Source organism: Leptotrichia shahii, from assembly GCF_008327825.1.
In the GTDB taxonomy this organism is placed as follows: Bacteria; Fusobacteriota; Fusobacteriia; order Fusobacteriales; family Leptotrichiaceae; genus Leptotrichia; species Leptotrichia shahii.
In genome coordinates this window covers 1,211,101-1,268,771 of record NZ_AP019827.1, presented here as the reverse complement: position 1 = coordinate 1,268,771, position 57,671 = coordinate 1,211,101, and the positions used below count along the sequence as shown (strand labels likewise).

Annotated in this window: 49 protein-coding genes and 1 riboswitch (2 of these 50 only partly in view); of the genes, 40 read left to right on the top strand and 9 right to left on the bottom strand. The window is 29.9% G+C overall.

Going from position 1 to position 57,671, the window contains the following annotated elements:
• The 4 genes from F1564_RS05900 to F1564_RS05885 all read left to right on the top strand — a co-directional run.
• Positions 1-229: the 3' portion of a tetratricopeptide repeat protein gene (locus F1564_RS05900; RefSeq protein WP_018449833.1), read on the top strand. The gene continues 452 nt to the left of window position 1, outside the view; 229 of the gene's 681 nt are visible here — the last part of the coding sequence; its start codon lies off the left edge, out of view; it ends in the stop codon at positions 227-229.
• A gap of 17 nt (positions 230-246) precedes the next feature.
• On the top strand, positions 247-1,338 hold the full coding sequence (gene dprA / locus F1564_RS05895) for a DNA-processing protein DprA (protein ID WP_018449834.1): 1,092 nt from the start codon (positions 247-249) through the stop codon (positions 1,336-1,338).
• 183 nt (positions 1,339-1,521) lie between these two features.
• A complete protein-coding gene (gene topA, locus F1564_RS05890) occupies positions 1,522-3,915 on the top strand; it encodes a type I DNA topoisomerase (RefSeq protein WP_018449835.1) in 2,394 nt (797 codons plus the stop codon).
• A gap of 21 nt (positions 3,916-3,936) precedes the next feature.
• A complete protein-coding gene (locus F1564_RS05885) occupies positions 3,937-4,530 on the top strand; it encodes a tetratricopeptide repeat protein (RefSeq protein WP_018449836.1) in 594 nt (197 codons plus the stop codon).
• Positions 4,531-4,808: 278 nt separating this feature from the next.
• Here the strand turns inward: F1564_RS05885 and F1564_RS05880 are convergent, their stop codons facing one another.
• Together F1564_RS05880 and F1564_RS05875 are read right to left on the bottom strand one after the other, a co-directional pair.
• Positions 4,809-5,480 (bottom strand): potassium channel family protein, encoded by a 672-nt coding sequence (locus F1564_RS05880; RefSeq protein ID WP_018449837.1) that lies wholly within the window; start codon positions 5,478-5,480, stop codon positions 4,809-4,811.
• Between the two features lie 15 nt (positions 5,481-5,495).
• Positions 5,496-6,836 carry a TrkH family potassium uptake protein gene (locus tag F1564_RS05875; protein ID WP_026231186.1) on the bottom strand — a complete coding sequence of 447 codons (1,341 nt, stop codon included), beginning with the start codon at positions 6,834-6,836 and terminating at the stop codon, positions 5,496-5,498.
• 399 nt (positions 6,837-7,235) lie between these two features.
• On the opposite strand from F1564_RS05875, the gene F1564_RS05870 reads away from it, so the two are divergent.
• The 5 genes from F1564_RS05870 (at position 7,236) to F1564_RS05855 (ending at position 10,942) form a co-directional block, all read left to right on the top strand.
• Entirely contained in the window at positions 7,236-7,679 is a 444-nt protein-coding gene (locus F1564_RS05870; protein ID WP_018449839.1) for a DUF3290 family protein, read from the top strand.
• Positions 7,680-7,727: 48 nt separating this feature from the next.
• The gene (locus tag F1564_RS05865; protein WP_018449840.1) at positions 7,728-8,360 is read left to right on the top strand and encodes a DUF421 domain-containing protein; all 633 of its coding nucleotides are present in this window, start codon (positions 7,728-7,730) and stop codon (positions 8,358-8,360) included.
• A 248-nt stretch (positions 8,361-8,608) separates the two neighbouring features.
• Positions 8,609-8,785 (top strand): hypothetical protein, encoded by a 177-nt coding sequence (locus F1564_RS10125; RefSeq protein ID WP_018449841.1) that lies wholly within the window; start codon positions 8,609-8,611, stop codon positions 8,783-8,785.
• 227 nt (positions 8,786-9,012) lie between these two features.
• A complete protein-coding gene (locus F1564_RS05860) occupies positions 9,013-10,227 on the top strand; it encodes a saccharopine dehydrogenase family protein (protein ID WP_018449842.1) in 1,215 nt (404 codons plus the stop codon).
• Between the two features lie 196 nt (positions 10,228-10,423).
• Entirely contained in the window at positions 10,424-10,942 is a 519-nt protein-coding gene (locus F1564_RS05855) for a PTS sugar transporter subunit IIA (RefSeq protein ID WP_018449843.1), read from the top strand.
• Positions 10,943-10,990: 48 nt separating this feature from the next.
• Here F1564_RS05855 and F1564_RS05850 read toward each other — a convergent pair whose 3' ends face one another.
• Positions 10,991-12,397 carry an MATE family efflux transporter gene (locus tag F1564_RS05850; RefSeq protein ID WP_018449844.1) on the bottom strand — a complete coding sequence of 469 codons (1,407 nt, stop codon included), beginning with the start codon at positions 12,395-12,397 and terminating at the stop codon, positions 10,991-10,993.
• Positions 12,398-12,602: 205 nt separating this feature from the next.
• Positions 12,603-12,778, top strand: a riboswitch (Lysine riboswitch).
• 243 nt (positions 12,779-13,021) lie between these two features.
• On the opposite strand from F1564_RS05850, the gene lysA reads away from it, so the two are divergent.
• The 24 genes from lysA (at position 13,022) to F1564_RS05730 (ending at position 40,266) form a co-directional block, all read left to right on the top strand.
• A complete protein-coding gene (gene lysA, locus F1564_RS05845) occupies positions 13,022-14,332 on the top strand; it encodes a diaminopimelate decarboxylase (RefSeq protein ID WP_018449845.1) in 1,311 nt (436 codons plus the stop codon).
• Between the two features lie 44 nt (positions 14,333-14,376).
• Positions 14,377-15,594 (top strand): aspartate kinase, encoded by a 1,218-nt coding sequence (locus F1564_RS05840; RefSeq protein WP_018449846.1) that lies wholly within the window; start codon positions 14,377-14,379, stop codon positions 15,592-15,594.
• 57 nt (positions 15,595-15,651) lie between these two features.
• A complete protein-coding gene (locus F1564_RS05835) occupies positions 15,652-16,464 on the top strand; it encodes an SDR family NAD(P)-dependent oxidoreductase (RefSeq protein WP_018449847.1) in 813 nt (270 codons plus the stop codon).
• 12 nt (positions 16,465-16,476) lie between these two features.
• Entirely contained in the window at positions 16,477-17,328 is an 852-nt protein-coding gene (dapF, locus tag F1564_RS05830; RefSeq protein WP_018449848.1) for a diaminopimelate epimerase, read from the top strand.
• An 85-nt stretch (positions 17,329-17,413) separates the two neighbouring features.
• Positions 17,414-18,298 carry a 4-hydroxy-tetrahydrodipicolinate synthase gene (gene dapA, locus F1564_RS05825; protein ID WP_018449849.1) on the top strand — a complete coding sequence of 295 codons (885 nt, stop codon included), beginning with the start codon at positions 17,414-17,416 and terminating at the stop codon, positions 18,296-18,298.
• Positions 18,299-18,489: 191 nt separating this feature from the next.
• A complete protein-coding gene (locus F1564_RS05820; protein ID WP_018449850.1) occupies positions 18,490-19,761 on the top strand; it encodes an alpha/beta hydrolase-fold protein in 1,272 nt (423 codons plus the stop codon).
• A gap of 373 nt (positions 19,762-20,134) precedes the next feature.
• Positions 20,135-21,487, top strand: coding sequence for a M18 family aminopeptidase (locus tag F1564_RS05815; RefSeq protein ID WP_018449851.1), 1,353 nt, complete (start codon positions 20,135-20,137; stop codon positions 21,485-21,487).
• A 237-nt stretch (positions 21,488-21,724) separates the two neighbouring features.
• A complete protein-coding gene (locus F1564_RS05810; protein WP_018449852.1) occupies positions 21,725-22,264 on the top strand; it encodes a chromate transporter in 540 nt (179 codons plus the stop codon).
• Positions 22,261-22,803, top strand: coding sequence for a chromate transporter (locus F1564_RS05805; protein ID WP_018449853.1), 543 nt, complete (start codon positions 22,261-22,263; stop codon positions 22,801-22,803). The genes F1564_RS05810 and F1564_RS05805 overlap by 4 nt, the downstream gene beginning before the upstream one ends.
• A 285-nt stretch (positions 22,804-23,088) precedes the next feature.
• Positions 23,089-23,820, top strand: coding sequence for a tetratricopeptide repeat protein (locus F1564_RS05800; RefSeq protein ID WP_018449854.1), 732 nt, complete (start codon positions 23,089-23,091; stop codon positions 23,818-23,820).
• A 422-nt stretch (positions 23,821-24,242) separates the two neighbouring features.
• Complete coding sequence (locus F1564_RS05795; protein WP_018449855.1) at positions 24,243-24,860, top strand: tetratricopeptide repeat protein; 618 nt, start codon at positions 24,243-24,245, stop codon at positions 24,858-24,860.
• Positions 24,861-25,182: 322 nt separating this feature from the next.
• Positions 25,183-26,016, top strand: coding sequence for a tRNA 2-thiocytidine biosynthesis protein TtcA (locus F1564_RS05790; protein WP_018449856.1), 834 nt, complete (start codon positions 25,183-25,185; stop codon positions 26,014-26,016).
• A 179-nt stretch (positions 26,017-26,195) separates the two neighbouring features.
• Complete coding sequence (gene treC / locus F1564_RS05785) at positions 26,196-27,881, top strand: alpha,alpha-phosphotrehalase (protein WP_018449857.1); 1,686 nt, start codon at positions 26,196-26,198, stop codon at positions 27,879-27,881.
• A gap of 110 nt (positions 27,882-27,991) precedes the next feature.
• Positions 27,992-28,762, top strand: a complete 771-nt coding sequence (locus F1564_RS05780; protein WP_018449858.1) for a competence/damage-inducible protein A — start codon at positions 27,992-27,994, stop codon at positions 28,760-28,762.
• Between the two features lie 452 nt (positions 28,763-29,214).
• Complete coding sequence (locus F1564_RS05775; RefSeq protein WP_018449859.1) at positions 29,215-29,520, top strand: PTS sugar transporter subunit IIB; 306 nt, start codon at positions 29,215-29,217, stop codon at positions 29,518-29,520.
• A 396-nt stretch (positions 29,521-29,916) separates the two neighbouring features.
• Complete coding sequence (locus F1564_RS05770; RefSeq protein WP_018449860.1) at positions 29,917-31,251, top strand: anthranilate synthase component I family protein; 1,335 nt, start codon at positions 29,917-29,919, stop codon at positions 31,249-31,251.
• On the top strand, positions 31,252-32,898 hold the full coding sequence (gene trpD, locus F1564_RS05765; protein WP_018449861.1) for an anthranilate phosphoribosyltransferase: 1,647 nt from the start codon (positions 31,252-31,254) through the stop codon (positions 32,896-32,898).
• Between the two features lie 123 nt (positions 32,899-33,021).
• Positions 33,022-34,233 carry an ATP-binding protein gene (locus F1564_RS05760; RefSeq protein WP_018449862.1) on the top strand — a complete coding sequence of 404 codons (1,212 nt, stop codon included), beginning with the start codon at positions 33,022-33,024 and terminating at the stop codon, positions 34,231-34,233.
• A gap of 240 nt (positions 34,234-34,473) precedes the next feature.
• Positions 34,474-34,647: a hypothetical protein gene (locus F1564_RS10315; RefSeq protein WP_232053352.1), complete on the top strand. Its 174-nt coding sequence runs from the start codon at positions 34,474-34,476 to the stop codon at positions 34,645-34,647.
• 16 nt (positions 34,648-34,663) lie between these two features.
• Positions 34,664-35,389 carry an indole-3-glycerol phosphate synthase TrpC gene (gene trpC, locus F1564_RS05750; protein ID WP_018449864.1) on the top strand — a complete coding sequence of 242 codons (726 nt, stop codon included), beginning with the start codon at positions 34,664-34,666 and terminating at the stop codon, positions 35,387-35,389.
• 16 nt (positions 35,390-35,405) lie between these two features.
• Entirely contained in the window at positions 35,406-36,131 is a 726-nt protein-coding gene (locus F1564_RS05745; protein WP_018449865.1) for a phosphoribosylanthranilate isomerase, read from the top strand.
• A gap of 37 nt (positions 36,132-36,168) precedes the next feature.
• Positions 36,169-37,416, top strand: coding sequence for a tryptophan synthase subunit beta (gene trpB / locus F1564_RS05740; RefSeq protein ID WP_018449866.1), 1,248 nt, complete (start codon positions 36,169-36,171; stop codon positions 37,414-37,416).
• Positions 37,409-38,182 carry a tryptophan synthase subunit alpha gene (gene trpA / locus F1564_RS05735; protein ID WP_018449867.1) on the top strand — a complete coding sequence of 258 codons (774 nt, stop codon included), beginning with the start codon at positions 37,409-37,411 and terminating at the stop codon, positions 38,180-38,182. Before trpB ends, trpA begins: the two co-directional genes overlap by 8 nt.
• 605 nt (positions 38,183-38,787) lie before the next feature.
• Complete coding sequence (locus F1564_RS05730; RefSeq protein ID WP_018449869.1) at positions 38,788-40,266, top strand: Lsa family ABC-F type ribosomal protection protein; 1,479 nt, start codon at positions 38,788-38,790, stop codon at positions 40,264-40,266.
• 93 nt (positions 40,267-40,359) lie between these two features.
• On the opposite strand, the gene F1564_RS05725 is transcribed toward F1564_RS05730, so the two are convergent.
• A complete protein-coding gene (locus tag F1564_RS05725; RefSeq protein ID WP_018449870.1) occupies positions 40,360-41,262 on the bottom strand; it encodes a carboxynorspermidine decarboxylase in 903 nt (300 codons plus the stop codon).
• A 158-nt stretch (positions 41,263-41,420) separates the two neighbouring features.
• On the opposite strand from F1564_RS05725, the gene clpB reads away from it, so the two are divergent.
• Together clpB and F1564_RS05715 are read left to right on the top strand one after the other, a co-directional pair.
• Positions 41,421-43,991 carry an ATP-dependent chaperone ClpB gene (gene clpB, locus F1564_RS05720; protein WP_018449871.1) on the top strand — a complete coding sequence of 857 codons (2,571 nt, stop codon included), beginning with the start codon at positions 41,421-41,423 and terminating at the stop codon, positions 43,989-43,991.
• A gap of 580 nt (positions 43,992-44,571) precedes the next feature.
• Positions 44,572-44,958, top strand: a complete 387-nt coding sequence (locus F1564_RS05715; protein ID WP_026231189.1) for a carbonic anhydrase — start codon at positions 44,572-44,574, stop codon at positions 44,956-44,958.
• A gap of 55 nt (positions 44,959-45,013) precedes the next feature.
• On the opposite strand, the gene F1564_RS05710 is transcribed toward F1564_RS05715, so the two are convergent.
• The 4 genes from F1564_RS05710 to F1564_RS05695 form a co-directional block, all read right to left on the bottom strand.
• On the bottom strand, positions 45,014-45,718 hold the full coding sequence (locus F1564_RS05710) for a M48 family metallopeptidase (RefSeq protein WP_018449873.1): 705 nt from the start codon (positions 45,716-45,718) through the stop codon (positions 45,014-45,016).
• A 28-nt stretch (positions 45,719-45,746) separates the two neighbouring features.
• Positions 45,747-47,522, bottom strand: coding sequence for an NUDIX domain-containing protein (locus tag F1564_RS05705; RefSeq protein ID WP_018449874.1), 1,776 nt, complete (start codon positions 47,520-47,522; stop codon positions 45,747-45,749).
• 74 nt (positions 47,523-47,596) lie between these two features.
• Positions 47,597-48,931, bottom strand: a complete 1,335-nt coding sequence (gene rsmB, locus F1564_RS05700; protein WP_018449875.1) for a 16S rRNA (cytosine(967)-C(5))-methyltransferase RsmB — start codon at positions 48,929-48,931, stop codon at positions 47,597-47,599.
• 32 nt (positions 48,932-48,963) lie between these two features.
• Positions 48,964-50,424 carry a glycoside hydrolase family 32 protein gene (locus tag F1564_RS05695; RefSeq protein ID WP_018449876.1) on the bottom strand — a complete coding sequence of 487 codons (1,461 nt, stop codon included), beginning with the start codon at positions 50,422-50,424 and terminating at the stop codon, positions 48,964-48,966.
• Between the two features lie 652 nt (positions 50,425-51,076).
• Between F1564_RS05695 and F1564_RS05685 the strand changes: the two genes are divergently transcribed.
• The 3 genes from F1564_RS05685 (at position 51,077) to ybaK (ending at position 55,303) form a co-directional block, all read left to right on the top strand.
• The gene (locus F1564_RS05685; protein WP_018449877.1) at positions 51,077-52,312 is read left to right on the top strand and encodes a BaiN/RdsA family NAD(P)/FAD-dependent oxidoreductase; all 1,236 of its coding nucleotides are present in this window, start codon (positions 51,077-51,079) and stop codon (positions 52,310-52,312) included.
• Positions 52,313-52,952: 640 nt separating this feature from the next.
• Positions 52,953-54,608: an NAD(P)/FAD-dependent oxidoreductase gene (locus tag F1564_RS05680; protein WP_018449878.1), complete on the top strand. Its 1,656-nt coding sequence runs from the start codon at positions 52,953-52,955 to the stop codon at positions 54,606-54,608.
• A 194-nt stretch (positions 54,609-54,802) separates the two neighbouring features.
• Positions 54,803-55,303 (top strand): Cys-tRNA(Pro) deacylase, encoded by a 501-nt coding sequence (ybaK, locus tag F1564_RS05675; RefSeq protein WP_018449879.1) that lies wholly within the window; start codon positions 54,803-54,805, stop codon positions 55,301-55,303.
• A 205-nt stretch (positions 55,304-55,508) separates the two neighbouring features.
• On the opposite strand, the gene F1564_RS05670 is transcribed toward ybaK, so the two are convergent.
• Positions 55,509-56,297 (bottom strand): PhzF family phenazine biosynthesis protein, encoded by a 789-nt coding sequence (locus F1564_RS05670; RefSeq protein ID WP_018449880.1) that lies wholly within the window; start codon positions 56,295-56,297, stop codon positions 55,509-55,511.
• Positions 56,298-56,543: 246 nt separating this feature from the next.
• Here F1564_RS05670 and F1564_RS05665 point away from each other — a divergent pair, with 246 nt between their 5' ends.
• The gene (locus F1564_RS05665; protein WP_018449881.1) at positions 56,544-56,975 is read left to right on the top strand and encodes a MarR family winged helix-turn-helix transcriptional regulator; all 432 of its coding nucleotides are present in this window, start codon (positions 56,544-56,546) and stop codon (positions 56,973-56,975) included.
• Positions 56,976-57,284: 309 nt separating this feature from the next.
• On the top strand, positions 57,285-57,671 hold the 5' portion of the coding sequence (locus F1564_RS05660; RefSeq protein WP_332103012.1) for an NADPH-dependent FMN reductase. It continues 108 nt past the right edge of the window; the window shows 387 of its 495 coding nt (coding positions 1-387); the start codon lies at positions 57,285-57,287; the stop codon falls past the right edge of the window.

The following is a 57,671-nucleotide window of genomic DNA, read 5'->3' as shown; positions in this document are numbered from 1 at the left end:
ATCTCGGCTTATGGGAAATAATGACAGATCGATTGATTATTATGCGAGAATTTTATCGCAGGATGAAAATCAGGCTGAAGCAAAATTAGGGATAGGCATTGCCTACAAATCAAAAGGGGATTTTTCAAAAGCATTGGGATATTTAAGAGATTATAATTCTACACATGCCGATGATGAAGTAAAAAAGGAAATTACAATATTAAATGAAATATTAGCTGGTTCAAGATAAAAATAGGGGGGATTATTGTGGAATGGCTTAGATTAAAGGAATATGGAATGAAAAATAACCATATAAAAAAGTTGATGTTGATTTTTCAAGATTTTGAAGAATTATTTTATGAGGAAAATTTTAAATTGTTCAACGATGAATTAAAACATCAGCTGGAAGAATCAATGAAAATTGATATGAAAGAAAGAATCGAGCTTTACAAGCGAAACAGAGTAAGAATAATTAGTGCAAATGATAAGGAATATCCAAAAAAGCTAAAGGAAATAAAAGATTATCCAGTATTTTTATATTTAAAGGGGAAAAAGCTGAAGGATTATGAGAAAATAAAGATTGACAAGGATAAGATTTCAGTAGAAAATAAACGAAATATAGCAGTTGTGGGTACAAGAAGGGCTACAAAATTTGGAAAAATGGCTTGTGAGAAAATTGTAAATGAACTTGTAAATTATGATGTGACTTTAATTAGCGGACTTGCAGAAGGAATTGACACAGTTGCTCTAAAAACTGCACTTGACAAGGGAATAGGAGTTATATCGGTAGTTGGGACAGGGCTAGACATTGTATATCCTTATGACAATCGAGATTTGTGGGAGAGAATGGCGGAAACTGGAACTATTGTAAGTGAATATCCGTTGGGAACGCAACCAACCAGATGGACTTTTCCAAGAAGAAATCGTATTATTGCGGGAATGTCAGATGGAATTTTAGTGGCTGAAAGTTTCAAAAAAGGCGGTGCATTAATTACTGCAGAATTAGGATTCAGTATGAATCGTGAAATTTTTGCCATTCCAGGATTTATAAATTATCCATCTTTTGAAGGCTGTAATGATTTGATTAAAAATAATAAGGCAAAATTAACAACTTGTGGAAATGACATTGCAATCGAGTTTTTGTGGGATATAAAAAAGGAAAAAAGTAAATTGCAAAAATTGACAGAGGAAGAGCAGACTGTATTTGAAACGATTACAGAGGAAGTAAGTTTTGAGCAAATATTACAAATTGTGAAGGGAAAAATTGAGAAAAATAAATTATTTTCGATAATTATGAGTTTAAAAATTAAAGGATTGATTACAGAAACAAATGGGGCGAAGTATATAAGGATAGTGTAATTTTAAAAATAATAAAAGATAACAAGAATAGACTTGTTCTAAAATATATGTATTTAAAATTTAATAAAACAAATGTTCTGGAGCAAGGGGGCTTGACCCCTTGTGCAAAAAAATTAAATTATTGAACAGGTCTAATAGTAAAAATTATATATAAAGATAGTTAAGAAACAAGGAGAAATAGAGTTGGCTAGAAAGTTAGTTATTGTTGAATCACCATCAAAGGCAAAGACCATTGAAAAAATACTTGGGAGGAATTACGAAGTTGTTGCATCTTATGGACACGTGATTGATTTGCCAAAAACTAAAATTGGAATAGATGTGGAAAATAATTTTGAACCTCAGTATAAGGTTATAAAAGGAAAAGGCGAGGTTTTAAAGAAATTAAAGGAAAAGGCAAAAAAGGCAAGCAATGTTTATCTGGCTTCGGATCAGGATAGGGAAGGGGAAGCTATTGCCTGGCATATTTTTAATTATATTAAGCAGCCTGATAAAACTAGGAGAATTGAATTTAATGAGATAACGAAGACAGCTGTAAATAATGCGATTAAGAATCCAAGGGATATCAATGATAATCTTGTGAATGCACAGCAGGCTAGAAGATTGCTGGATAGGATAGTTGGTTATAAAATAAGTCCGCTTTTATGGAAAATAATTAATCGTAATGCAAGTGCTGGACGGGTTCAGTCGGTTGCGTTAAAGTTGATTTGCGACCTGGAAGATGAAATAAATGCGTTTGTTCCCCAAAAATATTGGGAAGTCAGTACATTAATTGAAAAAGATATTAACCTTAATTTAGTAAAAATTGCAGATGAAAAAGTGAATAAAATATTTGATGAAAAAGTTATAAAAAAACTAAAAAAAGACTTGAAAAATGAATCATTGACACTTGAAAAAATAGAAATTAAGAAAAAATCTCAAAAACCGCCACTTGTATTTAAAACGAGTACGTTACAGCAGCTTGCTTCATCATATCTTGGGTATGGTGCAAGCAAGACTATGAGAATTGCACAGCAGCTTTATGAGGGGCTTCCGATTAATGGAGAAAATAAAGGACTTATAACTTATATGAGAACAGATTCGACAAGGATTTCTGTTGATGCAATAAATATGGCAAAGGATTATATTACTCAAAATTATGGTGAAAAATATGTAGGAAAATATATCGTAAAAAATTCAAAATCAAATGTTCAAGATGCCCATGAAGGAATTCGTCCATCTGATATAAACTTAGTTCCTGATGAAATAAAGGGATATTTGACAAATGATCAATATAAGCTGTATAAGTTAATTTGGGATAGATTTTTAGTTTCACAGTTTGCTGCGATGCAGTATGAGCAAATGCAAATTAATGCTGTAAATAAAGAATACCTTTTTAGAGGAACAATTAATAAAGTTATTTTTGATGGATATTACAAGATTTTTAAAGATGAAGATGAAATTAAGACTGGAGATTTTCCAGAATTAAAAGAAGGAAGCGTTCATCCAATTGAAAAATTAAATATCGAAGAAGGAATTACAAAGCCGCCAACAAGATTTTCAGAAGCTACTCTTGTAAAAAAATTAGAATCTGAAGGAATCGGACGTCCATCAACCTATGCTTCAATTGTTGAAACTTTGAAAACAAGGGAATATGTGGAAATTATTGAAAAACGTTTTTTTCCGACATATTTGGGATATGAAGTAAAAGATGAGCTTGTAAAAAATTTTAAAGACATTATGAATGTGAAATTTACTGCGAATATGGAAAAGGATTTGGATAAAGTTGAGGAAGGAACTGTTGAATGGGTTCAGCTTTTAAGGGATTTTTATAGTTCGCTGGAAAAGGATATTGTAAAGTTTGAAAAGGAAATTGATGAAATAAAAACTCGTAGAGTTGTAGCGGATGTGATGGATTCTGAAGGGAATCCAATGGTTTTAAAAACTGGATTGTATGGAAAATATTTGATAAGTGAAACAAATGAAAAGGAAAAAATTTCATTAAAGGGAATTCCTGTATCGCCTGAAGAGATTAGAAAGGGAGAAATTTTTGTAAAGGAAGCGGTTGAAAAACTTCAAAATAACAAAAAGGGAATCCCGACTGATTATTTTGATGAAAATGGAGTAAAATACGTATTAAAAGTCGGAAGATTTGGGGAATATCTTGAAAGCGAAAATTATGAAGCAGATGAAAAACGAATGTCACTGCCGCTGGAATTGAAGCAAAAATATAGAAAAGGTTCTGTAATTGAGCTGGATGGCGTTTTGCAAATAAATGAGGAGATGAAACGGCTTTTTGAAATTGACAGGAAAATAATAGAAGAAGCTGGAGTTTGCGAGTTTTGTGGAAAACCTTATGAAATAAAAACTGGAAGATTTGGAAAATTCCTTGCTTGTACAGGTTATCCAGAATGTAAGACAATAAAAAATATAAAAACTGGAAAAGTGACAAGAGTGACTGAAAAGGAAGAAAAAACAAAAACTAAAAAAGCAGCTTCTAAAAAAACAGTTAAAAAATCGACTTCTAAAGCAAAAACATCTGCTGCAAAAACTAAAAAAACAGCAACAGTGAAAAAGAAGAAAACGACTAAAAAATCATAAAGGCGAGAAGGTGAAAAAAGTATGAAAAAAACTGGAATGGATAAGTTATTTGATAAATATATTAAAAGGATTCAGTCTGGAGATACAAAGGCTATGAATGAAATTGCTCTTATTTTTCAAAATAACTATGAAGATGAAAATGCAGAAAAATGGTTTTTGAAGGCAATTGAAGCTGGAGATTATGAATATGCCAATAATCTGGGATATTTGTATGCCAGTCGGCATGATTTTAAAAATGCAGAAAAGTATTATTTGATTGCAATTAAAAATAATGATTATGATGCCTTGAATAATTTGGCAATTCTGTATGAGCAATATGGGAAAATTGAAGAGGCGGAAAAATATTATTTGGAGTCGGCTGAGAAAAATTGTGAAGGTGCAGAAAAGAATTTGCTTATATTTTACAATAGTACAAATCAGATTGAGAAGGCAAAAGACTTGTATTTGCATTTGGCTTGGAAAAATGATATTGATGCGATGAATAGGTTAGGAATGATTTTTGGAAATGAAGGGAATTTTAAGGAATCAAAAAAATGGTTTTTAAAGGCTGCGGCATTGGGAGATGAGCATGCAAAGAATAATTTGAAAGTATTGGAAGAAAATTTGAAAAAGTAAAATAACTTTTATATTGAAAGATTTAAAATAATAAATTTTATATTTTGTTAATAATAAAAAAGTAAGAGGATTAACTTCTGTTATACAGCTGTCAATCCTTTTTTACATTCTTAAAATTTTATAGTAAAATTGATTTAAAACAGAACTCAAAAGCTCTGACTATTTTATTTAAATCCTAAGTTTATATAATCTTTAATAGTTCGATTTTAAATTGGTTAGAGTATATTTCCACTGGAATAATGGATTTAGTATAAATTCATTATTTCAAAAGAATAGTATTAATTTTCCAAATACTCTTTATTAAATTGTATCATCTTTCCAACATTTGCAATGACTAAGAGCATATCATTTTCTAAAATATTTTCATTTGGCAAGAGTGATATTCTTAGTTCTTCACCCTCCCTTTTTATTCCAATTACATTCATTTCATATTTTTTCCTCAAATCTAACTCAACAAGGTTTTTTCCTATAATTTTTTTTGGAACTTTAAATTCAAAAATTCTGTATTTTTCAGAAAATTTTAAATGTTCTGTGACATCTGGCTTTAAAAATTCAAAAGCTAAATCTCTTCCAACGGTTTCATCGGGAAATACAACTTTGGTCGCTCCAATTTTTTCCAAAACCTTTCCTTCAATTTTTGTAATAGCTTTACAAATAATAGTTTTTATTCCTAATTCTTTTAACATAACCGTAACTAATGCACTTGTTTGCAAACTGCCCTCAATACAAATAAATGCTACCTCAAAATCATCGCTATTTACCATTTTCTTTAGTGAATTTTCTTCTGTTACATCAAAAGAAACTGCTTCTCCGACGGTACCATCGTCTATTATTTGCTGTATAAGTTCCTCATTTTTGTCGATTACAAGTACAGTTTCATTGTGTCTATAAAGTGTTTTTGCAATACTTCTCCCGAATTTTCCTGCTCCTATAACTAAATATCCTGCCATTTTTCCTCCTCAAAATTATCCTATCAAAATATTTTCTTGTGGATAGGTATAATGTCCTTTTTTTAAATTTGACTTTGACAATGCCAAAGTGATTGTGAGCGGTCCAACTCTTCCAACGAACATTGTAACAATAAGTATAAATTTTGAAATATCCGAAAGACTTGGTGTCAAATCTCTAGAAAGTCCAACTGTTCCAAATGCTGAATATACTTCAAATGCCAAATCCAGAAAATTTTTATTTCTTTCAAATAAAATTAATAAAAATACACAAATTACCGTATAAATAAGTGAAATAAATAATATAGCGATTGCTTTGCTATAAATTCTCCAGCTAATACTTCTCTTGTCATATTCGACTGCATCCTTATTTTTAAGTGTTGCCAAAGTTCCTAAGACTATAAGCCCAAGCGTCGTAGTCTTTATTCCTCCACCAGTTGAGCCTGGAGAAGCGCCGATAAACATTAAAATAATAAATAAAAGTGAAGTTGACCTTTTTAGACCTAAAATTGAAATTGTGTTAAATCCAGCGGTTCTCGTTGATACACTTTGAAAAAATGATGCTTCTAATTTTTGCACAAAAGATAAGTTTCCAATCGTACTTTTATTGGAATATTCTAAGATAAGCATCGCAATTGTTCCTGCAATTATCAAAAAAATGGATATTTTAATGCTTAATTTAGTCGTTGAAGTTAATCTTTCCTCTTTTTTTCTAAAAACATTGTAACAATTTAAAATCGTTGAAAATCCGATTCCACCTAAAAATATCAAAAGCGGAATTGTAATATTTATCAAGAAGCTATTTTTAAATCCATATAAATTGTCTGAAAATAATGAAAATCCAGCATTGCAAAATGCTGAAACAGAATGGAAAAGTGAATAATAAACTGCTTTAAAAAAACTAAACTTTTTTATAAATTCAAAAAATAAAACAACAGCTCCAATAAATTCAATCAAGATTACAGAAAAAATAACTTTTTTCACATATTCTTCAATTCTAAAAGTTGTGTCAATGTTTATATCTTCTTGAACTATTTTTTTGGTATAATATCCAATTTTCTTTGAAATCATAATAATTATAACTGATGTGAACGTTATAACCCCAAGTCCTCCAAGCTGTATCAAAATCAAAATTATAATTTGCCCGAAAGTATTGTAAACACTGCCAATATCAATACTGGAAAGCCCTGTCACACAAATAGCTGAAGTTGCTATAAAAAATCCATCAATCAACTTTACACTTTTTCCATAATTCACAGAAATTGGCAAAGATAATAAGATTCCGCCTAAAACTGTCACTATTACAAATGATAATAATATTGTCATATATGGTGAAAAAGATTTATTTTTAAAAAACATTTTATTTCCTCTATTCATTTTTCCTTTTTGAATTATTTAACTCTTTAAAATAAATTTACCACATTTAATTTTTTTTGTCAATTATAGAAATAAAAAAAATTTTACAAACATAAATATTTAATTATGTAAATTTGATTTGAAGATTGAAAAAGGTTTGACAAGTTTGATTAATTGTGATAAATTTAAAAAAGTCATTTAATTTATTTAAGATAAATAATAAAAATTATCTAGGCAGTTGTAAAAGTAAAATTGAATAACAGTAGTATTTATGGTTAAGCCCCTTGTCCAAAAGTGGAGAAAAGAAGAAAATTAAATGTAAAATACTGTATTTATCGTACTTTTCAGACTTTTACAAATGACTAAATAAAAATTATTAGAAAGGAGAGAAATACTAAAAATATGGAATTTTATAATTTTAATTATTTAGAAAACCAAAAATTTGTAACAGATAAATTTTTTCTTGTTGTAATTATTTTTGTAATTGCATTTATTGTATTTGCATTTTGGAAATGGTTTAAAGGAAGTATTTCGTTGAGGGATAAGCAGCTTAGTTTGCTTGGATTGATGTTTATCTTTTTATTTGCATTGTATCATTATGATAATTATAGAGCTAAAAATAACGAAGAAAAAGTTTATAAAAATTCGGCAAGCGTTATAAAAAAATTATCTGAAAAATTTAAAGTTAACGAAAATGATATTTTTATAAATACACCTGAAATAACAGAAGATACCGTTTATAAAATAAAAGACAAATTTTACCAAATTCACTGGGTAGGAAATAATATCTTGGTTGAACAAATGACAGTGCCTTATGTGGATGAAGTTAAAACAATTAAAGAATAATGGCATTTAAGCTGGAAAAATATATAAAGAAAGGAAGATGATGTAATTTTGGATTTCATAATTCTTGTAGCAATAAAACTTACAATCGGATTTATTGCATTAGTTTTATTTATGAATTTAAATGGACGAAGCCAATTGGCACCAACATCAACAGAAGATCAGATAGGTAACTATGTTCTTGGGGGAATTATCGGTGGTGTTATTTACAGTCCAAGTATATCAATAATTCAGTTTTTGATAGTTCTTTTGATATGGGGACTGCTAATGACAATAACTGATTTTCTAAAAAATACAAATAAAAGTGTAAAAAAAATGATAGATGGACAAGTTGTATATTTAATAAGAGATGGAAAAATGTTGATAGAAAATTTTGCACAGGCGACACTTTCTATTCCTGATTTTTATACTAAATTGAGAACAAAAGGGATTACGCAAATATCAGATATAAAAGATGCTTTCATGGAATCAAATGGACAGCTTATAGTTATCCAAAAAGGTAAAGATGGTTATTCAAATTTACTGGTTTCAGAAGGGAATATACAAGAGGATAATCTAGAGCATATTGGAAAAGATGATGCTTGGTTGAAAGAAGAGCTGGAAAAATATAATATCACTAATATTAGCGAGCTTTTTATTGTTGAATACAGCGGTAATGGAAAACTTTTTATTGTGAAGAAATAGAAAAATTTTAAGAAATAAAAATACTCAAATGGCGATATGATTTGCTAGTTGAGTATTTTTTGTATTACTAAAAATTCTAGGTATATTTAAATATTAATCTAATTTTAAAAATTCAGATTGAAAAAATTATAAGATGTGATATAATATTATTGTGAAAGTAAAAATTAAACGAAGTGATAAAAATAGCAACTTCAAGTTTTTTTAAAAATTTAGAATTAAGTAGGGAAGTAGCTGAAGAATAGATAAAAATGACAGAAGAAGGTTTTACTGTAAATAAAGTGCCTAATTTGGATAAAGAAGCAGATATTAAGGAAATAGGGAAAAATTTAAACTTAGAAAGAAGGAGAAAAAATAATTGGAGAGTAAGAATTTACATAAGAAGGATTGAAAGTTATGATAATGGAACTGAAATAAATTTTAAATAGAATAAAAAATTGAAAAAAATAATTTACAGAATAAATATTTTATACTATAATAAATATAGTAAGATTGATTTAAAATCAAACACAAAAGCTATGATTATTTTACTTAGACTTTATTTTATACAGTTTTTAACAGTTTAATTTTAAATGAGTTTGAGTATATTAATAAAAAAAGAATTAAAGGTGATACTTAAAGTAAAAAATAAAGTAAATTTGAGGAGGCGAAAATAATGGGAAAAAAAGCATTAGTAATTGGAGCTGGAGGAGTATCGAATGTAGTTTGCCATAAGTGTGCACAAAATTCAGAAGTGTTTAGTTCGATTATGATTGCTAGCCGTACGAAGGCGAAATGTGATGAAATTAAGGAAAGAATTGAAAAAAGCAAATATGCTGGAAGAATTGAAATTCAGACTGCACAGGTGGATGCTAATAATGTGCCTGAATTGGTGGCATTGATTAATGAATATAAGCCTGATATTGTGATAAATGTGGCTTTGCCGTATCAAGATTTGACAATTATGGATGCTTGTCTGGAAACTAAGACTGACTATTTGGATACAGCAAACTATGAGCCGTTAGATACTGCCAAATTTGAGTATAAATGGCAATGGGCTTATAAGGAAAAATTTGAAAAAGCTGGGATTACGGCTATTTTGGGAAGTGGATTTGATCCAGGTGTTACTGGAGTATTTTCGGCTTATGCACAAAAGCATTATTTTGATGAAATAAATTATATTGATATTCTTGATGCAAATGCTGGGGATCACGGTTATCCGTTTGCAACAAATTTTAATCCTGAAATTAATATTAGGGAAGTTACAGCTAATGGAAGTTACTGGGAAGATGGAAAATGGGTGGAAACAAAGCCTATGGAAATTAAACGGGTATATGATTTTCCACAAATTGGTGAAAAAGATATGTATCTATTGCATCATGAAGAATTAGAATCACTTGCGTTAAATATAAAAGGAATTAAAAGAATTAGATTTTTTATGACTTTTGGGCAAAGTTACCTGACTCATCTAAAAGTACTGGAAAATGTTGGAATGACGTCAATTGAGCCAATAGAATTTGAAGGAAAGCAAATTGTACCACTACAATTTTTGACAGCAGTATTGCCTGATCCAGCTTCACTTGGACCTAGAACAAAAGGTAAAACTAATATTGGAAACATTTTTAGAGGTAAAAAAGATGGAGTTGAAAAAACTTATTATGTTTATAATGTTTGTGACCATCAAGAATGTTATAAGGAAGTCAGCTCACAGGCGATTTCCTATACAACAGGAGTTCCAGCAATGATTGGAGCTGCAATGGTGCTTACAGGTGAATGGAAAAAACCGGGAGTATTTAATGTAGAAGAAATGAATCCAGATCCATTTATGGATGCGTTAAATAAATTTGGGCTGCCTTGGGTTGAAGATTTTAATCCTGTATTAGTTGATTAATTATTTTGAAAAAGTAAAATAAATTATAGATAAAATACTGGAAAAATAATAGTTGAAAAAAATAGGAGTGTGATATTTAATAATTGTTTCTAAATTTTTTTCATTATTAAAAGAAAAATTTGACTAATTTGATTATATGTGGTAACATTGAAATGAGATAATTAAAATATAAAATAAATAAATTGGAGGAATTAAAATGGGATTATTTGATTTATTCAAAAAAGGTAACAAAGGTGAAGAAGTTAAAAAAGAATTTGACGGGAAAGTAATAGCTCCTATTTCAGGAAATTTACTACCTTTGTCAGAAGTGCCTGATGAAGTTTTTGCACAAAAAATGATAGGAGACGGAATTGCAATTGAACCAACTGCATCAGGTGTGATGGTTGCACCAGCTTCTGGAAGAATAGAAAAAATATTTGATACTAACCACGCTTTTAGTATTGTAACACCTGCTGGAATCGAAATTTTCGTGCATCTTGGAATGGATACAGTTAAACTTGAAGGAAAAGGATTTGAAAGAGTTGCAGAAGAAGGGGCAGTAGTAAAAGCAGGAGACCCAATTGTTAAATATGATTACGATTTTTTAAAAGCAAATGCAAAATCAATCATTACACCAGTAATAATTTCAAATAGTGATGATTACAGCTCATTAAATCCAGTTGAATCTGGAAAAGCAGTAGCTGGAGAAACACTTGTATTGAATGTTGTAAAATAATTTTAATTTCAAGTCAATAAAAAAATCTCTATTTAAGTGAGAAGTTTCTCATTTATTTAGAGATTTTTTTTGTAATTTTATATAATTGCTTTCTTTATTTTTGAAACCTTTTTTCCAGTTGATACTTTTTACAGAAATAAAGAAGATTAAACCTGCTAAAGTATTTGAAAATAAATTTCCCCAGAAAATTGAGTAAAGTCCAAGATATCTTTGAGTCATTAAAATAAAAATATATCTTAACAGCCAAATTCTTAAAATAGACATAAATAAAGGCACTTTTGTTCTTCCAAGTGCAATGAAAACTCCTTGTGAAATCATAAAAATACTAAATCCAATTACTGAATATGTATAAATATGCAAAGCCTTGTTGGCAATCTCAATAACTTTTGTAACTTTTGTAAAAGTGAGAACAAGAGGCATTGAAATTGGTAAAATCAGGATAATTGTTAAAATAGAAAGTATAACCCCTGTTCTCCAGCCAATTTTAAATACATCTTTAGATTTCTTCACATTTCCAGTTCCCATATTTATGCTGATCATTGAAGAAACTGTAGTTCCGATTGAAGATGGCAAAATAAAGCAGATTGCATTGATGTTAGAGGCGATTCCTTGTGCATTTAAGGCAATTGCACCGAATTTTTCCATTTCCTTGTTTATAAGGAAAAATCCGAGATATAGAAAAGCGTAGTTTAGCATTGCTGGAAAGCCGATATTTAGAAGCCTTTTTATTATGGGTAGCTTCATTGAGTAATTTCTTAAATCCAGCTTGACATCTCCGTTTTTTAGAAATAAATCATAAAACATCCAGATTGTAATTGCAATGTAGGAAAAAAGTGAAGCCATTACTGCACCTGTAATTCCCATTTTTAATACATATAGAAAAACTGAATTGAAAATTATTTTCAAAATTAATAATAAAAAAATTCTAATAAATGTAACTTCAGGACGTCCAATCGCATTTTTTGACGAATTATAAATTGCGGCTAAAAATACAAAGGGCATTACAAGAGAATAGAGGGCAATGTAAATATAGACATTGTTACGAATTTCAATGGTTGTATATTTGGAAATTATGAAGGCTGAAAATACACAGACTGGAATTATAAAAAGCCCAATAACAAAGCTGAATACAAAAATCTGCAGCATAGTTTCCTTTACAGCCAGCATTCTCCCTTTTCCATAAAGTCTTCCAAGCATAACAAGAGTAGCCACTCCAAGCCCTTGCGACAACGCAATCATAATATTCAGCACAGGCTGGCTAAATGTTACAGAACTAGCCACTTCAACACTTGTAAGCCTATTTAGAAACAGGCTGTCAGAAAGCGGAATAAGTGCTTGAATAATTCCAACTAGCAATGTTGGGATAGATAAGAAAAGCAGGGTATTTATAACTTTTCCGTTTAAAATCATTTCACGGCGTTCTTCATTAGATTGAGTTTTAAATATTGTTTTCATTTTCTTTTTTTCCTTCCTTTTTAAAATTATCGTATCTTACTATTATAACATTTTTTTTTGAGATTTTAAAATATTTTTTTTCTTATGATTTTCTTTGTTTATTATCACAAATAAAGTTTGAATTTAAAAAAATTTAATATGAAAATAAATTAAAATTTTGAAAAATACTTTACAAATCGAAAAAAATTAGTTATAATAATATAAGTTATATGATAGAGGTGCAGTTATTAAAAGTAAATTTACGGAGAAAAGTCGATTCTGTGAAATAAGTTGAAAGGAATAACTGCCGAAGCATAGGGATTGACTATCTTTTTTGCTGGGGCTATGGATAATATCCATAGGACTGTCATTATCAAGGGATAATGGGGAGCTGTCAGATATAATTCATATAAATTTTTTAAGTTTTTAGTTTGAAATGAAAATAATAAAAAAATTTTTAAATATATGTTTTATATGCTGATGCTTGTTATCAGCATTTTTTAATTATCCAAAAAAATACAAATATTGAAAGGAGAAGAGAATTTTTTTATTTATATTATTTCTTAATTATTTAATAAAGAATCTTAATTTTTTATAAGGATTTAGTATTTAGGTTTTATAAAAATAAAAAAATTTTGTGAAAATATGAAGTTATTTGGAACGGCAAAAATTAATAAAAAAGGAAATTTATCAATAGGAGGAGTTGACACAATTGAGCTGGCAAAAGAGTTTAAAACGCCACTTTATGTAATGGATCAGGAATTAATTGAAACGACTATTGATAAGATGAAAGAGGCTTTTCAATCATCAAGATTTAAAACGAGAATAGCTTATGCGGGGAAAGCATTTTTGACAACTGGGATGATTAAATTGGTTGAATCTAAAGGATTAGACTTAGATGTGGTGTCTGGTGGAGAATTGTATACAGCACATAAAGCAGGATTTCCAATGAAAAGAGTGCATTTGCATGGAAATAATAAATTAGTAAATGAGATTGAGATGGCTGTTGAATATGGGATTGACACGATTGTTGTAGATAATGAAGATGAAATTGCTAAGATTGAAAAAGTTTGTAAGGAAAAAGGTAAGAAACAAGCGGTTTTAGTGAGAATTGATCCAGGGATTGAGGCACATACACATCATTATATAAAAACTTCAGGACTTACATCAAAATTTGGGATTTCACTTTTCCAAGAAAATTTGATTGATATTGTAAAAAGATTGAATGATAGTCCATATATTGAATTTAAAGGTTTCCACACACATATTGGTTCGCAAATATTCCAATCTGCATTCTTTATTTTTGCGTTAGATGAAATTTTTAAATATTTGGATAGATTGAAAAAAGAATTGGGAATCGTAGTTCACACAGTAAATATGGGTGGAGGATTTGGAGTTTATTACAAAAATGGAGATGATCCTAAACCAATAGAAGAAGTGCTTAGCGAAATTATAACTTATACTGAAGCGATGGAAATTAAATATCAAATTGGATTTAAAGAACTTTGTATTGAGCCGGGAAGAAGCATTGTTGGAAATGCTGGAACTACTTTGTATGAAGTTGGTGGAATTAAAGAAACTGTTGGTGGAAAAACTTATGTATTCATTGATGGAGGAATGTCAGATAATATAAGAACGGCATTATACCAAGCTGAATATGAGGCTGGAGTTGTAAATAAAATGGAAGATACTGACACAAAAGACATTACGTTGGCTGGAAAATTGTGCGAATCAGGAGATATTATCATTCAAAATGGTAAATTGCCAAAATCAACTGAAATTGGGGATATAGTTGCAGTTGGTACGACAGGAGCCTACTGTTACACAATGTCAAGCCACTACAATAGAATGGTTACACCAGGAGTTGTATTTGTAAAAGACGGTAAAGCAAAAGTTGCCGTTAGAAGGGAAACTTATGAAGATTTATTAAGAAATGATGAGATTTTTGAGTTATAATCTATAATAAAAAAATATTGAGAAAGGATAGAGGTGCATTTATTATGATTATTGTACATAAATATGGTGGAACTTCGGTTGCCACAACTGAAAAAATTATGAATATTGCTAAATATTTAGGTAGTGTAAAAGATTCGGGAAATGATGTAGTTGTAGTAGTTTCGGCTATGGGGAAAACAACCGATGCGTTAATTAAATTAGCTCATGAAATTACTGAAAATCCAGATTCCAGAGAAATGGACAGATTGATGTCAACTGGTGAACAGCAAACTATTTCGCTTCTAAGCATTGCGTTGCAAACATTGGGATATGAAGCGATTTCGTTGACAGGGGCTCAAGCTGGGATAAAAACAAGCGGACATTATATGAAAAATAAAATTGACGATATAAACGGTGATGTTATAAAAAATCACTTGAATGAAGGGAAAATTGTTGTTGTAGCTGGATTCCAAGGAGTTAATAAAGATGGAGATGTAACTACTTTGGGGCGTGGAGGTTCTGACACTTCTGCGGTTGCACTTGCGGCGGCTTTGGGAGGAAAATGTGAGATTTATACAGATGTTGATGGAATTTATTCAATTGATCCAAGAGTATACGGGGATGCGAAAAAATTACCGTACATTTCTTATGATGAAATGATGGAATTGGCTTATTTGGGAGCTGGAGTAATGGAGCCTAGAGCAGTAGAGCTTGGTGGAAAATATGGAGTGGAAATCTATGTTGGAAAATCATTGGGTGAAAAAAATGGAACGATAATAACTTCAATTCAAAAAATAAAGGAGATTAAAGAAATGGAAGAAAGAGTAATAACTGGAGTGTCAATAAACGAAAATGTAATAATGGTAAATGTAGAGGAAATCCCTACAAATGCACAAAATGTTTACGAAATTTTTGAAAAAGCTGAAGCAAATGGAATAAATATTGATATGATAAGTCAAAATGATGTAACTAGCCATCATGGAAGTTTTGCCTTTACTTGTCCAAAAACTGATATAGCAGCTCTTGAAAAAATTGGAAAAGAAATCGAATCTGAATTTCCACAAACATCATTTATAATTAACCAGTATGTTACAAAAGTTTCAATCGTAGGAATTGGATTAATTAGCAATGTTGGAGTAGCTGCGAAAATGTTTAAAATCTTAGCGGAAAATGATATAAGTTTCCACCAAATTTCGACTTCAGAAATCAGTATTTCGTTGGTTGTGGATGAAGTTATGGGGAAAAAAGTTGCAGAATTATTTGCAAGAGAGTTTGATATATAAAAAATTATTGAAGTATCTTTTTACAGGATTGGGTTTAATACAAAAAAGGGAATTTTTATGGAAACGGTTTTAATAACAGGGGCAAGCAGTGGAATTGGCTATGAGCTTGCTAAAATTTATGCAAAAAATGGGTATAATCTAGTTGTCGTAGCACGAAGCAGGGATAAATTGGAAGTTTTGAAAAAAGAGATTTTTGAAGGAATTTCTAAAAATGTGAAAGTAACTGTGATTGAAGCTGACTTGTCGCTGGAAAATGCGGCTAAAAGGCTTTATAATCGGATAAAATTAGAGGGACTTAAAATTGAAGTGCTTGTGAATAATGCTGGAGTTGGGATTTATGGCAAGTTTTCTGAATTTAATGAGAAAATAATGGAAAAAAATGGAGCAATGATAAATTTGAATATAAAGGCAGTTGTGGAATTGACAAGACTGTTTTTAGGTGATATGATGAAAGATGGGAATGGTGGGATATTAAATGTGTCTTCAATTGCAGCTTTTATGCCAGGACCTTTAATGAGTACATATTATGCAAGTAAAGCATTTGTACAGTCATTTACAGAAGCAGTTAGGGAAGAAGTGAGAAATGATATTCGAGGAAAAAATATTAAAATATCAGTACTTTGCCCTGGTCCAACAGATACTGGTTTTGAGAAAAGCAGTAATCTGACAGAAAGTTCATTATTTGAAAAAATGAAAGTTATGACTGCGAAAAAAGTGGCTGAAATCGGATATAAAGAGTTTCAGAAGGGAAAAGTAGTTATCATTCCTGGGATTTTTAATAGAATTGCAGTTTTTGTAACTAGATTTCTATCGAGAAAATTCGTTGTAAAAATGGCTAGAAAGTTGCAGGAAAAGAAAAATAAAAATTAATGGAGGTTTGAAATGTTAAAATTTGAAAAATATCAGGGTGCAGGGAATGATTTTGTTATTGTTAGTGAAAAGGAGCTAATTGAAAAGGGGATACCTGAATACGGTGAATTTGCAAGTCAAGTTTGCAATAGACATTTTGGAATAGGTGCAGACGGGTTAATTATTTTAAAATATGTGGCAAGTATGCCGTTTATGTTTTTCTTTAATGCAGATGGAAGTCAAGCACCGATGTGCGGAAATGGAATAAGATGTTTTTCACATTATCTTGTAAATAATCATTTAGTCGCTGGAAATGAATTTGTTGTAAAGACAGTTCCTGGAGATTTGACAATAAGAGTGAATTATGATGAGGAAAGAGATGATTTTTCTGCAAGAGTAAATATGGGAAAACCTATTTTTAACATAAAAGAATTAATAAATACAGAAAAAGAGCAGTTTTTAAGAGAAAAAATAAATATTGATGGAAAAGAAATTGAAATTTCATATATTTTTATGGGGACTGACCATTCTGTAATATTTGTAGATGACTTCAGTGATTACAATATTGATGAAATTGGGGAAAAAATTGAAAATTATACTGATTTGTTTCCTAAAAAAGTGAATGTGAATTTTGTAAAAGTATATGATAGAAAGCGAATAGAAGTAATTACTTGGGAACGTGGAGCAGGGAGAACATTGGCTTGTGGAACAGGTGCAACAGCTTCAGCAGTGCTTGCTAGAACTTTTGGTTTTGTAGATAATAAGGTAAATGTGAAAGTACCTGGCGGACAGCTTGTTATTGAATATGAAGGTGGAGAAAATAACACTTTTATGACTGGGCCTAGTGAAAAAATTGCTGAAGGATTGTATAAATTTCAAAGATAATTTTTTTGAATTTAGTATTAATTAAAATTTTTGAAAAAATAAAAGAATATAAAAGTAAAGTAAAAATTAAGGAAAGAAGGAAAAAATGAAATTTGAAGGATCTTACGTAGCTTTAATTACGCCGTTTAAAAATAATGGAACGGAATTAGATGAAGATAAATTGAGAGAACTGGTAAATTATCACATTGAAAATGGAACAGCTGGAATTGTACCTTGTGGAACGACTGGAGAAGCTCCAACACTAACATTTGCAGAACATGAAAAAGTGATAAAAATAGTTGTAGAAGAAGTGAAAGGAAGAATACAAGTAATTGCAGGAGCAGGTTCAAATAATACAACGAGAGCAGTAGAATTGACAAAATATGCAAAAGAACTAGGAGCAGATGCAGCATTAAGCACTTGCCCGTATTACAACAAACCTAGCCAAAGAGGACTTTACGAACATTATAAAACAATTGCGCAAGAGGCAAAATTTCCGGTAATGCTTTATAATGTGCCGGGAAGAACAGGAACAAACATTGAAGCGGAAACTATTGCAAAATTGGCTGAACTGCCTGAAATTGTGGCTGTAAAGGAAGCAACAGGAAGTTTGGAACAAATGATAAAAATCCAAGATTTATGTGGAGATAAAATTGAAATCTTGTCAGGAGAAGATCATCTAATCTTGCCAATGCTTTCGATTGGAGCAAAAGGAGTAGTTTCAGTAGTTGCTAATATAATGCCACAGGAAATGAGCGACTTGATTAGTTCATTCTTAAACAAAAATTTTGACAAGGCATTTGAACTTCATACGAAATTATACGATGTAAGCAGAAATATGTTTGTTGAAGGGAATCCTGTGACTGTAAAGGCAGCTATGAAAATACTTGGAAAATTGGATAATGATATAGTGCGATTGCCATTGGTTGCAGCTGAAGCGGATACCTACGGGAAATTAACTAAAGTATTTAAAGAAAAAGGGATTTTTTAATTTTTTATTTGCTGGAAAATTTTGAATTATGAAAAGAGCTGGAGTAAAATCCAGTTTTTTTTATTAATATTTGCTTTTTCTGCTAAACTTTAAAAAAAGATAGACAAAGAAAAATTAAAGGAAATAGTCGCAAATATGACACATTAAATTGATAAAATTAATTTAATAAAAAAATAATTTGGAGGAAAACAATGATAAAAAATATAGTAATAGGATTATTAGGAATTGCAAGTTTGTCTTTTGCAGGTAATATTAAAAATGTGGAAGCGATAACAGAAGTGTTTGGAGATGGAGAAAAATTATCAGCAGTTGTGCTTACATACGATAAAGAAATTGTTGGGAATTCAGTTTCTGTTTCAGATTATAAAGTAGAAGGCAGAGAAATTGAAAAAGTATATGTAAGTAAACAAAATGAAAGAAATGAGAAAAAATCAAAAAATGGAAAATATGTAATTTTGGAATTGAAAAGACTTCCGATGGTAGCTCAGGCAAGCGACCATTCTAAAGAAGAAATGGAAAAGAAAAAAGCAACAGGACAAAAAGGACCGACATTGGGTGGAAAAGGCGATGCAAAACCTTTAAAAACAATTACAGCAGAAGTAACTCAAACAGGAAGTGTAAAAACTGTAAATGGAAAAGTTTACAATTCTGAGGAAAAACAAGTTTCAACAAAAACAAGACAATTAATAATAGAAGACTTCAAGCAATTTGTATTTACTGAAAAAGATGGGAAGACTTTGAAATATAATTTGTATATTCCTAAAAATTATGACCCATCTAAAAAATATCCGATGGTAGTATTTATGCATGATGCAGGAGCTGTATCTTCTGAAACTAAGTACACACTAAGTCAAGGAAATGGTGCTACAGTTTGGGCAAGTCCTGAATGGCAGGAAAACCATCCTAGTTTTGTATTAGCACCGCAATATGAAGTAGTAACGGTAAATGATAATTATGAATATGGTCCTGAACTGGACAGAACAGTTGAATTGATAAACAGTTTAACTGGAAAATATTCAATAGATAAAGACAGAATTTACAATACAGGACAATCAATGGGTGGAATGTCTTCTATTTCATTGGATTCAAGATATCCTGATTTATTTGGTGGTTCGTATATTGTTGCAAGTAAATGGGACGTAAATGTAACAGAACCAATGAAAAATCAAAATATATGGTTTGTTGCGTCAGAAGGAGATCCCGGAGCTTATCCAAGTTTGACTGAAATATCAGATTATTTGGAAAAAAATGGTGCAAAAGTTCAAAGAATGATAGTTGATGCAGAACAAAATCAAGATGAAGTAAATAAAGAAGTTCAAAGTAAAATAGAAAATGGATATAATATTTATTACACGGTTTACAAAAATGGAAATCATCGTTATACCTGGCAGCATGCATACGATATGAAACCTGTCATGGAATGGCTATTCAAACAGAAAAGAAATTCTTCAAGAGTGAAATAATGCTAAATCCATTTGAAAAATAGAAATTATATTTTACAGTTTCTGACAAGGAGTCTTAATTCCTTGTAGAAGATATATCAAATTTATTGTTTTAATAATAGGATAAAGTGAGAATACATTAGACCTGTTCGATAACTATACAAACTTAGAATTTAATAAAATAAATATCTTGAAGCAAGGGGTCTTGACCCTTTGAGTAACAGAAGGTATACCAATTATATTATTTTAATGGGAAATAGTATAACGCAAAAAGAAAAAAATTTAAAAAAATATCAAAATTTTTTTTGATTATCTGAAATTATGGGGTACAATATTGTTAATAGGGAAATATTTTTAAATAATTTAAATTTGTATTTGAGAGGAATGAATAGAGATGATACACACAACGAGAGAGCTGGAAGAGATACAGAAAAATTTTATTGAGATGGAAGTGAAAAGTTTTGCAAGGGAAGTTATCGAATTTATCGATGAAAGTCCAAGTACTTATCACGTTGTGAAAAACTGTTCGGATATTTTGGATGAAAACGGGTTTGAAAGAATTATGCCACGTGAGAAATGGGAAATTAAAAAAGGCGGAAAGTATTTTTTAAAAAAATCTAGTTCCACAATAATTGCTTTTACAGTTGGAGAAAATTTTGATGTAAAAAAAGGTTTTAAGATATTTGGGGCACATACGGATTCTCCTTGTTTTAGAATAAAGCCTAGTCCTGAAATAGTCACAGAAAATGTAGTGAGATTGAATACGGAAGTTTATGGAGGGCCAATCTTAAGTACATGGTTTGACAGGCCACTTTCCATTGCTGGCCGTGTTATTGTGAGAGGAGAGGATACATTTTTCCCGAAAACTATAAAAATTAGGATAGATGAACCGCTTTTGACAATACCAAATTTAGCAATTCATCAAAACAGAGAAGTAAATAATGGTGTAAAAATTGATAAGCAAAATGATGTTCTACCTGTAATTTCACTTATTAATAAGAATTTTGAAAGAGAAGGGTATCTTGAAAGAATTATTTTGAAGAAAACTGAGATAAAAAAAGAAGATATAATTGATTTTGACTTGTATTTATATGCAACAGAAAAAGGATGTCTTTTGGGGGCAAATGAGGAATTCATGTCATCGCCAAAAATTGACAATCTTGCTTCTGTTTATACGGGACTGATTGGTCTTGTGGAAGCTGAAGAAAATCAGGATAGAATTAATGTCTTTGTAGCTTTTGACAATGAGGAGATAGGAAGTGCAACAAAACAGGGGGCAGATTCTAATTATTTATTAAATACGCTAGAAAGAATTTCATTGGCTCTTGGGCTAAATCGAGAAGATTTTTTACAAATGCTTGAAAGTTCATATATTTTGTCAGCTGATGCGGCACATGCGGCACATCCTGCACATTTAGGAAAAACAGATCCTACAAATCGTGGAAAAATAAACGAAGGGATTTCAATAAAGATAAGTGCAAAGCAGAAATATACTTCTGATGGATATTCGATTGCGGTAATTAAGCAGCTTGTTGAAGGTACAGAAATACAGATACAGCCATTTGTAAATGAGTCAAATGAGCTTGGCGGAAGTACAATTGGTCCAATTTCATCAACACATCTGGATGTAGATGGAGTAGATCTTGGAATTCCAATGTTTGCAATGCATTCGGTGCGTGAATTATGTGGAATTTTTGATGTATTTTATTTGAAGGAATTGGCAAAGGAATTTTTTTCAAAAGGTTAGAATTGCTGTTTTTAGAAAGATAGTCAAAAGCTGGCTATCTTTTTTTATGTGGCATCATGCTATATCTCTACATTTTGACAAGTTTACAATATTTTTAAAAATTTGTAATTATAGAGAAAAATGTCTGAATTTTATTTTCATGGAGGAAATTATGTCTCCATATTTTTCGATATTTGTAATATTATAATATTTGTGATAAAATGAGAAATAAATGATTTGGAAAGGCAGTAAAGTAAAATGAAAGTATATTTAGAATTATTCTGGATTTTCTTTAAAATTGGTGCGTTTACTCTTGGTGGTGGATACGCCATGGTTCCGATTATTCAGGCTGAAATTGTGGCTAAGAAAAAGTGGATTGAGGAAGAGGAATTTGTCAAACTTTTGGCTCTTGCACAGTCCTCACCTGGTGCATTGGCGGTAAATATATCGGTTTTTGTGGGATATAAGATGAAAAAAATGCTAGGAGTAGCAGTTACTGTCATAGCTTCGACATTGCCGTCGTTTATAGTAATTCTTCTTATAGCTTCGTTGTTTAGCAATATACAAGATAACGTTTATGTGATAAAGGCTTTTAAGGCTATAAGACCGATGGTGGTTGCATTAATTGCAGCGAGTGTTTATACTATTGGGAAATCGGCTAAAATTAATCGTAAAACATTATGGATTGTGATTTTGGTGGCAGCAATGGTAGTATTTTTGAAATTTCCGCCTGTTGCAATGATTGTTTTAGGTGCTGTTTTTGGGAATATTTGGATGATTTGGAGGAAAAATAAATGATATTGTTGACATTATTTTCTATATTTTTTAAGATAGGATTGTTCAGTTTTGGAGGAGGATATGCGATTTTACCCCTTATTCAAGCCGATGTAGTAGATTTTCATAAATGGATAAATGTACAGCAGTTTACAGATATTGTAGCAATTTCTCAGGTGACCCCAGGTCCAATTTCATTAAATTCAGCGACTTATGTTGGATATTTAGTTGGGAACAAAGCGGGAGTTTGGAATGGGGTTTTGACTGGAACAGTTGCGACGATAGGGCTGATTTTTCCATCAGTCATTGTAATGTCTTTTTTTAGTAAATTTTATTTAAAGTTTCAAGACAATAAATATATAGACAATGCATTTGCTGGACTTAAAATTGTTGTTGTTGGACTGATTTTAGCGGCTGCAATGTTATTGATTGATAAAAATAATTTTATTGACTGGAAAAGTGTTGTGATATTTGCTGTGTCAGTGGCACTTGTATTAAAATGGAAAATGAGCCCAATATTGCTGACAGTAATTGCAGCGATTGCAGGAATTATAATTTATTAAAATTTTTTTAAAATAGATTGATAAAAATAAAATAATTAAATTTATAAGTTTAATTTTAAATTAGCTTTATTAGAAAATGATATTGTAAGGCAAAGGATTTTTATTTTTTGCTAATGTTAAATCCCGTTTAAAAATAGAGGTTATATTTTATATTATTTTCTAACAGGTATTGTAAAGAAATTTATAGCCAGTTTCCTGTTTGAATGGGAAAAATATAAATTAAAAGAAATATGTATCAAGAAATTTAAGATAAAAAAGTGGTAATGGAATAGAAAGAAGGAAATTATGAAAAAAAAATATATTATTGCAGTATTAATATTGATTTTAGTATTCAGCTGTGGAAAGAAAAATAAAAGAACAAGAAATTTCAAAGATAATGTAACTTTGGAAAATAAAATGAATGATAGAATTAAGGAATTGACAGAAAAAGCAAAAAAAGGAGATGTGGAAGCACAGGCTGAGCTTGGAGAAATATATCTTCAAGGAAATGGAGTAAAGGCGGATTACAAGAAGTCTATGGAATGGAGTAAGAAAGCTGCTGAAAAGAAGAATTATCGTGCAATGAGAAATATTGGAATTCTTTACTTGGAAGGACTGGGAGTAAAAAAAGATTATAAGAAGGCATTTGATTCATTTTCAAGTTCTGTTGATGGTGGAGATGCACAAGGACCTAGATATTTGGGAATAATGTCCGAAAATGGACTCGGAGTGAAAAAGAGCCTGGATGATGCAGAATTTTACTATGAAATTGGGGATAGCAGCGGAGATTTAGTTTCAAGTTATAGACTTGGAAAACTTTATGAAAAAGTTGGAGATTATGCAAAATCAATAGAGTTTTATAAAAAGACGGAAGGTAGAATGGATAAAGAAGCAGCCCCTATGTATGAAGCGCTTGGAGATTTATATTCAAATGGAAAAGGTGTAGAAAAAAGTACAAAGGAAGCTAGAGAATATTATGAAAAGGCTATAAAATCTGGAAGTCAAGAAGCGAAAAATAAATTGGAAAAATTAAAATAATGTTTAAAATTCCCATTTTATGTGGTTTTCTAATCTTAAATTTTAAAAGGGTAGAAAAAATTTTCTGAATAATGTTATTTACTAAAATCGTTATTTGTGATAAAATAAGTTAAGAAATTTAAATATGTTTATGCAATTCTATAATTTTTATTTTAATTAAATATAAATTCTATGGTTTTAAAAATTTAATTATTAATTTTATAATTTTAAATCTCACATAAATTATGATTATAATATTCAACTTAAAAACAACCTAAAATTATAAATTCTCCAAATTATAGATTTTTTATTAGATTTTAGATAATTTTTGAAACTTTTGCCAAAATTAAGAAAAAGAAAGGAGATGCTACATTAATACAGGCTATTTAATTAAGAAAGACCGGTGTTTTAATTAAAAGTAGATATAGTAGCAATGGGAAATAATGTTAGAAACATTGATTTTTAGAGAAATAAGATACAACGAAAATAATGAACAGCTTCTTAAAGAAAATTTAGAAAAAATAAAAAATAATCCAGATGATGTGGAAGTATTAAAAACATTGGCTTCTATTTATCATGCACTAAAGGAAAATGATAAAGCAATTGAAATTTATGAAAAATTAGTTAAATTACAGCCAAATGAAATTGAAATACGAGCCTTTTTAGGTTATTTGTATTATGAAAACGAAGAACTTGAAAAAGCTGAGGAAAATTTTAACAAGGCACTTGATGTGAGTACAAAGGATGAGCCATTTATTTTGTTCCTTTTGGGAAATATTTACTCAAGAAAGGGTAAAATATCAGAAGCAGTTGATTGTTATGATCTTGCGATATTCCTTGATTTTGATATGTATATTGCACATATTGATTTTGCTAGAAAGTATGAGCATATGGGGCGGCACAAAAAGGCTCTTGAAGAATATAAAGCGGCATTTAGAATTGATTCACGAGATGAAGGGCTTATTGAAAAAATACATTATATAGAAGATAAATATGGAAATGTAATTAATGAAGAAAATAAGAAAATAAATTTTACAGCTAAAAATGCAGAAGTTATTTAATGTTAGCGAAAATAATTAGATAAAATGGCAAAAATTAAGCATGTAGTCAGTAATATTGTAATAAAGCATTCCAACAATTGATTTTAGAATTTAGCAAAAAATAACAGGAGGTTTCTGACTTTTAAAAGTAGGAGCAGTTCATGTGAATGAGAAGTGTAATCTTTAAAGTGAAAGTTGTCTTAAAATAAGTGGTGAAATCCTTATATATGGCAGCTTTTTATTATTTTTATTTAAAATCGAAAGTATAAATGCTTAATGAGAGTCTTGATTTCTTGTTTAAAAATAAAAAAATAAAAGTATAAAATATTAAAGGAGAAGGAAAGTGGTAAATTTAGTATGTGAAGCAATTCTTCCAGATTGTCCGATGAAGGATGTGGAGGAAATTGAAAAGAGTATAGTGACAACTTATAAAAAAAGTATTTGGTCAAAATTCTTGAAGGCAATTAGTGATTTTGATATGATTCAAGATGGGGATAAAATTGCAATTGGTGTTTCTGGTGGAAAGGACAGCTTACTTTTGGTAAAATTATTTCAGGAATTGAAGAAAGATAGACGGAAGAATTTTGAATTTAAGGCAGTTAGCTTGAATCCAGGATTTAGAAATTCTGATTTAGATAATTTTAAAAATAATTTGGATAAGTTAAATATTGACTGTGAGATTATTGATACAAATATTTGGGAAATTGCAAATGAAAAGGCACAAGATTATCCGTGCTTTTTATGTGCCAAAATGCGACGTGGAATTTTGTATACACAAGTGGAAGAACTTGGATTTAATAAATTGACGCTTGGGCATCATTTTGATGATGTGATTGAAACCACTCTTATAAATATGCTTTATGCTGGAACAATGAAAACAATGACTCCAAAAGTTCCCTCAACTTCTGGGAAATTAGAATTAATTCGACCCTTAATTTATGTGAAAGAAGCTGATATAATTGATTATACAAAAACAAATGGGATTCGTGCAATGAATTGCGGATGTACAATTGAAGCTGGAAAAACTTCAAGTAAACGTAGGGAAGTAAAAAATTTATTAGCAGAGCTTGAAGAAAAAAATCCAGGAGTAAAGCAAAGTGTGTTTAATTCAATGAAAAATATAAATTTGGATTATGTTTTTGGATATACTGGTGGCAATATAAATAAAGATAAATAAATGTTAGAATAGTTATAGCTATTCTTTTTTATTTGAGTAGCGGATTTAATGTAAGATTTTAGTATTAAATAGAGTTTTAGAAAGCGTTTGTAAATTTTAAAAATAAAAATTTGTTTGTATATATGAAAATAGTAAGGTATAATTAAAGTAAAAATATATAAAATATAGGAGAAAACTTTATGAAAAAAGATTTTGAACAAAAATGGTGGCATAAATCTGTTGTATACCAAATTTATCCAAAAAGTTTTAATGATACAACTGGAAGTGGTCAAGGAGATATAAAAGGAATTACGCAAAAACTGGATTATTTGAAGAAACTTGGAGTGGAGGTTTTGTGGTTAACACCAATGTATAAATCGCCTCAGAATGATAACGGATATGATATTAGTGATTATTACAGCATTGATGAAAGTTATGGAACAATGGAAGATTTTGAGGAAATGTTAAATAAAGCTCACAAAAGAGGATTAAAAATTGTGATGGATATTGTTATAAATCATTCTTCGACTGAAAATGAATGGTTTAAAAAATCTGAAGCTAGAGATCCAGAATTTGAAGATTTTTACATTTGGAAAGATCCAGTTGATGGGAGAGAGCCGACAAACTGGGAATCAAAATTTGGTGGAAATGCTTGGCAATGGAGTGAAAATAGAGGACAATACTATCTACATCTATTTGATGTTACTCAAGCTGACTTGAATTGGGAAAATGAAAATGTTAGAAAAAAATTGTATGAAATGATTAGATATTGGTTAAATAAAGGAGTAGATGGATTTAGATTCGATGTAATAAATTTGATTTCAAAAGACCAGAGATTTTTGAATGATGACGGAACAGATAAAAGATTTGTGGCTGATGGGAGAAGATATTACACAGATGGTCCTAGAATTCATGAATTTTTGAAAGAATTGCATAAAGAAGCATTTGGAGAAAGTGATTTATTGACAGTTGGAGAAATGTCGTCTACTGCTATTGAAAATTGTATAAAATATTCAAATCCAAAAGAAAAAGAATTGGCAATGACATTTTCATTTCATCATTTGAAGGTTGATTATCCAAATGGTGAAAAATGGGTAAAAGCTCCGTTTGATTTTGTACAATTGAAAAAGATATTGTCTAAATGGCAAATTGGGATGTATGAAGGGAACGGATGGAATGCGACTTTCTGGAATAATCATGATCAGCCAAGGGCATTATCGAGATTTGGGAATGATAAAGAATATCACGATGAATCAGCAAAAATGTTAGCGACAGTTCTTCATGGATTACAAGGAACGCCTTATGTTTATCAAGGTGAAGAATTTGGAATGACAAATCCGTATTTTGATAAAATTGAAAAATATCGTGATGTTGAGTCAACTAATAATTATAAAATTTTATTAGATAAAGGATGTTCAGAAGAAGAAGCTATTGAAATTTTAATGCAAAAATCAAGAGATAATTCAAGAACGCCTGTTCAATGGGATGACTCTAAAAATGCAGGATTTACAGAAGGAATACCTTGGATTTCAGTTTCAGAAAATTACAAAGAAATTAATGCGAAAAAAGCGATGGAAGATCTAAATTCTGTATTCTATCATTATCAAAATTTGATTAAATTGAGAAGAAATGAAGAATTGCTGATAACTGGAAGATATGAAGATTTTGATATTGAAAATGAAAAGGTTTATGCCTACAAGAGAGTTGGAGAAAATGCTGAATTGATAGTAATTTCTAATTTTTATGGTGAAACTTGCGAGTTTGATGTTAAAGGATTGGATTTAGAAAATACGTCGATTTTATTGTCAAATTACATTGAAGGGCCTAAAATTTCAAATGATAAAATTATTTTGAAACCTTATGAAAGCATTATTTTAAAAAAATAGTTAAATATTGAAAATATAAATTTACCGTTGAATAGGATTTTTAACTTTAAAACTTATTTAGCGGTATTTTAAATAAAAAAGCAGAAAAATAAAAAAGAAAGGAAACTGAGATGAAAACAGAAATTATATGCGTTGGAACAGAATTACTGGTTGGAGATATTGTAAATACAAATGCACAATATATTTCAGCAAAGTTTACAAATATCGGGATTGATTTGTATTATCAAACTACTGTTGGAGATAATTATGGAAGGCTTAAGGAATGTTTGGAAAATGCTTTTAAAAGGGTTGATCTGGTAATTACTACTGGAGGGCTTGGACCTACGGTTGATGATATTACGAAGGAAGTTGTGGCTGATTATTTTGGAGAAGAGCTGGAAGTTATTGAGAGATATTATGATTTGATTGTGAAAAAATATAATGAAAGGGGCTTTGGAGAAGTGGCTTCTGGCGGAAGAAAAGAGGCTTCAATTTTGAAAAATTCAAAATTGCTGGAAAATGAAGTTGGGCTTGCACCTGGATTTTTTTATGAAAAAAATAATAAAAAAATAATAGTTTTGCCAGGACCTCCAAGAGAAATGACATGGATGGTTGATAATCAGGTTTTGCCACTTTTGAAGCAATATTCAAATGATGTTTTATTAATGAAGACTCTTGAAATAAAAGGAGTTCCAGAAGGGAGAATTGATGATAGACTAAAAGGTTATTTTGAAATGTCGAATCCGACAGTTGCCCCTTATGCGAAGGAAGGATGTGTTCATGTTAGAATTGCGATGAAAGGAGATCGTGGAAGTACAGATTATTTGATTGCAGAAATTGATAAAATTGCAAATGAAATTAGAGAAATTTATCCACAAGCAGTGGAAATTATGGAAAATTAGTTGAAGTTTAGTAAATAAATTTAATTGTAGTATTACAATACAATTAAACATAATTTTAAAAATAAATGATTTACAAATGTATATGTTGTTGTGTATAATACTAAAAAGAAGTAAAAAATATTTATTAAATATTATATAAAAAATAGTGAAAATTTTTATTGTGTTTTATGAATCAGTTAAAAATTTAAAATAATGATTTTTTATAAAATTTGACTTATTAAAATTTAGTGGTATACTATGAATATAGAAACAAAAATATATGGGTAAAGTCCATTAATTATACAATAGACCTGTTCGATAACTATACAAACTTAGAATTTAATAAAATAAATATCTTGGAGCAAGGGGTCTTGACCCCTTGTATAGATAAAAAAACTTAGGTTATCGAACATATCTAATATAATAAAAAAAATTTAAGAAAAAAAGTTAAAAAGAAGAGAGGATGATAAGAAATGAAAAAAATTTTATTATGCTGTGCAGCAGGGATGTCGACTAGTCTATTAATAAACAAGATGAAAGCTGAAGCTGAGAAAAGAGGATTAGAAGTTGAAATACGAGCTGAACCTCTTGAAAAGGCAAAAGGTGAATTTGCAAAAGCTGATGTTGTTTTATTAGGACCACAAGTAAAATACGCTTTGCCAGAAGCTAAAAAAGTAGCTGAAGAAAATAATATTAATATAGATGTAATTAATATGGTTGATTATGGAATGATGAATGGATCAAAAGTATTGGATCAAGCATTAGAATTACTTAAATAAAAAGTTATTAAATAATCTAATCATAAAAAAAATTTATGATTAAATTAATAAAATATATTTTACAAAATATATTTTTTGTGATATAGTATTTGTAAATTAAAATAATAGATAAAAGATTTTGAGGAGTGATTACAATGATTAGACAAACTTGGACATGGTGGAAAAAATTAAATACAATTTAATATTTTTTTGCCAGCTATGTTGAAATTTATTGTAATTACGATTATAAATATTAGAGAAAAGCATTGGTGAAGTAAGGATCAATGCTTTTATTTTATACAATTCTCTTAGACGGTAAAACGATTTAAGGGAATTTTTTTATAAATTTCAGCAAAAAAGGAAATATTAAAAAGAAAAAATTAGAAAAAATATAAAATATAGAAAGCGAGATACTTTATGTTAATAAACAAGCCTACTTATTATTATTCCATTATTAGAAAAAAATTTAGCAATTCCTATTTTGCTGAAGATGAAAGGCAAGTTATTATTGGGATTGACTGTGAATATTTTGATTCTAATAAATATAGCTATGATTCCTTGAAAAAAATTTACAATTCTTTTGTAAAGCAAAAAAAGATTGCTCCATTTGCTGGACTTTTTGGAACATTTGCTTACGAGTCTATACATTTTTTTGAGAAGATTGAGAAGATAAAAGAGGAGCAGTTTAAATTTCCACAGTTTATTTTTGCCAATGCGAAGGCTTATTTACATTATTCAAAGATTAATAAGGAATATTCGTTTTATGGGAATGAAAAGAAATATTTTGATCTTTTGAAGGATGAAATTAAGAAAAAAACTGAAAATAATGGGTTATTTTATGATATAAAAACAGATTTTGATGAGGAAAAATCACATTTTTATGCTATTCTTGAAAAAGCGAAGGAATATATTAAAGCTGGAGATATTTTTCAGGTTGTGCTAAGTGAGCAGTTAAAACTTACGTCAAATATGGATTCACTTGATTTTTATGAAAAATTGTCAAAGGCAAATCCTAGTCCGTATATGTACCATTTTCCTACAAAATATGGAGATATAGTTGGGTCTAGCCCTGAAATACTGGTTGATATTTCATCGGATAATATCTATATTGCTCCTATCGCTGGAACTCGTCCCAGAGGAAAAGATGCCAACGAAGACGCATTTTTAGCGAATGACTTATTAAATGATGAAAAGGAATGTGCTGAACATCGAATGCTTGTTGACTTGGCTAGAAATGATATTGGGAAATTTGCAGAAAGTGGCTCAGTTGTTGTAAAAAATCTTATGCATATTAAGAATTATGAACATGTAATGCACATTGTAACTGATGTTTACGGGAAAAAGCGAAAGGATGTGTCGATATTTGAAGTTATTGCTCAGGCTCTTCCAGCGGGAACTCTTTCTGGATCGCCAAAAATTCGTGCTATGCAAATTATTTCAGAACTGGAGAAATTTAAAAGAAATGTTTATGCTGGCGGAATTGGATTTTTGAGATTTAATGGGGATGTTCAGCTTGCGATTATTATTCGTACTGCATTTTTTGAAAATAAAAATTCCGACTTAAATGAAGTTGATGAGGTTCGGAATATATTTATTCAGGCTGGGGCAGGAATTGTGTTTGATTCTGTGAAAGAAAAGGAATATGAAGAAATTTGCCATAAAAGAGCGTCTGTGCTGAATATTTTTAAAAAATTCTGTAATGAAGAAAAAAATAAAAATGATAAAAATGAAAATAGAAAGGATGTGAAATAAATGATTTTGATGATTGACAATTATGATTCGTTTGTATTTAATGTTGAGCAGTATTTGAAGGAAATGACTGATGATGAAGTTATTACCGTGAGAAATGACGCAATTACAATTGATGATATAAAAAAAATGAATCCTAGTAAAATAATTTTTTCTCCCGGTCCAAAACATCCGAAAGACAGTGGAATTTGCCTAGAAATTTTAAATAATACTGATGAACTGGGCAATATTCCAATTTTAGGAATTTGTCTTGGACATCAGGCAATTGGAATGAATTTTGGTGGAGAAATAAAGAGGCTTGAAAATCCATTGCATGGTAAAACTTCAGAGATTACAGTTTTATCGGGAAATTCTGTATTATTTAAAAACTTGCCAAAAAAATTTAAAGTTATGAGGTATCATTCACTTTATGTTGACGATATTCCAGAAACTCTTGAAGTTACTGCAAAGTCTGAAGATGGGGTTGCAATGGCTGTAGAACACAAAAGTAAAAATATTTTTGGAATACAGTTTCATCCAGAATCAATTTTTACTGAATATGGAAAAAATATGATACGAAACTTCTTGAATATTGAAGTTTCAGAAACTTTGCAAAATAATGAAAATTCTAAAAATACTAAAGAGAAAGGAAACTTTATAGATATGAATAAATATTTAAAAAAATTACAGGAAAATATTGCATTAACAGATACTGATTTTCGTGAAATCTGTAAAATTATTGACAGCAAAAATTATGACATTGTACAGCTTGGAGCCTTGCTTGTACTAATTTCAGAAAAAAGTCTTTATCCTGAATCGCTTACAGCATTTGTAAAAAATATTCTAGAATACAGCACGACTTTTGAGGACGAAACTCCAATGATTGATGTTTGCGGAACTGGTGGCGATGGATTCAAGACAATAAATATTTCAACCGCTGTGGCATTTATTTTGGGAGCAATGGGAGTAAATGTGGCAAAACACGGAAACCGTGCAATTTCGAGTAAAAGTGGAAGCAGTGATGTACTTGATAAACTAGGAGTACCTCTTGAAAATTCTCTTGCAAATCAAATTGAAAAACTGCACGTAAAAAATCTTGCTTTCTTTCATGCCCCATTTTTTCACAAATTAGTCGGAGAAGTCCGAGAAGTTAGAAGCCGTCTTGGAATAAGAACTGTCTTTAACATTTTAGGTCCACTGCTTCACCCAAACACAAAATTAAAATACCAATTGGTTGGGCTTTACCATGAGCCAGTACACAGATTGTACGCCGAAACATTACAATTACTAGGAAGAAAACACGCATTAGTTGTTCGAGGAAATGACGGGCTTGATGAAATCACGATTTGCGATGATACAAGAATTATCGAAGTAAAGGGCGAACAAATTCTGGAATATACAATCTCGCCTGAAAGTTTTGGCTTTAAACGGGCTTTTCATTCTGAAATTGAAGGCGGAACTCCAGAGGAAAATGCTGAAATTTTGGTAAAAATCTTGAAAGGTGGAGAAAAATCGGCAAAATTTGATATTGTTGTATTGAATGCAATGTTTGCACTTTATACTGCGAATGTAGTAGATCATCCTGCGAAAGCAAAGGATATGGTTTTCGAGGCGATTGAGAGTGGGAAGGTTTATGAGTTTTATAAAGATTATGTGAAAATTACAAAATAATTTTTTAGATATAATTGATAAAATTACTAATTTATGTTTTTTATAGATTATAACTGATAAAAATCAAAAAAATATCTTTTTTATTAGTTGTAAATATGATAAAATATTTATAGAGGTGATTTTATGATAGAAAGAAAAATTTATTTTGAAAAAATTAAGCCCTTTATAGATAAAGATATTATCAAAGTTTTGACAGGAATTAGGAGAAGCGGCAAATCTGTAATGTTAAAATTGATTATGAAAGAATTGAAAAAAAACGGTGTTGATGAAAATCAATTTATTTATATCAATTTTGAAAATTTAAGAAATAGACATCTTTGCTATGCGGATACATTAAATGAATATATATTGGAAAAAGCAGAGAATATTCAAGAAAAATGCTATTTGTTTTTGGATGAAATTCAGGAAGTAAAAGAATGGGAAAAGTGCATAAATTCATTAAGAACAGAAGATAAGCAATTCGATATTTATATAACAGGTTCCAACGCTAAACTATTATCGGGAGAACTTGCAACTTACCTTGCAGGAAGATACGTTGAAGTTGAAATTTACCCTTTTTCTTTCAAAGAGTTTTATTCAATATACCAAAATATAAATCAAAATATTTCAAAAGAAGAAATATTTGAAAAGTATGTCAAACTAGGTGGGATGCCATTTTTACATAATTTGAATTATGAAGTGGAATCAAGCATGCAATATTTAAAAGATATATATTCATCAATAATATTAAAAGATATTACTCAAAGAAATAATATAAGAAATACTGAATTATTAGAGCGAATCATCAATTACATTGTAATGAACATTGGGAATACATTTTCTGCAAATTCAATTTCAAAATATTTTAAAAGCGAAAATAGAAAAGTTGCAGTAGATACTGTGCTAAATTACATAAAAGCCTGTGAAAACGCATTTTTGATTCACAAAGTCCCTCGTTACGAAATACAAGGTAAAGAAGTTCTAAATGTGAGTGAAAAATATTATATTGCAGACCATGGAATAAGAGAAGCTATTTTGGAAACAAACGAAAGAGATATAAATCAAATTCTTGAAAATATTGTCTATATGGAATTATTGCGAAAAGGCTATAACATAAAAATCGGAAAATTGAATAATTTAGAAATAGATTTTGTCTGTACAAAAACAAATAATGAAAAAATTTATATCCAGGTAGCATATTTACTTGCCTCTGAAGACACTATAAAAAGGGAATTTTTACCATTTGAAAAAATTAATGATAATTATCCCAAATATGTAATTTCTATGGACAGGTTTGATATGTCAAGAAACGGGATAAAACATTTGAATATTATTGATTTTTTATTGAAAGACTAAAAAAGTTAAAAATATTTATAAATTAAAATTTTTGGAAAGAATGGTGCGAATATGATAAAAACTTTATATAGGGAACATTGTTTAAGATATTTTATAGTACCTGAAATAGTATTGTTAGCTATATTTATCTGTTTTATTCCATTTGGGTTTACTGTATTATTAATCTATCTTTTAAATAATTTATTTGGTAATATTTTTCAAAATATTCCTCTAATTTATCTTTTTCTTAAAATAATACTAATGTATTTAAGTTCAATGAAATTGAAAAAAATAAATAAAATTGAAGATGAAGAAAAAAAGAAAAAATCAAAAAATAGATTCAAATTAGTAATTTTTCTAGTAAATATAACAATATTCAGTATTTATGCTGGCTTAATGATAAATGATGTTTTGAATGCATTACCATACATTTAAAATCGAAAGGAGAAATATGGATATTTTAGAAAAAATAAAAATTAAAAGAGATATACAGCTTGAAGACGAATTAAAGTCTTTTAAACAGCCATCTTTAAAAAAGGCACTTAATCAAAAGGGAATTCAGATTATTGGGGAAATTAAGAGGGCTTCTCCATCGAAGGGAAAAATTGCAAAAGATGATTTTGATTTGTTAAAACAGGCACAAAGTTATGTGGATAAAGGAGTTTCAGCTTTTTCGATATTGACAGAAAAGGAATATTTTAAAGGGGAGAATGATTTTATAAAAATTGTAAGACAAAAATTTCCAGAAATGCCGATTTTGAGGAAAGATTTTATTTATACTCCGTTTCAGGTGGCTCATGCTAAGTTTTTGGGGGCTTCAGCGATTTTATTGATTGTGAGAATGCTGGATGATAAGACGCTTTTGGAACTTCATAAGCTGGCACAGGATTTAGAAATGGATGTTTTAGTAGAAACTCATGATGAAGAGGAAATAAGAAGAGCTTTGAAGATTCCAAATTTGGAAATTTTGGGGATAAATAACCGAAATTTGAATACTTTTGAAGTTGATATTAGAACTACGGAAAAACTGATAAATGAAATTCCAAGCGATGTTTTAAAAAATTTGACTATTGTAAGTGAAAGTGGATTTTTGTCAAAAGAGGATGTGGAGTATGCAGAAAAATTGAACGTGGATGGACTGCTAATTGGGGAGGCACTTATGAAGGGACTTCTTTAGAAAGAAAAATAAATTTATGGAAGGAAAAAAATTGGAGAAAAAAGAAAATAATGTGGCAACTGATAATTTCACAGAAAATACTACCAAATTAAAAGTTTGTGGAATTAGAAGCATTACTGAAATTAATGAATTGAAAACTTTGGATATTGACTATTTCGGATGTATTTTCGCAGAAAGTCAAAGGCAAGTGGATAGCGAACTTGCTGCTAAAATTACTCGGACTGCACATAGACATGGGAAAAAGACAGTTGGGGTATTTGTAAATGCGATGATTGAGAATGTTATAAAAATTGTGAAAGAAACAGATATTGATGTCGTACAGCTACATGGAGATGAGTCAGTGGAATATTGCATGGAACTTATTCAAAAATTAGAAAAATTGTATGAAAAAAATTGTTTTAGAAAACGTAAAAATTTTCCTGTTAAAACAAAACTTTGGAAGGTTTTTGGAGTAACCGATGAACTTCCGAATATTACTGACTATAAGCCGTATATTGAATATCCTCTATTTGATGCAAAAGGAGAAAATCGTGGGGGAAATGGAATTGTCTTTGATTGGAATATTTTAAAAGAATTAGAGGAATATTCGTTTGTGCTGGCTGGAGGGCTGTCAATTGAGAATATTCAGAAAGCACTTGAGTACAAGCCTGCAATTTTGGATATAAACAGCAAAGTTGAAGTTAATAATAGAAAAAATAAAAAATTAGTTGAAAATATTGTAAATTTGGTAAAAAAGAAATAATAATAATTTTAAAAGATGAATACGAAAGGAAAAAAATATGGAAAATAAACATTTTAATGAAAAGGCATATTTTGGGCAATTTGGTGGACAATTTGTACCTGAAACTGCGATGTTTGCTCTGTCAGAACTAGAATCTGAATATGAAAAGCTAAAAAATGACAAAGAATTTTTTAAAGAATTTGATAATTTGCTAAAAAATTATGTTGGGCGTGAAACTCCGCTCTATTATGCAAAAAATTTGAGTGAACATTATAATCACGATATTTACTTGAAAAGAGAAGACTTGAACCATACTGGCGCTCATAAAATTAATAATGCACTTGGGCAAGTTTTACTTGCTAAAAAAATGGGAAAGAAAAAAGTTATTGCTGAAACTGGGGCTGGACAGCACGGAGTTGCTACTGCTACTGCGGCCGCTCTTTTAGGTTTGGAGTGTGACGTTTACATGGGGGCTGTTGACATTGAACGGCAAAAATTAAATGTTTTTAGAATGGAACTTTTGGGTGCGAGAGTTATTTCTATTGAAGATGGGCTGAAAACCTTGAAGGAAGCGACAACTGCCGCTATTCAGTCTTGGGTTGCAGAGATAGAAACTGTGTTTTATGTAATTGGTTCAGTTGTAGGGCCTCATCCATATCCGACTATCGTGCGTGATTTTCAGTCAATTATTGGTTATGAAGCAAAAGCACAGCTGGAGGAACTGGGAAAACATGCTGATCATGTTATTGCCTGTGTTGGTGGTGGAAGTAATGCTATCGGTATTTTTAGTGCATTTTTGGAAGATAGCTCAACAAAACTTTATGGCGTCGAAGCTGGAGGATATGGAATTGACACAGATATGCACGCTGCCACATTGACACTTGGAAAACCTGGAATTATTCATGGAATGAAAACTTATGTTCTTCAAAATAAATATGGACAAATAAGTCCAGTTCATTCAATTTCTGCTGGACTTGACTATCCAGGAGTAGGCCCTGAACATTCACACTTATTTGATACAAAAAGAGCAACTTACGCACCAATTACTGATGATGAGGCAATGAAGGCTCTAATGCTTGTTACAAGAAAAGAAGGTATTATTCCAGCAATTGAGAGTTCCCACGCTTTAGCCTATCTTGAAAAATTATGTCCTGTACTTTCTAAAAATAAGAGAGAAACTATCGTTGTAAATGTGTCTGGACGTGGAGATAAGGATATGCATACTGTTTTTTCCGTGTTAAAAGATAAGGAAACTGGCGGAAAAAATGGAATTTATGAGTTAAATGGAGGTTTGGAAAATGAATGAAAAAAATTTAGATAAGAAAATTATTGATATTTTTAGAGAGAAAGAAAAAGTAAACATTGGTTATATTGTCGCAGGTTACCCAAGCGTTGATTTTACAAAACAATTTTTACAAAATTTAGATAATACGGCTCTTGATATGCTAGAAGTCGGTATTCCCTATTCCGATCCTCTAGCCGATGGGAAATTGATTTCACATGCTTCATTTCTTGCTTCGGAAGCTGGAGTTACTACTGATACTGTATTTGATTTACTAACAGAAATAAAAAACGATATTTCAAAACCTTTAATTTTTTTAATTTATTATAACTTAATATTTGCTTATGGAATTGACGAATTTATCAAAAAATGCTGTGAAGCTAACATTAAAGGAATAATTATTCCAGATTTGCCTTATGAGGAAGCCTTTGAAATGTCAGAAAAATTAAGAGAAAACAATATTGCTCTTATCCCTCTTGTAAGCGTTACTTCTGGAAATAGAATGAAAAAAATTATCTCTCAAGGTGACGGCTTCATTTACGCAATCGGTTCTCTTGGAGTTACAGGTTCAAAACAAGTTGATTTACCACGTTTAGAATCTTTTATTAATGAAATTAGAGAAGTTTCAGACTTGCCAGTTTCATTAGGTTTTGGAATAAAAAATAACGATAACGTGAATACGATGAGAAAATATGCGGATGGAGTGATTGTAGGAACGAGTATTGTTGAATTTTTAGAGAAAAATGATGTAAATTATTTGATTCAGAAAATTAATGAACTTTTTAAATAAGTATTTAGCGAAGATGGTCAGAAATGGCTATCTTTTTTATAACAAAAAAAGATTAAACAAATAAAATATATTAAATTTATTATAAAAAATCTTTATTTTTTTAAATTCTTAAGGTATAATTGAATAAATAATAATATTGATTAAAGGGGAAAATACGTATATAGGGCGATATCAAGATACTAGAATTGCTTTGGAGAAAAAATCCAAAGAATTTAAAAATGCTGGAAATATAAAATAAAAGCTGATTATAAAGAAATATCCTTAAATAAAAGTAATGTAAATTTTTTAAAAAACACTTTAGATATTTTTGATGAAATTTATAGTGATATTCTTAAAATTTTAAACGTAGAACAATATGAAAAATAAGGAAAGAAGGTAAAAAATAAAAGATGAAAAAGATAACAAAACAGATATTTTGAAAAGTATTTCTCCAAAAATAAAATTACTTTTTGAAGAAAATGAACAAAATACTGATTATTTAATACCTTTAGATAAAAATAACAGTGTAAAATTAGTGAAAGTGCAGGAAAAATAAAGTTTTGTAAATGCAGGAATTGAAAATGGTGTAATATCAAACAAAATCAGACTTATGAAGAGGTGATTTTATGTCGACAATTAAAGTTGAAAACCTTACATTTTCATATTATGGATATGTAAAACCTGTTTTTGAAAATGTATCATTTTCTTTTGATACTAGCTGGAAAACAGGGTTAATAGGTAGGAATGGAATTGGAAAGTCAACTCTATTTAAACTGCTTTTAAATCAGGAAACTTATCAGGGTAAAATCAGTAAAAGTACAGACTTTATTAAATTCCCGCCAAATATAACTGATACTTCAAAATCAGGTATAGAATTATTTAAAGAACTGACATCAAGTGAGGAAGAGTGGAGATTATTTAGAGAACTTAATTTGTTAAATGTAGACGAAAATCTTATTCACAGAGAATTTGAAACTCTGTCTAAGGGAGAACAGGCAAAAATCCTTTTAGCTATTTTATTTACAAACGAAAATGGATTTTTACTTATTGACGAACCAACGAATCATTTAGATATAGATGGGAGAAAAATTGTAAGCAAATATCTGAAAAATAAAAAGGGATTTTTACTTATATCCCATGATAGAGATTTTTTAGATGGATGTATCAATCATATTATTTCTATTAACAGAAATACTATTGATGTTCAATCGGGAAATTTTACATCATGGTATGAAAATAAAATGATCAAAGATCAGTTTGAAATTAGTCAAAATGAGAGATTAAAAAAGGATATTAAGCGATTAAAGAAAGCTGCAAAACAAAGTAAAATCTGGTCAGATAAAATTGAAAATACAAAAAATGGAGTAAAAGTATCTGGTGTAAAACCAGACAAAGGGCATATCGGTCATCAGTCTGCTAAGATGATGAAAAAATCAAAGAATTTGGAAAACAGATACATCAAGGCGATAAAAGAAAAACAAAACTTATTAAAAGATATCGAGGTAAAGGAAAATTTGCTGCTACATTCGTTGCATCATCACAAAGAAACTCTAATATCAGTTAACAATTTATCATTATATTATGGAGAAAAACAGATATTAAGTGGTGTAAATTTCGAGATAAAACAAGGCGACATAGCAGCCATATATGGTTGCAATGGCTGTGGAAAATCAACACTAATTAAAATTTTACTAGGGATCAATCATAATTACACGGGAGAAGTAAAATTAGCAAGTAATTTAAAACTATCATATATACCTCAAGATACTTCTGATTTAATAGGAAATTTAAATGAGTATATTCAAAAACAAGATATTGATGAAACTTTGTTTAAAACAATTCTTAGAAAATTAGATTTTTCAATAGAATTATTTGAAATGGACATGAAAAATTATAGTAATGGACAAAAAAAGAAAGTATTGATTGCTGCAAGTTTATCAAAACCAGCTCATTTGTTTATTTGGGATGAGCCAATTAATTATATAGATGTAATATCAAGAATACAGATTGAGGAAATTATAAAAAAGTCAACTTTAACTTTAATATTGGTAGAACACGATAAGAGATTTGTTGAAGATGTAGCTAATAAAATAATACAATTGTAGATAAAATGAATAATTAGCAACTAGAAAAAAACTAACACAAGAAGAGGTTGTCTTGTATTACCTTATGAGACAACCCCATTTTTTTATTTCAAATTATGACAATCTATTCCTAAAGTCTTCGTATTCAAATTTTCTAATAACCTCAACTCCACCTTTTTCTGTATAAACTGCAATCACAGGCAAATTTATCCCATTGAAAGTATTCGTCTTAACCATGCTGTAATGTGCCATATCAGTAAAAATAAGCTTATCTCCCACTTTTACAGGTTCATCAAAGGAATAATCTCCGATTATATCTCCAGCAAGACAAGTAGGCCCTCCCAATCTATAAGTGTATTTCTTCTCATTTGGCATTCCTGAACCAAAAATAAATGGACGGTATGGCATTTCGATTACATCAGGCATATGGCAGGAGGCCGAAGTATCCATTAATAAAATATCCATCTCATTATTATATTTTTCTTTTATATAATTTATACATTTTACAAGTTTTTCAATATCATAATCTTCTCTTGTAATATGATGTCCCCCACCAAAATTAAGCCATTTCATATTATGCAAATATTTTCCAAATTTTTCTTCAAAAATTTTTAATACATTTTCAAGGGCATCCGAATTTTGTTCACAAAGTGCATGAAAATGAAATCCATCCAATCCTTCAAGTTCATCTTCCTTAAAATTTTCAAATGTTACTCCGAATCTCGAAAATCTTTCCGCTGGATTATAAAGCTCTGTTTCAACTTCTGAAAATTCTGGATTTAACCGAAGTCCACAGCTAATTTTTTTACCATTCTTTTCTTCAAATTCCTTCACTTTACTTTTAAATTTTTTCCATTGATTGAAAGAATTAAAAACAATATGATTTGTTATTTCCATTATTTCATCAAACTCATCATCCCTGTAAGACGGATTAAAAATATGAGTTTCTAATTTTTTACCAGGATTTTTCAATTCCATTTCCTCATACTCAAGTCTTGATTCAAATAATTGTACCATTTAAGTATTCAATAATTACTTTAAAAAATATGAAAAAATTTTAAAAAAGTAGTTGACAAAAATATTAAATAGTGATATATTATATTTGTTAGCAACATACTACATAGAGTGCTAACAAATAATTTTAAAATAAACTTTAATGAAAAAAGGTGATAAATATGGAACAAAACTTTACACAAAAGAGTATGAGTGCTATCTCAGAAGCTCATAACTTTGCGATTAGATATAAACATTCCGAAATAAAAACGGAGCATTTGCTTCTTGCCTTAATTAATCAGATGGATGGACTTATTCCTAACATTCTGCAAAAGATGGGAATTAATCCTGCCGAACTGACTAAAAAGCTTGAAGCGAAATTGAATAGTATGCCAAAAATTGAAGGTGGAGTTGGTGAAGCAAGACCGAACGTTGAAGTTAATAGAATAATTGTTGGTGCTGAAGATTATGCTAAAAAGATGGGTGACAGCTACATTAGTACAGAGCACTTATTTCTTGCGGCATTTGATAACAACTCTTTCTTGAAGGAAAATGGCGTTAATAAAAAACAATTTGAAAATGTTTTAAATGAGGTTAGAGGAGGAAGAAAAATTATGACAGACAACCCTGAAAGTACTTACGAAGCCTTAGATAAGTTTGGTAAGGATTTGGTTGAGCTGGCGAGAAAAGGTAAATTAGACCCAATAATTGGTCGTGACCAGGAAATTCGTCGTGCAATCCAAATTTTATCAAGAAGAAATAAAAATAATCCGATCTTAATTGGGGAACCTGGTGTTGGTAAAACTGCTATCGCTGAAGGAATTGCTCAGAGAATCTTGAAAGGAGATGTACCTGAAAACTTGAAGGATAAAACAATCTTTTCATTGGATTTAGGAGCGTTGGTAGCTGGTGCTAAATATCGTGGGGAATTTGAAGAAAGATTGAAAGCGGTTCTTGAAGAAATTGAAAATAGTGAAGGTAGAATAATTTTATTCATTGATGAAGTTCATAACATCGTTGGAGCTGGAAAAACTGAAGGTTCAATGGATGCTGGAAACCTTTTAAAACCAATGCTTGCTCGTGGTGAAGTAAAAGTAATCGGTGCAACAACAATTGATGAATATAGAAAATATATCGAAAAAGATGCGGCTCTTGAAAGAAGATTCCAGCCTGTAATGGTTAATGAGCCAACAATTGAAGATACAATTTCAATTCTTCGTGGATTGAAGGAAAAATTTGAAATCTTCCATGGAATTAGAATAACTGACAATGCGATAGTTACTGCTGCAACAATGAGTGACAGATATATTAATGACAGATTTTTGCCAGATAAAGCAATTGACTTAATTGATGAAGCTGCTGCGAAGGTAAAAACTGAAATTAATTCGATGCCAGTTGAATTGGATGAAATTACAAGAAGATTGATGCAATTGGAAATTGAAAAAGTTGCATTGAGCAAAGAAACTGACAAGGCTTCTAAAGAAAGATTGACTACTCTTGAAAAAGAAATTGCTGATTTGAAGGATGAAGAAAAAGAATTGAAATCACAATGGGAAAGAGAAAAAGAAGAAGCTGGAAAAGTTGCTAAAATTAATGAAGAAATTGAAAAAATTAAATTGCAAATTGAAGAAGCTCAAAGAAAAAATGATTACAATAAATTGGCTGAACTTCAATATGGTAAATTGCCAGAATTAGAAAAACAAAAAGAAGCTGAAGAAGAAAAAGCGAAAGATAATTCTTCTGTTGCAAATAAATTATTGAAACAAGAAATTGACAGTGAAGAAATTGCTGAAGTTGTTGGAAAATGGACAGGAATTCCAGTTGCGAAATTGTTGCAAGGGGAAAGAGAAAAAATCTTGCACTTGGCTGAACATATGAAAAAACGGGTAATTGGACAAGATGAAGCAATCGAAACTATTAGCGATACAATCATCCGTTCTCGTGCTGGATTAAAAGATCCAAACAGACCAATCGGTTCGTTCATATTCTTAGGACCTACTGGTGTTGGTAAAACTTATTTGACTAAGACATTAGCATTTAACTTGTTTGATGATGAAGACAATATTGTAAGAATCGATATGTCGGAATATATGGATAAATTCAGCGTCACTAGATTAATAGGAGCGCCTCCAGGATATGTTGGATATGAAGAAGGTGGACAATTGACAGAAGCTGTTAGAAGAAAACCTTATTCTGTAATCCTATTTGATGAAATTGAAAAAGCACATCCTGATGTATTCAATGTATTGTTGCAATTGCTAGATGATGGTAGACTTACTGACGGTAAAGGTAAAATGGTCGACTTCAAAAACACAATTGTAATTATGACATCAAACATCGGTAGTGAAATCATCTTGAATGACCCAATGGTAAGTGAACCTACAAAAGAAGCTGTTTTAGATGAAATGAAACACAGATTTAAACCTGAATTCTTAAACAGAATTGACGATATTATCGTGTTTAAAGCATTAGGAAAAGAAAGTGTTAAAAATATTGTTAATCTTATCCTTGAAGGTATTAACGAAAGATTGAAAGAACAATACATCAAAGTTGAATTTACCGACAAAGCGTTGGATTTCATCGTAGACGAAGCATACGACCCAGCTTACGGTGCAAGACCATTGAAACGATTTGTACAAAAGGATATTGAAACTAATTTATCTAAAATGATCTTAGGTGGAGAAGTTCCTGAAAATAGTATTGTTAAAGTTGATAGCGATGGTAAGGATTTGATTTATAAAGTAGAAAAGTAAATTGTTAGATTAGTTTTTTGAAAAATAGAGAAAGAAGTATTAGAAATAGTGCTTCTTTTTCTTTTTTTTAACGAGGATGTTATTTGGAACTCTGATTAGTTTACGATTATATATTGTCAAAAAACTTACTGCTGTTCAGACAGTAATACTTTTATGTAATTCTAAATCCTATTTGAAAAATATTTTTGTTAGGGGTTTTAAACCCTTGCAAAAAAATTCATAACTATTCCGTTATTAAAAAAAAATAGTATAAGTTGCTGTATAATATTTTCGATAGAGTAAAAATTTTGATTTTTATTAAAAAATATGTTATAATCTCAATATCTTTAGGATATGTATTAAATAACTTCAAAATTGTAATAATTAAAAATGTTTATTATTTAAAGAAATTATTTGATAGGCAATTGTAAAAGTAAAAGATATAAAGATTGAATAACAGTAGTATTTATAATAATAAGAGGTCTTGACACCTTGTCAGTAGGTGGAGGAAATAAGAAATTAAAAATTGAAAAATACAGTGTTTATCGTAATTTTTAGACTTTTACAAACGACTAAAATTATTTGATTAAAGGAGGAAGTTATGTTTTGTACTTTAGTTTGCTGTATGGATGGAAGATTTATCCATATTTTAAATGAATATATTAGGAATAATTACAGATATACCTTTGTGGATACTATTACCGATGCTGGAGCTGTAAATAAAATTGTTAGTGATGAAAATTTTTTAAGAAGTATTGAAGATAAGGTTGTCTTAATTTCAGTAAATAAACATAAATCTGATCATATTTTTGTAGCAGGACATAGTGACTGTGCAGGATGTCAAACTAGCGATGAAACTCAAAAGAAGTATATTTGCCAAGCTGCTCAAAAGATGCATACCGATTTACCTCATGAAGCTGTAACAGGACTCTTTGTTTATGAAAATGGAGAAATTGAAGTTTTAGTTGATTATGATATAGATAATTAGTATAAAAAATAGAGGAACTTTCTTAATTAATGGATAGTTCCTTTTTATTTTTAAATTAATAATAATGTTTAGCATTTAACATTTTTTCAGCAACCTTGTAATTTGGCATATATCGCTCTATGTAATTATAAAAACCTCTTCCGTGATTTGGGTATTTTAAATGTGTCAATTCATGTAAAATAACATACTCTATTTCAAAAGGTGTCCTTTTTATGAGTTCTATATTAAGATTTATATACCTTTTTACATAATTACACGAACCCCATCTAGTTTTCATCGGCTTTATTGCCACCTTTTCCACATTCTCATCCAATATTTCCAGCCATTTTTCCATAAATTGAAGAAATAATTTTTTGGCATTCTCAAAATACCACTTTTCCATAATTTTTTTCTTTTCATCAATATTTTCAAAAATATTTTCATTTACAGTTAAAATTATCTCATTTGGCCTGATATTATTCTTTAAACTTACAGCATTAAAATTTCCTGTTTTTACAATTAAATTATATTCTTTCCCCAAAAATTTATGAATCTCTCCAGTTTTATATTCAAAGTCTTTTTGCTTTTCCTTTACATTCTCAACTTTCTTCAAAACACTTTTTATCCATTCTTCTTTAGAACGAATAAAATTTTCAATGTAATCACGATGCAAATTCATTGGAACTGAAATATAAACTTCCAGATTAGGTTTTATGCGTAAATTTATATTTTTTACCTTTTTCCGATGAATTTCATATCCTAAAATTCTCTCTTTATTCATTTTCTATCCAATTTATTTCCTAATTTTTTTATTCTGAATTTCTTTTTTTTATTATTTTTGAACTAACAAATACTTTCCTCGCATTTTCAAGCACATCTTTTTGCAGTTTATAAGTTGTCAATTTTAAAGCCTCTTCATAGGTGCACCATTGAAAAGCCTCAATTTCAGAAACATCAATTTTAACATCCTCATCTTGAGTAATTCCCGCAAAAATTGTAACTTTTTTAATGGTTTTTTCATTTGGAATATATTTTATCAAATGTTCAAAGCCTGGAATAATTTTTATATTTATATTTGTTTCTTCAAAAACTTCACGAATTGCCGTTTCTTCCTTAGTTTCATTATTTTCAATATGTCCCTTTGGAAATCCCCAATTTCCGTTGTGCATTTTTACAAGCAGAATTTTCTCTGTATTCTCATTAAAAACAATTGCTCCACAAGAATTTTCATATTTAAAATCACCCTTCAAATTGTAGTGTTTCACAATGTATTTTAACAGCTCTTCCTTCTCGTTAACAATTTTATCTTCAAGAACAAGCTCATACAGCCTATTTTTAACTTCCCCAATTTCACGATTGCTAAACTTAAGATTTATCAAATCAATTCCTGTTATATCCAAATCATTAAATTGCGGTACTTCTCCCTGTTTTTTTATATTTTCAATTCTATTCCTAAAATTTTGTAAAATTTCATTATTTTCTGCACGAGTTCTTATACCTTTTGAATTTAAATCAGCAGAAAATAGATTAAATAGCCGTTTCAAATTCCTTTCATCCATCTCAATAATCAACTTTTTCAGTGTTTTATCTGAAACATCCTGATAAATCAGCATGTGGTTTTTAACAATTTTTTTTACAGAATTTGTAAATTCATTTGAAGCCCTAAGCTGCCTCAATTCTTCTTCAGCAATCAATGTACTTTCCTTTTCATGCCCGTAAAAGTGGAAAACTCCCTTTGCATCAATAATTTTTGCATTAATTTTTCCCAAATCGTGAAAAAGTGCAGCAAATCTAGTAATTAAATCATAATCACAAAGATGAATAACTTTTATTATATGATGAAATAAATCATCTGGATTATTTGGATTATTCTGATCAAAATTATATGCATAACGAAATTCTGGAATTAGCATTTCCAGAACTTTTAGTTTTTTCATTTCAATAAACGCCTTTTTTACAAAATTCCCCATCAAAATTTTACTTAGCTCATCAAAGAGCCTTTCCTTTGATATTTTTAATAAAAATTTTCTTTTTTTATAAATAGCTTCCGCTGTTTTCTTATCCAAATTAAATCCTAATTTAGAAATAAATCTAAAAGCTCGCAAAATTCTAAGTGCATCCTCTTCTATTCTCAATTTAGGCTTTCCGACAAATCTTATCACTTTCCGCCTAATATCCTGCTTTCCCCCATACAAATCAATTATTCCAGTCTGTTTGCTATAAGCTAGTGAATTTATCGTAAAATCCCGTCTTGCCAAATCTTCTTCAATTGTTTTTACAAATTTAATTTCCTTTGGATATCTGCTATTATAAATTCCTGTTTCTTTACGAAATTTTGCTATTTCATAATTTTTCCCATTGACCTTTATCATAAGAATTCCAAAATGTGCTCCCATTTCCTTTGGATTGTAATCTGCAAAAATTCTTTTTAATTCTGAATATTCTATGTCAGTCGCAAAATCATAATCTCCTGGATCCCTATTTAGAATTTTATCCCTAATTGCTCCTCCAACAATAAATCCTTTTCCATTTTTATTTAATTGTTCCAATATGAATTTCACATCATTATCCAGATCAAATCGCATTCCAAATACGTCCTTTCAATTATTTTTTTAGCTCAACCAACTAATCTTTTTGTTTCAAGCCAGAATATAATCTATTAATTTTTTCTCAATTTTGCAATATAAAATCCATCCATATATTTATTTTTATATGAAATATAAACCCCGCCAAGTTCATCTTTTTCAATTTCCACATTTTCTGGAATTTCCAAATCTAAAATTTCCAAATCCTCATATTTTTCCAAGAGATACTGAATATTATTTGTATTTTCATTTTTAGAAAAAGTGCAAGTGCTATAGACGATCTCTCCGCCATTTTTTAAGCATTTATACGCACTTTCAAATATTTTTTTCTGAAGTTTTTTCAAAGTTTTTATGTCATTTGAAGTCAATTCATATATTTTCTCTGGCTTTTTCCTAAGCACTCCAAGTCCGCTACATGGCATATCCAACAATATTTTATCAAATTTAACTCCTAAATTTTCAATTTGTGTTGCATTATTTAACTTTATTTGAAAATTATTATACCCATATTTATCTTTAAGTTCATTTAACAATTTCACTTTATGCTCATGAATATCAGTAGAAATCAATTTTTCTGGATTAAATAATTGCAAAATTCCAAGAGATTTTCCACCTGGAGCGGCACAAGCATCAAGCACAACATCTCCATCTTTCACATTTAAATTTTTCACAGCTAGATAAGATGAAGCATCTTGAATCACAATTCCTCCATTTTTATAAATTTCAGTATCAAAAATATTCGCATTTGATAAATAATAGACTTCATCAATTGAAAATAAGAATTTCGTATTAATTTCCTTCAATAATTTTTCAAATTTCTCTTTTGTGATTTTACTTTTATCAAATCTAACCGATAGATAACTTCTTTTTTTATAAGATTCCATTATTTCCAAATAATTATCTGGAAAATCAATTTTAATTTTATTCACAAACCATTGTGGATATGATAAAGCAATACTTTCTCTTTTATCCATTGGAATCTCGCTATCAAACTTTTTCTTATTTTTTAAAATTGCCTGTAAAGATGCATTTACAAATCCAACTTGATGCTCATTTATAATTTTCGCAACTTCTCCAGCTTCAAATATCACTCCTGCATCATCCGATTCCATAAAAAATAGCTGTGCAACTGAGATTCTCAAAAGTTGCTTTATTTTTCGCTTTTTTACACTTCGTGTGCCTTTTTCAATTAAATAATCAATATAAATTAAATTTTTTATTGTAGTATTTATAACATTTGTAATAAAAGTCTTTTCCTTTTGTGCATAATTTTTTTTAGAAAAATAATAATTTAACTGAATATTGCTATATTTTTTCTCATGCAAAATATCATCAATAATATTTATAATGTCTAATTTAATATTATTGCTTCTTATCATTTTTTTTTCTGTTATTTTATTTTTTACCAATTTTTTCCCTTCTAGATTTTCTAATTAATTTTTTATTTCCATTCCCATTTTTCAATTTCTGCACTTACATCTCCATCTGTAAATACACTTATACCATGTGCACCTTTTTCTGGGAATATTCTCGATGAAAACACTTCCTGTCCACCATTAATAAACACTTCCACAGAAGAATTATCTACAAATACTGTAAGTTCCAGTTCTGAAATATCTCCCAAATAAACTTTTCTTAATCTCTTATCAGGCTGCTCACCCTTTGTTCTGTCCAATACGAATTTCTTATCATTGTAATCAAATTTTAAAACAGTTTCACTATTTTTGCCCGTTCTCAATTTCAATCCAAAATCAGAATTAAAATCAGCAAATTTAGCTTTTAATTCATAAGTTGTCCCAGTTCCAACTTGAACTTCTCCAGCCACCTTTTCATTAAACTCAAGTTTTTCTCCTCGAATGCTTTCCATTTCCTTTATCGGCAATTGATAAAGTCTTCCATCAATTACCTTTAATTCCCTTGGCAAAGTCAGGCAGTGAAGCCATTCATTTTTCACAGTTGGAAAGTCTTCTTCTTCAGGAACTCCCATCCAGCCTACAATAATTCTTCTTCCTTTGTCATCTTCCATTGACTGTGGTGCATAAAAGTCATGCCCTCTATCAATTTCCACAAAATCTGATGTGATTTCAAATTCAGGTTTTTCATAATCCAGTTTTCCAAATAAATATCCTGTCTGATATTTATTATTGTACAAATCTCCTTCTGGTTCCAGCCCTTGTGGAGAAAATACCAATAAATCCTTTACTTCTCCAGTTTTTTCATCTTTTAGCTGAAAATAGTCAGGACATTCCCACATAAATCCAAAATCTTTAATTTTTCCATGATTTGCCCCAGCAATTTCCCCTTCAAACTTCCAGTCTTTTATATTTTCTGAACTGTATAAAACTGCTTTTCCTTCTAAATCTTCACTTTGAATACCGATTACAGCATAAAACTTTCCATCTTTTTTCCAAATTTTCGGGTCTCTTATATGTCGAGTATATCCATCTGGCTGATTAATAATGCTTGGTTCCCATCTTTCAAAATTCTCCCCATCGCTAGAAACTGCCAGACACTGGTAAGATTCTCTGTTTCCATCAGCATCTTTTACATTTCCAGTATAAAACAGGTAAAGTTTTCCATCATCTGCAATTGCGCTTCCAGAATAAACTCCATCCTTAGAATACCAAGTATCAGGTCGTAAAGCTGTTTCCAATCTTTCCCAATGCAGTAAATCTTTACTTACACTATGAGCCCAAGTTTTATTTTTATGAATTGTCCCTAATGGATTCCATTGATAAAACATATGATACTTCCCCTTAAACTGTGAGAATCCATTTGGATCATTAATAAGTCCCACAATTCCTTGAATATGATATTTTTGTCGCCAAAAATCCTTTTCCACAATTCCTTTTTTTTCCAAAACCGATTTTTCTTCATTTTTTTTAATATCTTTGAAATCCATATTTTATCCACCTTTCAATTTAATATACATTCATTTTTTTTGGATATTATTTAAAATCTATTCAATTTTTGATAAAATTTTATCAGTTTGCTAAAAACACCATTGTTATTTAAAAGTTTCCTTAGTTACTGAGCTGACAGAGTAAAAAATATAGGGGCAAATAAATTTAATTAAATTTCAAATTAACAAAAAAGAGGAAACCAGTTACAATATAATCGCCAAATCCTATTGAAAGGTGGTTCCCTCTATGATTAGAATATCAGATTTTTCCTCGCTTGTAAAGACTTTTTTTAAAAATATTTTTTCTTTCAGATTCTGTTTGAAGCAGCAGTTTAAGCTTTTATTTGAAAGGCGGAGAATATTCAATGAGGAAAGTTTTGAAAGTAGAATGATCAAAAAAATAGTCAAAAAGTGTTTATTATATTATTTAGTAATTGCCCCTATATTTTTTATTTTTTTTAATATTGACAAAAAAACATTTATATGATATAAATACATTGTCTAATAGAGATGCCCCATCTCTACATTTAGACTTCTTTCATACAAAAAAACGAGCACACGGCTCGTTTTTATTTTTAAACTGACTTTTAAGCAGGAAATTAATAAAAATTTTAAAATTTATTATAAATATTTAGGAGAATGAAATTATAAAATGAAAAGAGAAATAGTGATAATTGGAGGTGGCGCTTCAGGTTTTCTGACGGCGATTACTGCAAGGAAAAATGGAAGAGATGTTGTCATTCTGGAGAGAAAGGACAGAGTTTTAAAAAAAGTGCTGACAACTGGAAATGGACGATGTAACTTAACAAATGTGAATGCTTCAAATCAAAATTATTTTGGAATTGAGAAAACGAAGCAGCCGATTGAGAAGATTTTGGAAAGTTTTACTTCACAGGATGCGATGAAATTTTTTGAAGATGAAGTTGGAATTATTTGCAATGAGGAAAATCGTGGGAAAGTTTATCCACTTAGTGGACAGGCGGCATCAATTGTAGATGGACTACGATTTTATGCACAAAGTCTTGGAATAGAGATAATTACAGACTTTTATGTTACAAAAATTGAGAAGGAAATGTTTAATTTTAAGATAATTTCTGAGGATAAAAGACAGATAATTGCCAAAAAGGTAGTACTTGCAACTGGTGGAAAATCGTATCCTGAACTTGGTTCAAATGGGAGCGGCTATGAGCTGGCAAAGAGCTTTGGACATACTGTTACGAAATTAATCCCTGTTATTGTACAGCTAAAGGCAGAAAAAGAAAAAATTAAAGGATTAAAAGGGATTAAGTCGGATGCGGAAGTTACGGCTTTTGGAGAAAATAAAAATGGAGAGAAAATAAAAATTTGTACTTATGACGGCGAACTACTGTTTACGGATTTTGGAATTTCTGGAAATGTGGTTTTTAATATTTCATATGTTTTCCCAATTTATAAAAATGTAGAATTTGAAATTGACTTTATGCCAAAATTTACTTATAATGAAATTTTTGAAATTTTAAAAAAACGTCGGACAATATTAAAGGATTTTACAATGGAACAATTTTTTAATGGAGTTGTCAACAAAAAACTAGGACAATTTTTGACAAAATCGGCAGGAATAGAAAAGTTATCAAAAAGTATAAATGAACTGACAGACAACGAAATTCGCAAAATTTGCACAACTTTAAAAAAATATAGAATAAAAATTATTGATACAAATGGCTTTAAAGCTGCTCAAGTTACCGCTGGAGGTATTCCTCTAAGTGAAGTAAATCTGGAAAATTTGAAATCAAAAAAAGTTAAAAATTTATATTTTGCTGGTGAAATACTAGATGTTTATGGTGAGTGTGGTGGATTTAATTTACAATGGGCTTGGACATCTGGATATTTTTTAGGAAAAAATCTTTAAAAAAACAACTGTATAATTTAATACCAAACCCCATTTAAATAACGAATTTATTACAAATTTTTCTAACAAAGGATAAGAACCTAGTATTTCAAAATAATTAAAATATAATTTTTTGTTTTTAATAAACCGACGGAGCTTTTATTTGTTCAACTACGACTGTTTGACGACTGGAAGGAGAAGTTTCGGAATTGAGCAAATAAAAGTCGTAGTCTAGCCATAGGTATTGCGTAGCAATCTTGCCACAGTTTTAATTATTAGGATAAGTCTTTACTGCAAGACAAGGATTTGCCGCAATGAGCAATCCTGCGAAAAAAAGAAAAAACATAACAAAAATAGTAAAAACTGATATTAAATAAAATAATCCAATACTAAATCCCATTATAAAATAGGAACTATGTTAAGAACAAAAGTTTTAATTCTTTACTAACAATAGTATGTAATTCAAAATTTATTAAAAATTCGCTATTTAAACGGGGAATAGTATAAAATGTTACTATAAATATAAATTTTAGTATTTTATTTACTTGATAACAACAAAATTTTACTCCCTTGCTAAAATGGATTTATAGCAAAATTACTATATTAAATGAAAAACAATGTCCCAAACTTTTAAAAATAACTAAACTAATAAGGAGAAAAAATGATTAGAATAAATAATATAAAAATGCCTGTAAAACACAGCGAAAATGATTTAAAAAAAACAGTTTACAAACTTTACAAAATCAATGAGAATGAGGTAAAAAGTTTTGAGATTGCAGGACAGGCAATTGATGCGAGAAAAAAAGATAATGTTGTATTTGTTTATGCGGTGGATATTTCTTTTAAGTTTGACGAGGAAACGGAAAAGAAAAGATTTGAAAATGTGAAAAATGTGAGAAAAATTGAAAAAAACCCTTATTCTACGAAAAAAATTGAGAATTTTACAGAAAATGAAAATGTGAAACGTCCTGTTATTGTCGGAAGCGGTCCTGCTGGAATTTTTGCTGGACTTGTGCTTACTGAAGCTGGATTAAAGCCAATTATCATTGAGCAGGGAAAAAATGTAGATGAACGTGAAAAAGATGTATATAATTTTTTCAAAACTGGAAACCTTGACAAATATTCAAATGTGCAGTTTGGAGAAGGCGGAGCTGGAACATTTTCAGACGGGAAACTAAACACGAATACAAATAATTTTCGGATTCAGAAGGTTTATGATGAATTAATTCTCGCTGGTGCTGATCCAAAAATAAATTATATGTCCAAACCCCACATTGGAACTGATAAATTAATTGAAATAATGCGTAAAATCAGGCATAAAATCGAAAGCCTTGGAGGAGAATACAGATTTAACACAAAATTAACAAAAATAAATTATGAAAAATCTGATTCTAAAAATAATAAAATAAAAAGTATTTTAGTTGAAAATGTAGAAAATTCTGATAAAAATAAAATTTATGAAATTCCAACAAATATTGTAATTCTCGCAATTGGGCATAGTGCAAGAGAAACTTTCTTTATGCTGAACGAAGAAAATGTTACAATGGAACGGAAAACTTTTTCGGTAGGAGTCAGAATTGAGCATCTTCAAAGTATGATAAATTATTCGCAATATGGAAAATTTGCTGATAAATTACCTGCTGCAGAATATAAATTAAATGTAAAGACAAGCAATGGACGTGGAGTTTATACTTTCTGTATGTGTCCTGGTGGTGTAGTTGTACCATCTTCAAGCGAAGAAGGCAGACTTGTCGTAAATGGAATGAGTTATTCACAGAGAGATTTAGAAAATGCAAATTCAGCAATTTTGGTAAATGTATTTCCTGAGGATTTTCCAGGAGAAAGTGTTCTGGCTGGAGTAGAGTTTCAAAGGAAACTGGAAGAAAAAGCATTTGAACTTGGCGGAAAGGATTACAAAGCTCCTATTCAATTATTTGGCGATTTTGTAAACAATAAAATTTCAACAAAATTAGGAAAAGTAAAGCCAAGCTATCTGGCAGGCTACAAATTTGCAAACTTAAATGAAATTTTTCCACAATTTATAAACGATTCTATAAAAGAAGGAATTACCTTAATGGATAAAAAAATAAAGGGTTTTGCTAATGATGACGCAATTCTGTCAGGTGTCGAAAGCCGTAGCTCATCTCCAGTGAAAATCCCTAGAAATGAAAGATTTTTCTCAAATATCGAAGGTCTTATGCCTTGCGGAGAAGGTGCAGGATATGCTGGTGGAATTATGTCGGCGGCAGTTGATGGGATAAAATGTGCAGAGTATGTGATTGAGTATTATCAAAATAATTTATGTAGGCAATTGTAAAAGTAAAAGATATCAAGAATAACAGCAGTATTTATAATCACAAAGGGTTAAAAGCTCTTGTCAGAGAGTGGAGAAAATACAAAAAGAGGAAAAATAATTATGTAAAGAAAAGGTGGAGATGATAGCAAATAAATTGCCAATATATTAGATTTAACTGAAATATTTAATATAAAATAAAGAATATAGGAGTAATTATGAAACATAAAAAAGATAAAGTAGCAAAGACAAATGCTTTAAGACAACTGGATAAACAGAAAATTCCATATATTATTCATACTTATGAGTGGAGCGAAGATAAAAGCGGGGGACTTGGTGTTGCTGAAAAGTTTCCTGAATTGGCAGAGAGAGTCTTTAAAACGATCGTGCTGAAGGGGAAAAGTAAGAATTTGTATGTTTGTGTTATTCATGGGGAAGCACATTTGGATTTGAAAAAAGTGGCAAAGGCTTCTGGAGAGAAAAATATTGATTTGTTACCACTTGGAGAGCTTGAGAAGGAAACAGGATATATTCGTGGGGGTTGTTCTCCTGTGGGAATGAAAAGGCTGTTTAGGACTTTTTTTGACAAGGAAGTGGAGAAATTTGAAAAAATAATGGTTTCAGCTGGTAGAAGAGGGTTGCAGATGGAAGTGGAAACAAGAAAATTAGTTGAAATTGTAAATGGAGCGATTGTGGATTTGCTAATGGAAGAAATTTGATAGACTTGTTAGGAAAAAACTATATGTATCCGAAATTTGATAAAGCAAATGTTCTAAAGCAAGGGATTAAGCCCCCTTGCTAAATAGTATGTAATTTGAAATTTATAATAAATCTGTTATTCCAATAGGGAATAGTATTAAAAAAAATTGAATTTATGATTTTATACTGCTATTTAAATTTTGAAAAATAAAAAAAGAGAAAATTTTAGATAAAAATCTCTGAAACTGCAAATAACACAGCTTTCCCTCTTAACGAAACTCGATTTTTTTCTTTGTCCAATTTACAATAAAGAGTTCCCGTACGTTTGGAAGCCTGAAATGCAGCAATCTCATTTTTTCCCAATTTATATGACCAAAGTGGCACAAGATGACAATGACCAGAGCCACAAACTGGATCTTCAGCAACATTCAATTTTGGTGCAAAAGAACGAGAAATACAATCAAATTCCGAGTTTTCATCAACTTTAGCCGTAATGTGCAAAAGAAGCCCATCGAGCAATTTAATTTTTTCCAAATTTGGCTCAAACTTTTTCACAAGTTCAGAATTTTCCAAAACACAAACTAAATCCCTGTCAATAAAGACTTCCAGTGGCTTAACCCCAATCGCATCAATTATTTCTTTCGTAATTTCAACAGATTTTAAGTCGTAAGAAGGAAAATTCAATTCAAATAATTCTCCTTTTTTGTGAACAGTTAAATCGCCACTCAATGTGTCAAACACGATTTTATCAATATTTTTTTCATAAAAATTAGTTATCACAAAGGCTGTCGCCAAAGTAGCATGTCCACAAAGGTCGATTTCTCCGCCAGAAGTGAACCAACGCAATCTATATTTCTCATTTTCCTTCACAGCAAAAGCCGTCTCTGACAAATTATTCTCTCTCGTAATCGAAAGCATCAAGTCGTCATCTATCCAAGAATCCATAATGCACACAGCAGCAGGATTTCCTTTGAAAACGGTATCTGTAAAAGCGTCTACGATATATTGCTTCATATTTTTCCTTTCTGTTTATTTTGAAATAAACTTTAAAAAATTAGTTTTGAATACTTCAGAATATTGTATAGTAAAATGGGGAAAAATTCAAGGTTTAAATGAATTTTAGTTTACAATATTATAAATTTTGATATTGAATATAATAATAGCTAAAAAATTTTAAAATAAAAATTACTTGACAATATCACTAACTAGTGATATAATAAATTATTACTAATTAGTGATAAATTTAGAAGGAGAGAATTTATGAATACTGACTGGGAAAGGAATTCAGATGTCCATTTGCAGATCGTATTGCAGAGGGCTGTGAGAAAAATTGATGGAAAAATTGGAAAGGATTTTCGAGAAAAAGGGATTACAAGTTCGCAGTTTAGCGTTTTAGATGTGCTTTATACTAAAGGTGAGATGCGTATTTGTGAATTGATTGAAAAGGTACTTTCTACTTCGGGGAATATGACGGTTGTTGTGAAAAATATGGAGAAAAAGGGCTGGTTATATCGAAAAGGTTGTCCAAAAGATAAACGTGCATTTTTGGTAGGGCTGACAGATGAAGGGAAAAAAATATTTGAGAATCTTTTACCAGAGCACCGTAAGGAAATAGAGGAAACTTATGGGATTCTTTCAGATGAGGAAAGGCGAGAGTTAATTAGGATTTTGAAAAAATTTAAAGATATTTAGAATTAGTAATTTAATGAAAAAGTGAAAGTAGATCGTTATAAAATTTGGAAGAATTAAAATAAATATAAATTGAAAAATTTTAAAAGTTATTGTATTTGATAATTTAAAGTAAAACTACTTTAAAAGCAAACTCAAAAATTGTAACTATTTACTCAAAACCTAAATTTGTACAATTTTAGTAGTTTGATTTTAAATAGGTTCGAGTATAATTTATAAATAAAAAAATAAAAATTGGAGGAAAATAAAATGTCAAAAAAAACAGTATTATTAATCGTAGGATCATTTAGAAAAAATTCATTTAATTAAACAATTGCGGATTATATTGCAGAGAAATTGAAAAAAGATGTGAATGTGGAATTTTTAAATTATAGAGATGTGCCATTATTGGAGCAAGATACAGAATTTCCAGCACCTCAATCAGTTAAAGATGTTCGTGACCAAGTTGGAAAAGCAGATGCTATGTGGGTAGTTTCACCAGAATACAACGGTTCTTACCCTGCTGTATTAAAAAATTTATTGGATTGGCTATCTCGTCCGTTAGTGGCTTTTGATAGGGAAACACCAACAGTAATAGCAGGAAAACCAGTAACTGTGAGTAGTATTGCAGGTTCAACTGAAGGAAAATTTGTAAGACAAAATCTTTCAACATTATTTTCATATATCCGTATGAATCCAATGGAAGGAACTGGAACAGGG

Excerpts from the sequence above, each read along its gene's own strand:
- F1564_RS05885 (WP_018449836.1), top strand. The coding sequence starts at position 3,937 with ATGAAAAAAACTGGAATGGATAAGTTATTTGATAAATATATTAAAAGG.
- F1564_RS05880 (WP_018449837.1), bottom strand. The coding sequence starts at position 5,480 with ATGGCAGGATATTTAGTTATAGGAGCAGGAAAATTCGGGAGAAGTATT.
- F1564_RS05875 (WP_026231186.1), bottom strand. The coding sequence starts at position 6,836 with ATGTTTTTTAAAAATAAATCTTTTTCACCATATATGACAATATTATTA.
- F1564_RS05870 (WP_018449839.1), top strand. The coding sequence starts at position 7,236 with ATGGAATTTTATAATTTTAATTATTTAGAAAACCAAAAATTTGTAACA.
- F1564_RS10125 (WP_018449841.1), top strand. The coding sequence starts at position 8,609 with ATGACAGAAGAAGGTTTTACTGTAAATAAAGTGCCTAATTTGGATAAA.
- F1564_RS05860 (WP_018449842.1), top strand. The coding sequence starts at position 9,013 with ATGGGAAAAAAAGCATTAGTAATTGGAGCTGGAGGAGTATCGAATGTA.
- F1564_RS05855 (WP_018449843.1), top strand. The coding sequence starts at position 10,424 with ATGGGATTATTTGATTTATTCAAAAAAGGTAACAAAGGTGAAGAAGTT.
- F1564_RS05850 (WP_018449844.1), bottom strand. The coding sequence starts at position 12,397 with ATGAAAACAATATTTAAAACTCAATCTAATGAAGAACGCCGTGAAATG.
- lysA (WP_018449845.1), top strand. The coding sequence starts at position 13,022 with ATGAAGTTATTTGGAACGGCAAAAATTAATAAAAAAGGAAATTTATCA.
- F1564_RS05840 (WP_018449846.1), top strand. The coding sequence starts at position 14,377 with ATGATTATTGTACATAAATATGGTGGAACTTCGGTTGCCACAACTGAA.
- F1564_RS05835 (WP_018449847.1), top strand. The coding sequence starts at position 15,652 with ATGGAAACGGTTTTAATAACAGGGGCAAGCAGTGGAATTGGCTATGAG.
- dapF (WP_018449848.1), top strand. The coding sequence starts at position 16,477 with ATGTTAAAATTTGAAAAATATCAGGGTGCAGGGAATGATTTTGTTATT.
- dapA (WP_018449849.1), top strand. The coding sequence starts at position 17,414 with ATGAAATTTGAAGGATCTTACGTAGCTTTAATTACGCCGTTTAAAAAT.
- F1564_RS05820 (WP_018449850.1), top strand. The coding sequence starts at position 18,490 with ATGATAAAAAATATAGTAATAGGATTATTAGGAATTGCAAGTTTGTCT.
- F1564_RS05815 (WP_018449851.1), top strand. The coding sequence starts at position 20,135 with ATGATACACACAACGAGAGAGCTGGAAGAGATACAGAAAAATTTTATT.
- F1564_RS05810 (WP_018449852.1), top strand. The coding sequence starts at position 21,725 with ATGAAAGTATATTTAGAATTATTCTGGATTTTCTTTAAAATTGGTGCG.
- F1564_RS05805 (WP_018449853.1), top strand. The coding sequence starts at position 22,261 with ATGATATTGTTGACATTATTTTCTATATTTTTTAAGATAGGATTGTTC.
- F1564_RS05800 (WP_018449854.1), top strand. The coding sequence starts at position 23,089 with ATGAAAAAAAAATATATTATTGCAGTATTAATATTGATTTTAGTATTC.
- F1564_RS05795 (WP_018449855.1), top strand. The coding sequence starts at position 24,243 with ATGTTAGAAACATTGATTTTTAGAGAAATAAGATACAACGAAAATAAT.
- treC (WP_018449857.1), top strand. The coding sequence starts at position 26,196 with ATGAAAAAAGATTTTGAACAAAAATGGTGGCATAAATCTGTTGTATAC.
- F1564_RS05780 (WP_018449858.1), top strand. The coding sequence starts at position 27,992 with ATGAAAACAGAAATTATATGCGTTGGAACAGAATTACTGGTTGGAGAT.
- F1564_RS05775 (WP_018449859.1), top strand. The coding sequence starts at position 29,215 with ATGAAAAAAATTTTATTATGCTGTGCAGCAGGGATGTCGACTAGTCTA.
- F1564_RS05770 (WP_018449860.1), top strand. The coding sequence starts at position 29,917 with ATGTTAATAAACAAGCCTACTTATTATTATTCCATTATTAGAAAAAAA.
- trpD (WP_018449861.1), top strand. The coding sequence starts at position 31,252 with ATGATTTTGATGATTGACAATTATGATTCGTTTGTATTTAATGTTGAG.
- F1564_RS05760 (WP_018449862.1), top strand. The coding sequence starts at position 33,022 with ATGATAGAAAGAAAAATTTATTTTGAAAAAATTAAGCCCTTTATAGAT.
- F1564_RS10315 (WP_232053352.1), top strand. The coding sequence starts at position 34,474 with ATGTATTTAAGTTCAATGAAATTGAAAAAAATAAATAAAATTGAAGAT.
- trpC (WP_018449864.1), top strand. The coding sequence starts at position 34,664 with ATGGATATTTTAGAAAAAATAAAAATTAAAAGAGATATACAGCTTGAA.
- F1564_RS05745 (WP_018449865.1), top strand. The coding sequence starts at position 35,406 with ATGGAAGGAAAAAAATTGGAGAAAAAAGAAAATAATGTGGCAACTGAT.
- trpB (WP_018449866.1), top strand. The coding sequence starts at position 36,169 with ATGGAAAATAAACATTTTAATGAAAAGGCATATTTTGGGCAATTTGGT.
- trpA (WP_018449867.1), top strand. The coding sequence starts at position 37,409 with ATGAATGAAAAAAATTTAGATAAGAAAATTATTGATATTTTTAGAGAG.
- F1564_RS05730 (WP_018449869.1), top strand. The coding sequence starts at position 38,788 with ATGTCGACAATTAAAGTTGAAAACCTTACATTTTCATATTATGGATAT.
- F1564_RS05725 (WP_018449870.1), bottom strand. The coding sequence starts at position 41,262 with ATGGTACAATTATTTGAATCAAGACTTGAGTATGAGGAAATGGAATTG.
- clpB (WP_018449871.1), top strand. The coding sequence starts at position 41,421 with ATGGAACAAAACTTTACACAAAAGAGTATGAGTGCTATCTCAGAAGCT.
- F1564_RS05715 (WP_026231189.1), top strand. The coding sequence starts at position 44,572 with ATGTTTTGTACTTTAGTTTGCTGTATGGATGGAAGATTTATCCATATT.
- F1564_RS05710 (WP_018449873.1), bottom strand. The coding sequence starts at position 45,718 with ATGAATAAAGAGAGAATTTTAGGATATGAAATTCATCGGAAAAAGGTA.
- F1564_RS05705 (WP_018449874.1), bottom strand. The coding sequence starts at position 47,522 with ATGCGATTTGATCTGGATAATGATGTGAAATTCATATTGGAACAATTA.
- F1564_RS05695 (WP_018449876.1), bottom strand. The coding sequence starts at position 50,424 with ATGGATTTCAAAGATATTAAAAAAAATGAAGAAAAATCGGTTTTGGAA.
- F1564_RS05685 (WP_018449877.1), top strand. The coding sequence starts at position 51,077 with ATGAAAAGAGAAATAGTGATAATTGGAGGTGGCGCTTCAGGTTTTCTG.
- F1564_RS05680 (WP_018449878.1), top strand. The coding sequence starts at position 52,953 with ATGATTAGAATAAATAATATAAAAATGCCTGTAAAACACAGCGAAAAT.
- ybaK (WP_018449879.1), top strand. The coding sequence starts at position 54,803 with ATGAAACATAAAAAAGATAAAGTAGCAAAGACAAATGCTTTAAGACAA.
- F1564_RS05670 (WP_018449880.1), bottom strand. The coding sequence starts at position 56,297 with ATGAAGCAATATATCGTAGACGCTTTTACAGATACCGTTTTCAAAGGA.
- F1564_RS05665 (WP_018449881.1), top strand. The coding sequence starts at position 56,544 with ATGAATACTGACTGGGAAAGGAATTCAGATGTCCATTTGCAGATCGTA.